The sequence below is a fragment of the Nocardia bovistercoris genome (assembly GCF_015674855.1).
In the GTDB taxonomy this organism is placed as follows: Bacteria; Actinomycetota; Actinomycetes; order Mycobacteriales; family Mycobacteriaceae; genus Nocardia; species Nocardia bovistercoris.
Genome location: NZ_JADMLG010000012.1, coordinates 230,686 through 288,356, shown reverse-complemented (window position 1 = coordinate 288,356; position 57,671 = coordinate 230,686). Strand labels below are relative to the sequence as shown.

The following is a 57,671-nucleotide window of genomic DNA, read 5'->3' as shown; positions in this document are numbered from 1 at the left end:
GCGCCCCATTCGTCGAAGTCGGCCATGACCGGGTGCACCGTGCCGTCGTCGGTGAGGGCGCGCAGGTTGTGGGTGAAGAAGCCGCTGCCGACGATCAGCACGCCTTGCTCGCGCAGTGGGGCGAGGGCGTGACCGATCTCGAACAGGCCGGTCGGGTCGAGGGTCGGCAGTGACATCTGCAGGGTCGGCACGTCGGCGTCGGGATACATCTCGACCATGGGCACGTAGGCGCCGTGGTCGAGGCCGCGCTCGGGTGCGTGGCGTACTTCGCGGCCCGGCGCGCGCAGCAGTGCGTGGACTTCGCGGGCGAGGTCGGGTGCTCCGGGGGCGCGGTATTCGACCTCGTAGTAGTGACGGGGGAAGCCCCAGAAGTCGTAGACCAGCGGGATCGTCTCGGTGGCGCCCAGGGCGATGGGTGCGTCCTCCCAGTGCGCGGAGATCATCAGCACCGAGGCGGGGCGCGGCAGGCGGGCGGACCAGGCGGCGAGTTGGCCGGGCCAGACGGGATCGTCGGCCAGCGGCGGCGCGCCGTGCGACAGGTAGAGCACCGGCATTCGTTCCGACACCGTCATGGCAACCTCCACGTTCCCAGTTATTCAAATTTGAACAACCAAGGCGATCGTAGCGCTTTGTTCGAATTCGAACAACATCGGTAAACTGGCGGCGTGACCGAACCGCGGTGGCTCACCCCCGAAGAGATGCGCGCCTGGCAGGCGCTGCTGTCGGGCTGGGCACTGCTCGACCGCGAGATAGAACAGCAGCTCAAACGCGACGCGGGCCTCTCGCACACCCAGTACGAGGTCCTGGTCCGACTCGCCGCGGCGCCCGAGCAGCGGATCAGGATGACCGAACTCGCCGATTCGCTGGTCAACTCCAAGAGCGGGCTCACCTACCAGGTGAGCCGACTCGAGGACGCCGGACTGGTCCGTCGCGAAGCCTGCCCCACCGATGTCCGCGGCGTCACCGCCGTACTCACCGCCGAGGGCAGGAAGGCGCTCGAGGAGGCCGCGCCCGCGCACGTGGCGCTCGTGCGCGCGTTGTTGATCGACGTTCTCACCGCCGACCAGCGCGAAGCTCTCGCCGACGGACTCGGGGAGGTGGCCCGGCGCATCAGGACCGGCATACCATCCCGTCATGGCGGAGATCAGAAGTGAACGACGGGACCGAGTCGCGATCATCACCGTGCACGACCCGCAGCGGCGCAACGCGCTGACACCCGCGCTGTCCGAAGAGCTGGCGGCGGCCATCGGCGCGGCCGAGCGGGACACCGACGTGCACGCGGTGGTGGTCACCGGCACCCCGCCCGCGTTCTGCGCGGGCGCCGACCTCTCCGAACTCGGCGCGGCACGCGAGCGGGGGCTGCGCACGATCTACGACGGATTCCTCGCACTCGCCCGCTGCGAGCTGCCGACGGTGGCCGCGGTCGGCGGCGCTGCGGTGGGCGCCGGACTCAATCTGGCGCTGGCCGCCGACGTCAGGATCGCCGGACCGCGCGCCCGATTCGACGCGAGATTCCTGCGCCTCGGCATCCATCCCGGCGGCGGCATGACCTGGATGCTGCAACGCGCGGTCGGCAGGCAGCGCGCGGTCGCGATGACGCTGTTCGGGGAAATCCTCGACGCCGAGGCCGGGCACGCCGCCGGTCTCGTGCATCGCACGGTCGACGGCGACCACGACGCGCTGCTCGCGGCTGCCGTGGACTTCGCGGCGGGCGCGGGCGATGCTCCGCGCGACCTGCTCGTCACCACCAAGCGCACGATGCGCGTGACCGCCGAACTCGACGATCACGCGGCAGCCGTCGACACCGAGATCGTGCCGCAACTGGCCACGCTCGAATCACCCGAATTCGCGGCCCGGCTCGCCGCCAAGAAGGCACAGATCAGCAGCTCCCGGTAATTCGCCCGCGCGCCCCGTCCGATCGGACATCGTGACCGGTCGGGCGGGCCAATAGCGCGGTTCACGCTGCGGCACGCACCCGGTGGTGATTAAGCTGTTGCGACCGCACGCGGGGGCTCCCACGAGATCTCCTCGAGCGCAGCTCGATTCGACCACCGCTGCGCCGACTTTCCGTCCGCCCGTCGCGTGCTGTCTTTGTGTGTCGGTGGACGGGCGCTGGTCCGTGGGAACGGAGAGAGTTCTGTGGAGACGTCGAGGGACTGGGGCAACGAGTTTTTCGAGTCGGTGAAATGGTTGTCGATCGCCTTCTCGATCAGCGCGGTCCTGTTCGCGGTCGTCGCCGCGCTGCTGCTGTGGACGACCAGCTGGGGACGCCAGTTCTGGCGGGTCAGCGGCGCCTACTTCACCGGCCGCGGCGCATGGCGCACGCTGCTGTTCGTCGCGGTCCTGCTGTTCATGACGGTGTTCGCGGTGCGCATGAACGTGTTGTTCACCTATCAGGGCAACGACATGTACACCGCGTTGGCGGCCGCCGCGGCAGCGTTGGCCAAGGGCGACACCGCCGGACTCGACGCCGCCGAGGCCGCGTTCTGGGATTCGCTGGTGCTCTTCGCGGTCCTTGCCACCATCCACGTGGTGCGCGTGCTGCTCGACTACTACCTCGAGCAGGCCTTCGACATCCGGTGGCGGCTGTGGCTCACCGAGCACGTCACCACCGACTGGCTCGACGGGCGCGCCTTCTACCGCGCCCGCTTCATCGACGACACGATCGACAACCCCGACCAGCGTGTCCAGGAGGACATCACCGGCTTCGTGCAGCAGTCGCGGGTGCTGTCGATGGGCGGCGTGAGCGCCGTGGTGACCGTCGTCTCCTTCACCCAGATCCTGTGGGATCTGTCCGGTCCGATCCCGATCTTCGGCGTCGAGATCCCGCGCGCGATGATGTTCCTTGTCCTGGCCTACGTGCTGGTCACCACGGTGGTCGCGTTCTGGCTCGGCCGACCGCTGATCCGCCTGAACTTCCTCTACGAACGCGTCACCGCCAACTTCCGCTACGCGCTGGTGCGCCTGCGCGACAGCGCCGAGAACGTGGCGTTCTACCGCGGCGAGGGCGTGGAGCGGCGCGGGCTGCTCGGCCGGTTCGCGGCGGTGATCAGCGTGTACTGGCAGGTCGTGTATCGGACGCTGAAGTTCAGCGGCTGGAACCTCTCGGTCAACCAGACCGCGGTGGTGTTCCCGCTCATCCTGCAGGCGCCGCGCTTCTTCGACGGCTCGGTCACCCTCGGCGGCGTGCAGCAGACCGCGAGTTCGTTCAGTGCCATCCACGATTCGCTGTCGTTCTTCCGCGAGGCCTACGACGACTTCGCCGCCTACCGCGCCGCCCTCATCCGTCTCGACGGCATGCGCGCGGCCAGCGCCGAGTCGCGTGAGCTGCCCGAGATCACGGTGTCCGATCTCGCGGACGCGGTCGAGCTGACCGGCATCGATGTGCGCAAGCCGGACGGCACGGTGCTCATCGAGCAGCTCGGGCTTCGGCTGTCCAGCGGCGACGCGCTCGTGGTGAAGGGTTCCTCCGGCAGCGGCAAGACCACCCTGCTGCGTTCACTGGCCCAGATGTGGCCGTACGGCGCGGGCGAGCTCGGCACGCCGGCGGGCGATGGCACCCTCTTCCTGTCCCAGATCCCCTACCTGCCGCTCGGCGACCTACGCACCGTCGTCTGCTATCCGGCGCACCCCGATGAATTCTCCGACGACGACCTGCGCGATGCGCTCACCAAGGTGCACCTCGCCCACCTGGTCGACCGCTTGGACGAGGAATCGGATTGGGCCAAGATCCTGTCCCCCGGTGAGCAGCAGCGCATCGCCTTCGCCCGCATCCTGCTCAACCGGCCGAAGGTCGTCTTCCTTGACGAAGCGACCTCCGCCGTGGACGAGGGCCTGGAATTCGCCCTCTACAACCTGATCCGCACCGAGCGCCCCGACACCATCCTGGTCAGCGTCGCGCACCGCAGCACCGTCGACCGCCACCACACCCAGCGTCTCGAACTCGAGGGCAACGGTCCGTGGCGGCTCGAGCCGGTCGCCGCGAGCGGCGGGCCGGAGCTGTCGAAGGGCTGAGGCGCGACCACCTCCACCGCGGCGACATACCTGTGGTCTGCTTCGGCGGCCGGCAGATGGTCGACGCCGACGGGACCCCGCTGGACTCGGGACATATCGCCGTCGACCCCGCCGCTGCCGTGCACTTGGCGATGCGCGGCGCAAGCTGAGCTCAGTCGACGGGCAGCGCAAGGCGGATGCGGGAACCGGGGTCGGCGACCGCGATGGTGCCGCCGTGCAGTTCCACGATCCATCGGGCGATGGCGAGGCCGAGGCCGGTGCCGCCGCCGTCGGTGCGGCCGCCTCGGGTGAAGCGGTCGAAGACCCGCGCGCGTTCGGCGCGCGGGATTCCGGGGCCCTGGTCCTCGACCTCGATCACCACGCGGCCGTGTTCGGGGAAGGCGGCCACCCTGACCTCACCGTTGGCCGGGCCGTGGCGACAGGCGTTGTCGAGCAGGTTGATCAGCACTTGATGCAAACGTGCACGGTCCGCGTGCACGCAGAGGTCGCTTGGATGCACGGACGTGCTGAAACGCACGCCTCGGCCCAAGGCCGCCGTCGTCACCTCCGCCTCGGCCGTGACCTCGGCCAACAGCGGGGTCAGCGCGATATTCTCGCGATCCAGCGGGATCGCGCCCGCCTCGATGCTCGACAGGTCGAGCAGTTCGGAGACGAGCAGGCCGAGGCGTTCGGTTTGGGCGAGGGCGGTGCGCAAGGTCTGCGGATCGGGTTCGGATACGCCGTCGACCAGGTTCTCCAGGACGGCGTTGAGGGCCGTGATGGGGGTGCGCAACTCGTGCGACACGTTCGCGATCAGGTCGCGGCGCTGCCGGTCGGCGGCCGCCAGATCCGCCGCCATCTGATTGAACGCTTCGGCCAGTTGCCCGACCTCGTCGCGGGAGCTGGCCCGCACGCGGCGCGTGTAGTCGCCGTACGCCATCCGCTTGGCCGCCGCGGTCATCTCGCGCAGCGGCCTGGTGATGCCGTGTGCGAGGAACTGCGAGGTCACCAGGGCGATCACCACGGCGGCGATGGTGGTCCTCGGCGGCAGCCAGCCGATCTGGAAGCGGAAGAAACCGAACGCGACCCCGCCCGAGACCAGCATGAGGATCGCGAGTTTCAGTTTGATCGAGCGCACCGGGTCGAGCGGGCGCGGCATGAGGCGCGCGGGCACGTCGCCGAACGCCCTGATCTCGCGCGGAATCCATCGCGACAGTCCCGCGGACTCATTCACCAGCGAGACCGGCTGCTCTTCCGTCGACCCTCTGGTCACGGTCCCTCCAGCGCGTAGCCGACACCGTGCACGGTGCGGATCAGATCGGCGCCCAGTTTGCGGCGCAACGCCTTGATGTGGCTGTCCACGGCCCTGGTGCCGGAGGCGTCGGCCCAGTCCCAGACCTCCTCGAGCAGTCGTTCGCGGGCGTGCACGACCCTCGGCCTGCGCGCCAGCCGCGCGAGCACCGCGAATTCCAGCGGCGTGAGCTGGGCTTCGTGCTCCGCGCGCCACACCCGGCGCTGGTCGACATCGATGCGAAGGTCCCCGACGACGATGGTCGCACCGTCCCGATCGGCGGCCCGGTCCACTCGCCGCAGCAGCGCGTGCACGCGGGCGGCGAGCACCCGCATCGAGAACGGTTTGGTGAGGTAGTCGTCGGCGCCGACGCCGAGACCGACGAGCTGATCGGTCTCGTCGGTGCGCGCGGTGAGCATGAGGACGGCGACGGCGCGGTCGGCCTGGATGCGGCGGCACACCTCGAGTCCGTCGAAGCCGGGCAGCATCACGTCGAGCACCACGAGGTCGGGTTCTTTGGCGCGGGCCGCGGCCACCGCGGCGGGCCCGTCGTGGGCGAGGTCGACGGTGAACCCCTCCGCGCGCAGGCGGGCGGCGATCGATTCCGCGATGGTGACTTCGTCGTCGACCACCAGGATGCGCCGCGCCTGCCCGTGCGCCGGTGCGCTGTGTTCCATGGTTCGAACCTAACCATCGGCTGTGCGGTAGGCCCGCGCGTCGTGTGGAGATTTCGTGAGCAAGCCCCTCCTCCGCTCACTGCCTTCTGTCCTCTTCCGATTCCGAAAGCCGTAAACTCATGTTTAGATCGCTATATCTCTATAGCGGTATGGCTAGGAATCCCGAGCGGCTCGGTGAAATCGACAGGTCCGCACCTCCTACCCGGCCACCCGCCGGTTATCGCCATGACCACTGAACAGTCTTCGGCTCCGCAACCCTCCGAACAGCGCGATCACCTCATGTCACCGGCGTGTTCCACTCCCCCACCGGCGGATCGGAAACCCCCGGCTACCGTTGCGCTCGAGGCGAACGAAACCGTCGCGGAAAACGACCGGCATTCCTACCCTTCGGGCATGACCACCGAGAGCGCGCCCGAAGATCCCACCGCCACCTGGAGTTTCGAGACCAAGCAGATCCACGTCGGCCAGCTGCCCGACGGCGCGACCAACGCGCGCGCCCTGCCGATCTACCAGACCACCTCCTACGCCTTCCGCGACACCGACCACGCGGCGGCGCTGTTCGGCCTGGCCGAGCCCGGCAATATCTACACCCGCATCATGAATCCGACCCAGGACGCGGTCGAGCAGCGCATCGCCGCACTCGAAGGCGGTGTCGCCGCGCTGCTCGTCGCTTCGGGGCAGGCCGCCGAGACCTTCGCGATCCTGAACATCGCGGGCGCGGGTGATCACATCGTCACCAGCCCTCGGCTCTACGGCGGCACCTACAACCTGTTCCGCTACACGCTGCCCAAGCTCGGCATCGAGGTGAGCTTCGTCGAGGATCCCGACGACCTCGAGCAGTGGCGCGCGGCGATCCGGCCCGACACCAAGGCGTTCTACGGCGAGACGATCTCCAATCCGCAGAACCACATCCTCGACCTGCCCGGCATCGGCGAGGTCGCGCACGGCGCGGGCATCCCGTTCATCGTGGACAACACCGTCGCCACCCCTTACCTGATCCAGCCCCTGCGCCACGGCGCCGATATCGTCGTGCACTCGGCGACCAAGTACCTGGGCGGGCACGGCACGGCCATCGCGGGCGTGATCGTCGACGGCGGCGGATTCGATTGGCGTTCGGGACGTTTCCCCGGTTTCACCGAACCCGACCCCAGCTACCACGGCGCGGTCTTCGCCGATCTCGGCGCGCCCGCCTACGCCCTCAAGGCGCGCGTGCAGTTGCTGCGCGACCTGGGTTCGGCGGTCTCACCGTTCAACGCGTTCCTGATCAGCCAGGGCCTCGAGACGCTGAGCCTGCGCATCGAACGCCACGTCGAGAACGCTGCCGCGGTGGCGAACTTCCTCACCGAACAGTCCAACGTGACCTCGGTGTCCTACGCGGGACTGCCCTCCTCCCCCTGGTACGAGCGCGCCAAGGCGTTGGCGCCCAAGGGCGCGGGCGCGGTGATCGGGTTCGAACTCGCGGGCGGCGTCGACGCGGGCAAGCGGTTCGTGGAGGCGCTGACCCTGCACAGCCATGTCGCCAATATCGGCGACGTCCGCTCGTTGGTCATCCACCCGGCTTCGACCACGCACTCCCAGCTGACCCCCGAGGAGCAGCTCGGCGCGGGCGTGACCCCCGGACTCGTGCGCCTCGCGGTCGGTATCGAGGGGATCGAGGACATCCTGGCCGACCTGCGCGCGGGACTGGCCGCCGCTCGAGGCTGACATCACGACCCGACTCGCGTCGGCCGCGCGAAACCGACCGCCGGGTTCACCATCCCGCCGGTCGGTTTCGCCGCCATACGATGGAGTCGCGTCGCGGGGCAGGATGCGACGACGGCCGACGGGGCCGCGGCGGACTCGTCACGCCGGGAGCGTCGACCCGCTGGAGCGAATGTGGTGCCCGATCTCGGTCCGATCAGACCCTTCACCCGCTATGTCGCGCTCGGCGACAGCCGCACCGTCGGGGTCGGCGATCCCGACGGCGCGGGCGGATATCGCGGGTGGGCCGACCGCTTCGCCGAACTGCTCGGCGCGCTGCATCCCGAGGTGCGCTACGCCAATCTCGCGGTCCGCGACCACCGCGTCGCCGCCATCCGATCCGAACAGGTGGACGCGGCTCTGGCGCATCGCCCCGACCTGGTCACCGTGCTGGCGGGGATGAACGATATCGTCCGGCCGCGCTGGAACCGCGCGGCGCTGGCGGCCGACCTCGATGTGGTGTTCGGTCGGCTCATCGGGTCCAGCGCCACCGTCGTGTCGTTCACCGTGCCCGATATCGGCGCGATCGCACCGATGGCCCGGCCGCTGTCCACGCGCATCTACGCGTTCAACGACGAGATGCGGGAACTTGCGGACGAACACGGTGTCGTGCTGATCGACATCGAATCCGTCGAGGCCATCGACGATCCGGCGGTGTGGGCCGAAGATCGGTTGCATCTCGATCCGCTCGGACACGATCTGCTCGCTCGCGCGGTCGCCGACACGCTGCGCCTGCCCGGCGCCGACGACTCGTGGCGCGACCGGCTGCCCGGCCCCGGCGATACCGCGCGCGGCGGCGAACTGCGCTGGGCCGCACGGCATCTGCTGCCCCGATTCGGCCGCGCCGCCCGCGACGGCGCCGAGGCCAAACGTCCCGACCTGCTTCCGGTCTTCCCGTGATCGGTTCGGGCGCAGGGGATCACGGCACGAACGGCGAATGGAACGAGGGGCTGATCCCGAAGACGTGCGCGTCGTCGGGCGAGGCGCGCGGCGCACGGACGGTGAGCGGTTCGTTGTTGCCGGTCAGGCGAACGACGATCCGTTCGAGCGCGGGCAGGATCTCGGTGCTGTCGAGGTCGCCGTCGGCGCAGCGGCCGATGAGCGCGTAGATCATATTGGTCATCACCAGGCCGATATCGGCGGCGTAGTCTTCGGGCACGCCCGCGAACATGTCGGCGAGGACCGGCAGCACCGCCGCGAAGCCTTGGGTGTCGAGTCGCCTGCCGCCGGGGCCGGATCTGGCGCGGAAGTAGGGCCGCACCATGCGCGGGTTGCGCTCCCACGGTTCGAATACGTGCCGCAGCACTCGCATCAGACCCTCCGCCAAGCTCTCCTGCGGCGGTGACGGCGCGAGTTCGCGATACATGGTCGAGGCGACCCACTCGCTCATCGCGGCGAGTATGAGTTCGTCGCGGGTGCGGTGGTGGCGGTAGATGGTGCTCAGGGAGACCTGCGCGCGCCGCGCCACGTCGCGCAGTTGCACCGCGTCGTAGCCGTCGGACTCGAGCAGCGCCAGTACGGCCTCGGTGATCCTGCGCGCCGCGTCACCGTCCCGTTTGCCGATCATTCGCACACAGTAACTCCGTTACCACCGGCCCGTGTCATGATCATTTCGATTGGCCGGATCCCCGTGCTCGGCTGCGCGCCGCCGCGGATCCGACCCCGAGCGGTCACTTTGTCTCGGACATTCCGCCCCATTCGCGCGGCGCCGATTACTCCCTACACGACAGTCGTATCCGCGCAATCGGCTCGATCGCCGAATTGTGGATGTGCACAATGGGACCCATGCATCCGACAGGAAATCGCCGATGCCGTCGCTGACGAGAGTCACGGTGAGCCGCCGCAGCCACTCCGACGAACGCCGCAACGAGTTCGAAGAACAGGTCCTCCAGGCATTGGAAGGGCTCATGGCGGACGGGACGCCCTACACCGAACTCGCCGTGCAGCGCATCGCCTCCGCGTCCAAGGTCGCCCGTTCGACGTTCTACCGGCACTTCCCGGACAAGTCGCAGCTGCTCATCCGCATGGCCGACCTGGCGACCAAGGATCTGTTCGACGCGGCCGAGAACTGGTGGCGCGCCGACCACGCCGACGCCGACCGCAGCGTGGTCGAGGCGATGCGCGCGATGATCTCCGGCTTCCGCCGCCACCGCCTGCTGCTGATGGCGCTCACCGAGGTCTCGGCCTACGACCGCGACGTCGGCCGATACTGGCACGCCCGCGTCCAGGCGTTCATGCAGATCGTCTGCGAACGCCTCGCCGCCGAACAGCACGCCGGGCGCATCGACGCCGACCTCGACATCGTGCCAACCGCGATCGTGCTCACCGCCATGGTCGAACGCTCCATCACCGCGGTCTTCGGCGCCGACTCCCCGATCGACGACGAACAACTCGCGAAGGCACTCGGCCGCGCCATCCTGCTCGTCACCTACGGCAGGAACTGACGCCTTATTCGACCGCGCCGCCTTCGAGTCCGGTCAACAGCACTCGGACGGCGACACGGCCCGCCTCGTCGCGGGTGGCGACCGCGTGACCGACTCGCTCCATCCCGTTCAGGCGCAGGGTGAGTGGTCCGCCCTCGCCGAGGAAGTTGCGCCACCAGGTCTTGCGGTCGGGCAGGGCGACCCGGATCGTGACCTCGTCACCGGATCGGCTGTAGGAGACCGGGGTTCGGATGGTACGGCCGGAACGGCGTCCGACGTAGCGGATCTCGGTCATGCCTCGGCCGAGCAGCGATCCGATGCCCGGTGCGTCGAGCAGGGCGAGGACTCCGGTGTTCACCGCGCGGGTGATCCGTCCGAACACAGGCATCGACTCCTTCGGTCGGTTGACGGGGCTCTCGGAAAGGTCCGCCACGACGGTAGCGCACGCGCTCGCACGGCACACCCGAGGACGGCGGGTCTCCGGTGCGGTGTCGGGGCGGTCCCGAATCCCGTTTCACCCGGAACAGGTGAGGTCCGCGGCGTGCGGGCGCGACGACAATCGACCGGTCCGGTCCGATTTCGTCAGGGATTTCGACAGGAGCCGACCATGGCCGACCATCGCGCGGCGTCGGGTGTGCGCACCCCGCCGCCCACCGAACCGTTCCAGACCCAAGGCGTCGCGACCGGCATCTCGGTCACCGCGGCGATCCTGCTGCTCGTGCTCGCCGCGGTCTCGATCCTCGAAGGGGTCTCCGCGATCGGCAAGGACGAGATCTACGTCACGGGTGTGTCCTACATCTACGAATTCGACACCACCACCTGGGGCTGGATCCACCTCGTCCTCGGCGTGATCGGCGTGATCTGCGCCCTCGGCCTGATGTTCGGCACCACATGGGGCCGCTACGCCGCCGTCGGCATCGCCGCGCTGGTGATCGTCGCGAACTTCCTCTCGCTGCCCTACTACCCCGCGTGGTCGCTGCTGATCATCGCCCTGAGCGTGGTGGTCATCTGGGCCGTGACCACCTGGCATCCGGCGCGCTGAACCGCTGTCGAAGGAGCATCGTGGGCAAGCGACACCACCCGCCGTCGGATTCCGGTGAACTGCTGAATCCAACTGCCGCGCAGCCGAGTTCGCCGATGAAGAACAAGGAGTACAGCAAGCTGCTGCGGCCGCTGCACGCCGAACTCGTCGCGTTGCAGGAGTGGGTCAAGTCCAGCGGCGCGCGGATCTGCGTGGTGTTCGAGGGACGCGACACCGCGGGCAAGGGCGGGGTGATCAAGGCGATCACCGCGCGGGTCAGCCCGCGCGTGTTCCGGGTGGTGGCGCTGCCCGCGCCGAGCGACCGCGAGAAGACGCAGATGTACATCCAGCGCTACCTGCCGCATCTGCCCGCGGCGGGTGAGATCGTGATCTTCGACCGCAGTTGGTACAACCGCGCGGGCGTGGAACGGGTGATGGGGTTCTGCACCGACGAGGAGGCGCGGCGCTTCCTGGAACTCATCCCTTCGGTGGAACGCGCCATCGTCGACTCGGGCGTCCTCATGTTCAAGTACTGGCTCGAGGTCAGCGAGGAACAGCAGACGCTACGCCTACAGAGCCGCATCGACGATCCGCGCAAGTACTGGAAGCTGTCGGATCTGGATCTGGCCAGCTACAGCCGCTGGTACGACTACGCGCGCGCCCGCGACGAGATGTTCCACTACACCGACACCGGCTGGGCGCCCTGGTTCGTGGTCGACAACGACGACAAGAAGCGCGGCAGGCTCGGCATCATCTCGCATCTGCTGGACCGCATTCCGTATGAGCCGCTGCCCGCGCGCGACATCACCCTGCCCGAACGGCAGGACCCCGACGGCTATCGGGCCCCGATGCAGCCACTCCATTGGGTACCGACCCCCTGAGGCGAGTACCCGTCGGGAAAGGACGACGACCATGACCTCCCTGCGTGACGCCCCGACGGACTGGTACGCCCGCGAACCCGATGCCGTGCTGTCCGACCTCGGCTCGGACCCGAGCGCGGGCCTGCCCGCCGGGGAGGTCGACGAACGCCGAGAGCGCTACGGGGCCAACGCGATCGCCTCGGAACCGGCGCCGTCGCTGTGGTCGATCGCGTTGCGGCAACTGCGGGATCCGATGAATCTGATGCTGATCGCGGTCGCCGTGGTCAGCGTCGTGATCGCCGAGATACCGACCGCGATCGTGGTCGGCGCGCTGGTGGTGCTGAACGTGGTGCTCGGCACCCGCCAGGAAGCCGAGGCGCGGGCCAGCGTCGACGCGCTGGCCAAGATGCAGACCCCGCAGGCGCGGGTGATCCGCGATGGCACGCTCGTGCAGCTCGACGCCACCGCGCTGGTGCCGGGCGATATCGTCCAACTGGAGGCGGGCGATATCGTGCCCGCCGACGGGCGGCTGCTCACCTCGGCCACCTTGGAGACCCAGGAGGCCGCGCTCACCGGCGAGAGCGCGCCGGTGGCCAAGGATCCGCACGCGCTCGACGGCGCGGACGTGCCGCTCGGCGACCGCGCCGACATGGTCTACCAGAACACCTCGGTAACCCGCGGCACCGCGACCATGGTGGTCACCGCGACCGGCATGGGCACCGAGATGGGCCGCATCGCCTCGATGCTGTCGGCCGTCACCCCCAAGAAGTCGCCGCTGCAACGCGAACTCGACTCGCTCACCAAGGTTCTCGGGCTGATCGCGTGGACCGCGGTGGCGATCATCGTGGTGATCGGCCTGATTCGCGGCCAGGACTGGAAAACCCTACTGCTGCTCGGCATCTCGATGGGAGTCTCGGCGATTCCCACCGGTCTGCCGACCTTCGTGCAGGCCATGCTCGCCTACGGCGCCCGCAGGCTCGCCGACGCGAAGGCGGTGGTGAAGAACCTCACCGACGTCGAAACCCTCGGTGCGACGAGCGCGATCAACTCCGACAAGACCGGCACCCTCACCATGAATCAGATGACCGTGCGGTCACTGTATTTCCACGGGCAGTGGTTCACCGTGGACGGCGAGGGCTACCGCAAGTCGGGGGCGATCACCACGTCCGCGGGCACGCCGACACCGGATTTCACGCTACTCGCCTACGGGCTGTGCCTGGACAGCGACGCCACGGTCGCCGATTCCGGCGAGGTCATCGGCGACCCGACCGAGGCCGCGCTGGTGGTGCTCGCGGCCAAGATCGGCGTCGACGCCCCGCTGACCCGCCGCACCACCCCGCGCATCGCGTCGGTGCCCTTCGACTCGGCCTACAAGTTCATGGCCACCTTCCACCACCTCGACGTCGACGGCCGATCGCACCTGGTCGGGCTGGTGAAGGGCGCACCCGACGTGGTGCTCGGCCGCTGTGCCACCGCATTCCGACCCGGACGGGTCGCGGTGCCGATCGCCGAGGTCGCCGACGAAGTGCTCGAGGCCAACCGGAGCATGTCCGAGCGGGGCCTTCGGGTGCTGGCTTTCGCCGCGCGCATCCTCGACGGGCAGGAGGCCGCGGTGCGCACGGACCCCATGGCCCTGGTGGACGATCTCACCTTCGTCGGCATGGTCGGCATCATCGACCCGCTGCGCCCGGAGGCCGTCGCGGCCGTGCGCACCGCGCGCGAGGCCGGTATCGAGGTCCGCATGATCACCGGCGACCACACCATCACCGCCGCCGCGATCGGCGCCGAGCTCGGACTCGGCCCCGGCGCGGTCGGCGGCGCCGAACTGCAGGCCATGTCCGATGCCGAACTGTCGACGCGACTGCCCGAACTGCATGTCTTCGGCCGGGTGACGCCGCAGGACAAACTGCGCCTCGCCGACCTCATGCAGCGCGAGGGCGCGGTGGTTGCCATGACCGGCGACGCCGTCAACGACGCGGCGGCGCTGAAGAAGGCCGATATCGGCGTCGCGATGGGTTCGGGCAGCGAGGTCACCAAACAGGCGGGCAAGATGGTGCTCACCGACGACAATTTCGGCACCCTCATCACCGCGATCCGGCTCGGGCGCGACATCTACGACAAGATCGTCACCTATATCCGCTACCAGATGGCGAAACTGTTCTCACTGGTGCTGTTGTTCCTGGCCGCAAGCGTTTTCAACATCAACGAGGGCGTCGCGCAGACGCCGTTGCAGGTGTTGTTCCAGCATTTCTTCATCACGCTGTTCCCGGTCGCGGTGATCATGATGGACCCGCCCGCGCCGGGTCTGATGCGCAAACCGCCGCGCGATCCCGCCAAGCCGATCGCCAACCGCTCGGCGTTCACGCAGTGGCTCGCCTACGGCGTCCTGCAGTTCGCGGTCACCCTCGCCGCCATGCTGCTCGCGCCGGGGCAGATGAGCACGACCGCAGCGAACGTGCCCATGACGACGGCCTTCGTCGTGCTGTCCTTCGGTTCCATCCTCGGCGGACTCGCCATGCGCCGCGATCCCGACTCCGGATTCGAGGCGCCCATCCTCGGCGCCTTGAAGATCCTCTCGATTCCGGTCGTGGTCACGGTGTTCGCGGTCGAACTCGGATTCCTGCAGGACCTGCTGATGACGACCTCGCTCACCGGCGGCCAGTGGCTGGCCTGCCTCGGCTGGTCGCTGCTGGTCCCGATCGCGGTGGAGGCGGACAAGGCGGTGCGGCGCAGGCGGCGCGGCGCGCGGACCGCGCCCATACCCGCGCGCGATGCCGTCGACCCGTCCCGCGCGCGCGTGTCGAGCGAAAGCGAACGCGCATGAGCGGGCAGGCGCCGGATCGAACCGGCATGCGGCGGTGGGCGGCGCGGGCGGCGTTCGGGTTCGCGGGCGCGGCGGCGCTCGCCCCGGTGCTGTTCGCGGGACTGCTCGGCACGGTCGGGTTGTTCATCGTCGGCGCGGGCGGCGCGGTGGTGACGGTGGCGGCGCTGTACTGGTTCCTGACCCGGCGCGGTGCCGCGCGCATAGCGGCGCTCGTGCTGGCGCTGCTCGCGCCGCTCGTGGTGTTCGCCCTGTTCGTCCGCGCGAATCTGCTGTGGGTGGTGCTGCTGTCGTGCGGACTCGCGGCGCTGGCGGTGCTGTGCGCGCGCACCGCCCTGCGCGAGGACGAGACCATCGCGATGCCGGAGTATCCGACCGCGCGGCCGCGGCATCCGTTCCTCATCATGAATCCGCATTCCGGGGGCGGCAAGGTCGGCCGGTTCGACCTGCGGCGCAAGGCCGAGGACCGCGGCGCCGAGGTGCTGCTGCTGGAGGGGCCGGGCACCGTCGACGTGGTCGCCGCCGCGCGCGACGCGGTGGCGCGCGGGGCCGACCTGCTCGGGGTGGCGGGCGGCGACGGAACACAGGCGCTGGTCGCGGGGGTCGCCGCCGACAGCGACGTGCCGTTCCTGGTGATCAGCGCGGGCACCCGCAACCATTTCGCCATGGACCTCGGACTCGACCGCGCCGATCCGGCGGCCTCGCTGGACGCGCTCGACGACGGCGTCGAACTGCGGATCGATATCGGGGCCGTCAACGATCGCCCCTTCGTCAACAACGTCTCCTTCGGGGTGTACGCCGAGGTGGTGCGCAGCCCGGCCTATCGCGACGACAAGACCGCGACGGTGCTGGAGATGCTGCCGGATCTGCTCGCGGGCGACAAGGGTTCGCGACTGGTCGCGCATATCGGCGACACCGTGGTGGACGGTCCGCAGGCCGTGCTGGTGAGCAACAATCCCTACGGCAGTGGCGATCTCGCCGGATTGAGCAGGCGCGAACGCCTCGATCGCGGATTGCTCGGCGCGGTAGCGGTGTCGGTCGCCAACGCGCGCGAAGCCTTGGACCTGTTGCGTATCGGGCGTTTTCGGCAACTGGTCCGGCTCGGCGCGGGTGAGGTGGTCGTCGAGGCCGAGGCGAAGGACATCCCGGTCGGCGTCGACGGCGAATCGCTGATGCTCAGCACGCCGGTGCGCTGTGTGATCCGGCCGGGGGCGCTGCGGGTGCGGGTGCCGCGCACCCGGCCGGGGGTGCGGCCGACGGCGCCCGCGATGAATTGGACCCGCTTGCGCGACAAGGCCCGGCGGCCCCGGACCGCATGAGGGGCAGTTAGCGCTCGTCGGTCGGCATCGCCGCGCCGCCCGCGAGCAGCAACTCCGCCATCGAAGTCAGCCGTTCGGCCATCTCCGGGTAGGACGAGTAGTTCATCCCGGCCTGGATCATGGCGCCGCTCACCGCGATGTTGAGCGCGGCGAGCACGGCGTCGGAGCAGGTGTCGCCCGTCGCGGCGCGCAGCCGATCGGTGATCGCGCGGCCGACGCGGTCGCGCAGCCGGGCCACGTCGGGGTCGCGGCTGAGCACCGCCGCCGAGGCCGCCACGCTCAGTTCCGGCTCGGCGGCCATCAGCGTGCCGAGTTCGTCGAAGACCGCGCGCAGCCGTTCCATCGGGGTCGCGCCGACGAGCGGCTGTTCGGCCCACCCTCGGATGCGGCGCCAGTACGCTTCGGCCACCAGATGGTGCTTGGCGGAGAAGTAGCCGTAGGCGGTCGCGTGGGTGAGCCCGGCGCGGCGGCACACCTCGCGCATGGACATCTGGTCGTAGCCGCGTTCCCGCAGCACCTCAAGTCCGGCTTCGAGCAGCCGGTCCGCCGTCTCCGCCGAGCGCCCCGCGATCGCACGACGTCCCGTCACCGCTTCCATCGCCGCCTCCGCCATGCTGTTTACATTAGTAAAGACACCCGGATGGCGCGATGCCCGCGATGGCCGCTCGCGGTGTCGCCGCAACCGGCGGTCCGATAGCTGGACATTCATCTATACATGTGTCCACCTGATGGGTATTGTGCTCTACGTCGCACCTGGACTCCCGTCCCGTTCGGAGTGCGGTGCGACACACGCCCCGTGGCCGCGGCCGCACTGCGCGCGGATCGGAAGCATCGGATTCCACGCCGTCGGGATCGGTCCCGGCGCCCGAGTCGACCGGTCCGCGGGCGCGTGCCGTTGCCGGGCCGCGCGCGCTGACCCGCCTGCGTCCTCGGCGCGCCCATCGACGACGACGTTGAGCAGTGACAGGAGTACCCATGCCCGAGGCCGCCCCGCAGCAGTCCTCCATCATCGAGACCTTCCGGGCCATCGAAGCCGAGCTCACCGCCGCGGGTGCGCCGTTCGAGACGACCGAGGTCGAGATCGACGGCCACCGGGTGCTCACCTACCGGAACGCGGGCGCCACCTTCCACGAATCCGTCGCCGACCTCGCGACACGGTTCGCCGACAACGTCCTGACCGTGGACGACGAAACCAGGACCTACGCCGACATCTTCGCCCGCGCCGCTCGGTTCGCGGGCGCGTTGCGCGAGCGCTACGGGATCGCGGTCGGCGACCGGGTCGGGGTCATGATGGCCAACCAGTCGTCGTATCTGGTGGCGTTGCTCGCGATCACCAGGATCGGCGCGGTCGCGGTGCTCTACAACAGCCGCTCCAGCGCCACCGAGATCGCGGCGGCCTTCGAAGACGTCCCGTCCACCGTCGTCATCGCGGACCCGCCGCGGATCGAGCTCCTGCGCACTGTCGACCACGCCGCCACCCTGGTGTCGACCGACCGGATCGACGCGGAGCTGCCGACGGTCGATTCCCTGATCGCCGAAACCGACACCGACGGTCCCGTGGTCGAGGCGCCCGCCGACGCGCCGTGCCTGATCCTGTTCACCTCCGGCACCTCGGGGCGCGCCAAAGGCGTGCAATTGACCCACCGCAACCTGGTCAACGTCGTGCTCAACATGAGATTCGTCGTCGAGTGCAATCTGCGGATCGCCGCGCACCGCTACGGCATCGCCGTCGACGACATCCGCGCGCTGATGCCGCCCACCTCGGCGCTGCTGATCTTCCCGCTCTTCCACGTCTCGGGCCTCGCTGGTCTGATCTCGGCACTGAACTCCGGCGGCCGGGTGGCGACGATGCGACGCTGGGACCCCGCGGTCGCCGTCCGCCTGATCCACGAGCACAAGCTGACCCTCATGTCGGGGCCGCCCATGACCGTGGACGAACTGCTCAAGCAACCCGACGCATCGACTCTGCTCGCCTCCCTGGTCAACGTGACCCCGGGCGGACAGGCCACACCGCCCAACCTGACCGCGCACATCTCCGACACCGTGCCGGGCGCCCAACGCAGCAACGGCTGGGGCATGACCGAGACCGCGGGCAGCGTCTGCACCGCGGGCGGCGCCGTGCTCGCGGACTTCCCGAACACCGTCGGACCGGTCAGCCCCACGATGCGAGTCCGCGTCACCGACGCGGCGGGACAAGAGGTCCCGGCGGGGACGCTCGGCGAACTCGAGCTCAGCGGCGGCCTCGTCATGGCCGGTTACATCGACTCCGACGGATCCTTGACCGACGACCACCGCCCCTGGTTGTCGACCGGCGACCTCGGCTACGTCGACGAACACGGACTGATCTACCTGGTGGACCGCAGCAAGGACATCGTCATCTGCGCGGGCGAGAACATCGCGTGCAGCGAGGTCGAAGCGGCACTCATGGTGGGCGACGCGTTCACCGAGGTCGCCGCGTTCGGGGTGCCCGACGAACGACTCGGCGAGAAACTCGTCGTCGCGGTCACCGTCGACGGCGACCGAACCCTCGACGCCGACGACGTCCGCGACCTCGCGCGCGAGACACTGCCGCCACACAAGATTCCCGCCGAAGTCCGCTTCGACATGAGCCCGCTGCCGCGCAACGCCACCGGCAAACTCGTCAAACGCGAACTGCGCGCACGCTATCTCGCGCAGTCGACGGCGACGGCGGATTGATCATGCTCGCGGATCGACCTATGGCTGTCCACTCGCACAGCCGAAACCCGGCCGCGCTCAGCGGCAGCTCCGTATCCACGGCCGCCACGGCCCCTTCGCGCAGGAAGTAGACACGTCGATGAAGACAAAAGGCGCGCTCATCTGGGAGTTCGACCAGCCGTGGGCGATCGAGGAGATCGAGATCGGCGATCCGCGCCGCCACGAGGTGAAGGTGCGGATGGAAGCGGCGGGCATGTGCCACTCCGACCACCATCTCGCCACCGGCGGCATTCCCATGATGGGCTTCCCGGTGCTCGGCGGGCACGAAGGCTCGGGCGTCGTCGTCGAACTCGGCCCCGACGTGGAGGATCTCGCGGTCGGCGACCACGTGGTGCTCTCGTTCATCCCGTCCTGCGGTAAATGCCCGTCGTGTCAGGTCGGGCTGCGCAACCTGTGCGACCTCGGCGCGCTACTGCTCGGCGGCGCCGCGGTGAGCGACGGCACGCACCGCGTCACCGCGCGCGGACAGGACGCCTACCCGATGTCGCTGCTCGGCACCTTCGCCCCCTACGCGGTCGTGCACCAGACCTCGGTGGTCAAGATCGACCCCGACATCCCGTTCGAGGTCGCTTGCCTGGTCGGCTGCGGCGTCACCACCGGCTACGGCTCGGCCACCCGCGCCGCCGACATCCGCCCGGGCGAGGATGTCGCGATCATCGGCATCGGCGGGCTCGGCGTCGCCGCGCTCCAGGGCGCGGTGCACTGCGGCGCAAGGTACATCTTCGCCGTCGACCCGGTCGAGTGGAAACGCGAGCAGGCGTTGAAATTCGGCGCGACGCATGCCTACGCGAGCGTCGAGGAAGCCACCGCCGCGTGCGCGGAGATCACCGCGGGCGGCATGGCGAAGAAGGTCGTCGTCACCGTCGGCGAGTCGCACGGCACCGATATCGACACCTGGCTCGGCATCACCGCGAAGGCGGGGACCTGTGTGGTCACCGCGATGGGCCCGCTCGCCGAGAACGCGGCGACGCTGAACCTGTCCATGCTGACCCTGTTGCAGAAACGCTTGCAGGGCACCATCTTCGGTGGCGGCAACCCGCACTACGACATCCCCCACCTGCTGTCGATGTACAAGGTGGGCCGGTTGAACCTCGACGACATGGTCACTCGCACCTACCGTCTCGACCAGATCAACGACGGCTACCGGGACATGCTGGAAGGGCGCAATATTCGCGGCGTCATCCGCTTCACCGACGAAGACCACTGACCAGCGCCGCACCCGCGGACCGACGTGCGCGTACCCGGCATCGCAGACCCGAACTTCTCGACACGAACTCGATCCACGACGAATCCGACGCTGCCACAACTACTCTCGCAGACCCAGGCGGGAGTTGCCGAGCCACAACGGAGCTACCACATGACTGTCGGCACACCAGAATCGACCGTTCCGATCGGCGACCTGACCTTCGAGGTCAGGACCGAGGGAAGCGGCGACGGACCCATCGCGGTTCTCCTGCACGGATTCCCGCAGAGTTCGGCCTCCTGGATACCGCTGAGCGCGCTGCTGGCCGCCGAAGGGGTGCGCACCTACGCCCCCGACCAGCGCGGCTACTCCCCCGGCGCGTGCCCCGCCGACCCCGCGGCCTACTCCCTGTCCGCCCTCACCGACGACGTGTCGCGCCTGTGCGACGCGATCGGGGCCGATTCGGTGCACCTGGTCGGGCACGACTGGGGTGCGATCGTCGCGTGGAGTCTCGCGGCGCGGGAACCGGATCGGGTCCGTTCGCTGACCGCGGTGTCGGTCCCCCACCCCGCCGGATTCGCGCACGCCATCGAATCCGATCCCACGCAACGCGAGACCTCGCAATACATGTCGACCCTGGAAGCCGCGGGCACCGAAGACCTGTTGCTCGCCGACGACGCCGCCGCACTGCGCATCGGCTTCGGCGCCGACGTCGCCCCCGAACTCGCCGACCACCACGTCCGGGTGCTTTCCCGCCCCGGGGCGATGACGGCCGCGCTCAACTGGTACCGCACGGCCCGCCCCGACTGGGCGACGGTCCCGCCGGTCCGCGTCCCGACCACCTACCTATGGGGCAGCGCCGATATGGCGATCGCGCACTCGGCGGCACTGACCTGCGAACCCTACGTCGAAGCCGACTTCACCTTCGTGGCATTGGACGGCATCGGCCACTGGGTCCCCGAGCAGGCCCCCGAAGCCCTGGCCGCCCACGTGCTTGCCCGAATCGAGGGCGGGGCCCGAATCGCCGACTGACACTCGAACCTTTCGGCCGCCTGCGAGACGAACTGTTCATGCCTCGCCCGCCGGCGTTCGAACCGGAGGAGGGTTCGCGCCGACGGACAAGATGCGACATGTGCGGCGCTGAACGATGCCACCATTCCACGGTAGAGCGAAACCACTGGGTTCCGAAAGAGGTGGTTTCGCGGTCTGGTCCGGTCCACAACTCACGCGCTCACCACAGCGTTGCCCACCACAATCCTCGCAGGCGCAACCACCGAACCGAGGTTCGTTCAGCGGATGTCGCACCGACGGCGTTCGATGGGATCACGTGGTCGATGAAGGTGTCGCCCTCCCGCGAGGAGCGAGTCAGGAGGGGGCGGTGACGGGGGACGCCAACTGTTGGTCCTGGATCATCTTTTCCAGGTTCTCGAGGGTTTCGTCCAAGCCCACGCCGAGGCGGGGGGTGGGGGTGAAGGTGGCGGGGAGTTTGCGCATTCCTTGGATCACGCCGATGGTGTCGTAGTGGACGGCGCCTTCGGGGTCGCACTGGAAGTCGGGCATGCGGTCGAGGACGGCGGTGAGCATGCGTTTGAAGACCAGGCGGGCCACGTTGGAGCCGATGCAGCGGTGGATGCCGAGGCCGAAGCTGAGGTGGCGGTTGGCCTTTCGGTCGAGGCGCACGGTGTCCGGGTCGGGGAAGACGGTGCCGTCGCGGTTGGCCATCGCCCAGGACAGCCACAGTCGCTCGCCTTCCTGGAAACGCTGGCCCGCCACTTCGCAGTCCGCGGAGATCGTGCGGGCGTCGCCGGGGGCGGGGGTGAAATAGCGCAGGAATTCCTCGGTCGCCGAATCCAACAGGTATTCGCGTTCGCTGCTGAGGGTTTCGCGTTCCCCCGGATGCTGCGACAGCCATTCCAGGGAGTGGGCCGTCAGTGCCGTTGTGGTGTCGAAACCACCGCCGATGAGCAGGGCGAGGATGCCGAGCAGGTCGATTTCCTCGGGTTCGACGCCGTCGATGCGCATGCGGACGAGACCGTCGATCAGACCCGGGCGGGGTTCGCGCCGGATCTCCTGGAGGTTCGCGAGCAGGTCGAGGCCCATTTCCAGATTGAGTTGCTGGACCCGAGGGCTGTCGGGCGAATCGGGCGGGGTGTAGACCGAGGCGTGCGCGGGCTCGTTGTAGACGGCCCATTTCCGCAGCGGAATGCCCATCATGGCGAGGGTGAGGACGGCGGGGACGATATTGGCGAGGTCGTCGACGAAGTCGATGCGCCCGGATTCGATCTTCTCGTCGAGGCACGCGCGGATCAGGTCGTCGATGAACGGCAGCCAGCGCTGCACCGCGCGCGGCGACAGATACGGGTTGAGGACGGCGCGGAAGATCCGGTGTTCGGGTTCGTCCATTTCCAGGATCCCGTTGCGCATCGGCATCATCGACTGCCCGCCGGGGATGGTGATGCCCTTGTAGCCGCGGCGCTCGTTCTTGTAGTCCCGGTCGTTGGACACGTAGTCGCAGCGTGCGAGCTCGAAGACTTCGCGATTGCCCGCCGCGACCCAGTGACCGTCGTAGGTCTCGGTCCAGGCCAGGGGGCATTGGGCGTGCATGTGTTCGGTGATCTCGCCGAACCGGGTTCGGTATTCGGGGGTGTGGCGGTCGAAATGGAAGGTTTTCGCTTTCCGAACCGATTCGGATGTCGCATGCTCTGCGTTCACTGTTCGCGTCCTCTCGAAGCACCGGGGAGGTCCGTGGAACCATCGGCCCGGCCGCCCCTGATCGCAGGCGCTGCACGGGGATTGCTCACGAATCAGCCCGGCCCGCACCGCGAGTCGTGGTCGGCACGAGGTTACCGTAAGGACTTACCGCAAGACATACAATTCGACGTATCGCGGTCGGTTTTTCCGGCGCGGACCGCTGCGAGCACCGCACCCTATAGGCTGTTTTTCCGGCGCGGACCGCCCCGACCACGCACCCTATAGGCTCTGGCGTCCAGCCCCGTACAGGAAGGGAGTCGGTGAAACGCGAGACGAGCCAGATCCGCACGCCGCGTCGGCAGCGCCGCGAACGCGGCTCGATCAGCGCGCCCGACATCGTGGACGGCGCCTTCGCGCTCGCCGCCGAGATCACCGTGGAGAAGCTGAGCATGCCGCTGCTCGCCCGGCGCCTCGACGTCGGCGTGACCAGCATCTACTGGTATTTCCGCAGCAAGGACGCGCTGCTGGAGGCGATGCGCGAGCGCGCCATCGCCCAGTACGACATCGCACTGCCCTTCACCTCCCGCGGCCCGTGGAACGAACTGCTGCGCGAACACTTCAGAGCGATGCGCACCCTGTTCCAGGACAACCCGGTGCTGTGCGACCTACTCATCGCGAACACCTCGGTCTACGGCGACAATCCGACCAGGGTCGCCAACGAGCGACTCGAAACGGTGGTCACCGAACTCGTCGGCGCGGGCTTCACGCCGCGCGACGCCCTCGACACCTACTTCTCGCTGGCCGCGCACAGCCGCGGTTTCGCGCTACTGGAACGCCAGCAGAACCTCGAAGCCGCCGAGCCACCGGGCGCGGACCGGATCGACCGCGACGTCACGCCGACCCTCGGCGCGATCATAGACGACGGCTACGAGTTCCGCCTGACCCAGGAACGGATCTTCGACCTCGGTCTCGACGCGCTGATCGAGCGCGCCGAAAACGTGCTGCGGCGCACCACGCTGACCGATACCGCGATCCCGAGGACCGCCCCGCACGCGCCGGTGGGACGGCCGGGAACGGACCGCTGACACCTACCGCCCCGCCCGCGCGGGCGGCTGCGGGCGGTGCGGCACGCCGACGCGACGCAGGCTGCTCGGCGGAATGCCGCCCGCATCGCGCGCCGCCTGGCCGACGGGCCCGATCCGACTCGGTTTCGGCGCTACAGGCGCGGGTCAACGGGTTCGGACTCCGAGGCCAAAACCGCGAACACCGCCTCGTGCACTCGCCACAGCGGCTCCCCTGCGGCGAACCGGTCGAGCGCTTCCAGTCCGAGGGCGTATTCGCGCAGCGCCATGGACCGTTTGCGGCCGAGTCCGCGGTGGCGCAACCTACGCAGATTGTCCTCGTGCAGGTATTCGGGACCGTAGATGACGCGCAGGTATTCGGGGCCGCGGCATTTGATTCCCGGCTGCACCGGACGCGCGCCGGGCGCGGGAGCCGGATCGAACGGTTTGACCACCATGCCTTCGCCGCCCGCGGCGGTCAGGTCGGTCCACCACGCGGTCGCGGCGGCGACCTCGGCGGGTGCGCCGGGATCCAGCACCAGGCGGGCGGTGCGGGTCAGCAGGTCGGTATCGGCGGCGACGAGAGCGTCGATCCGGGCGAACTGCCAGTCGTGGTCGCGCATGGCGTGATTCGCACCCGCGCTCGCGAGGATGCGGAAAGGGGCGATGCGCAGGCCGTCGGCGCCGTCGGTCGGGGCGCAGTAGCGGCCGTAGGCGGCGGTGAAGGCGGCCGCGTCGGCGGCGCGCCGCTCGGTGCGCGCCGCGAGGTCGGCGATATCGATGCCGCGCGCGGCGACATCGGCGAGCACCCGGGTAGTCGCGTCGAGCGACGCGCGAGCGGCCGCGCCGACCGCGGCGTAGCGGCCGCGCAGCAGGCCGATGGCCTTGGCCGACCACGGCATGAGTTCGGCGTCGAGCAGCACCCAGTCCGATCCGAGGTCGTCGAAGAGCCCGGACCGCTCGGCCGCGGCGCGCAGGCGCGAGAGCAGCGTGTCGGTGGTCGAGGCAGCGTCGAAGAAGGCGCGGCCGGTGCGGGTGAAGATCGCGCCCGCTTCGCCGCCCTCGACGCCGAAGCGGTCCCGAGCGGCCCGCGCGGACCGGGCCAGCACCACCACGGCGCGTGAACCCATGTGCTTCTCCTCGCACACCACCCGCGATACGCCCGCGTCCCGGAAGTACGCGAACGCCTCGGCCGGGTGTTCCAGGTGCCCGTCGAGTTCGGAGGTCGCGCACGGTGACATGGTCGGCGGCAGGTAGACCAGCCAGCGCGGATCCATCGCGAACCGGCTCATCACCTCGAGCGCCGCCGCCGCGTTCTCCTCCCGCACGCTCACGCGGCCGTGGTGGCGGGTCTGCACCACCCGGCGGCCGATCACATCCTCCAAGTCGAGTACGCCGGGATCGCGGCGCACCACGGCGTCACCGGTCGCGATCGTCGTCGCCGCCAACGGGCGCACCGGCTCGTACCAGACCTGTTCGGCGGCGACGGAAACCGGTTCGCGCTCCGGGTAGCGCAGCGCGGTGAGGCTGCCGCCGAACACCACACCGGTGTCGACGCACAGCGTGTCGTTCACCCATCGCAGTTCGGTGACCGGGGTGTGCCCGTAGACGACCGTCGCCCGGCCGCGATACTCCTCGGCCCACGGATACCGCACCGGAAGCCCGTATTCGTCGGTCTCGCCGGTGGTTTCGCCGTACATGGCGAACGCGCGCACGCGGCCCGAGGCGCGGCCGTGGAACTGTTCCTTCAGACCGGCGTGCGCGACCACGAGCCTGCCGCCGTCGAGTACGTAGTGGCTGATCAGCGCGCGACAGAAGGCGAGCGCCGCGGCGCGGAAGTCGGCATCCTCGCCCTCGAGCTGCGCCAGCGATTCGGCCAGGCCGTGCCTCACGTTCGCCTTCTTCCCGTCCAGCGCGCGCACCAGCTTGTTCTCGTGATTGCCGGTGACGCACAACGCCGTTCCGGCCGCCACCATCCCCATGACCAGCCGCAGCACGCCGGGCGTGTCGGGGCCGCGGTCGACCAGATCGCCGACGAAGACCGCGAGGCGGCCGTCGGGGTGGTCGGCGCCGATCGCGCGGCCTCGGTCGTCGCGGGCGATCCGATAGCCGAGGCGGTCGAGCAGGGTCTCGAGTTCGGCGCGGCAGCCGTGCACGTCGCCGACGATGTCGAACGGGCCGGTGAGCTCGCGCCGGTCGTTCCAGGACTTCTCGTCCACGACGACGGCGGCGTCGACGGCTTCGACACCGCGCAGCACGTGCACCTTACGGAAACCCTCGCGGGCCAAACCACGCAGACCGCGTCGCAGTTCGCGCTGCTGGCGGTGCACCACGTGCGCACCGACCTCGGCGCGCTCGGGCCGGGCGGCGTTGCGCCGCAGGCAGATCGCGTCGGGAAGGTCGAGGACGACGGCGACCGGCAGCACATCGTGTGCCTTGGCCAGCGCGACCAGTTCCTGCCGCGCCTTCGGCTGCACATTGGTGGCGTCGACCACGGTGCGCAGTCCGCGCCGCAGCCGGACACCGACGATGTGGTGCAGCAGCGCGAAGGCTTCCGGGGTCGCGGACTGGTCGTTCTCGTCGTCACTGACGATGCCGCGGCAGGTGTCCGAGGACACGATCGCGGTGGCGGGGAAATGCTTGTGCGCGAAGGTCGATTTCCCCGATCCCGTGCAACCGACGAGTACCACCAGCGACAGCGCGGGCACGACGAGTTCGGTGGTGGCGGTGTCGTTCACGCTGCTCCTTCCCGCACCGACGACGTGCCCGCGGCGAAGATCGCCAACTGGCTCGGTGCACCGTGATCGGGGTCGACAACGCCGACCGGTACGACGCGCACCCGGTAGGCGAATCGTGCCGCGACCGTGCCCGCCCATTCCTCGAACTGCGCGCGAGTCCATTCGAAACGGTGGTCGTGATGGCGCATGTCGCCGGGCGCGAGCCCTTCGTAGCGGACATTGGCTTCGGCGTTGGGCGTGGTGACCAGGACCGTCGCCGGTGCGGCCACGCCGAAGACCGCGTGCTCGAGGGCCGGGAGCCGCGGCGGATCGATGTGCTCGATCACCTCCATGAGCACGGCGGCGTCGTATCCGCGCAGGCGCGCGTCGGTGTAGGTGAGCGAGCCGTGCAGCAGCCGCAACCGTCGCGCCACCGGTTCGGGCAGCCGGTCGAGCCGCAGCCTGCGCGCGGCGATCGCCAGCGACCGCGTGGAGACATCGACGCCGACGATTTCGCCGAAAGTCCTGTCCCCGAGCAGTTCACGCAGCAGTGCGCCCTCGCCGCAACCGAGGTCGAGCACCCGCCGCGCACCGTGGGCGCGTAGAGCTTCGAGTACGGCGATGCGACGCGCCTCGGCAAGCGACGGCGCGGGCGGATCGACGGTCGCCGGATCCGATCCGGACTCGCCATCACCGACCACGCCCGGCGGCACAGCGGCGGCAACCGCTGCGCCCGCCGACCGCGCGGACCCGGACTTTCCGTCGCGGCCGAGAGGCGACCGCACGCTCGATGTGTCCTCGGGCTCTGTGGCCCCCTCGAACGGCGCCGCGCCATCAGGCGACGCGGCTGCCTCGAGCGACCCGACTTCCCGCGCCGATGCCGCGCCGTTGTCGCGTGCCGGGTTCTCGAGCGACACCGAGTCTGCACGCGACACCGTCGGGTCGGGTCGAGCGTCGCTGTCGCGCGACTTGCCCCCACGCGATGCCTCGTCCTCGCGCGGCGCGGCGTCCACACGCGGTCCAGCGCCATCGAGCGGTCCGGCGCCATCGAGCAGCGCCGAGCCCTCGATCGACGTGGCGTCATCATGTGCACCGGCGTCATCGAACAACGCCGTGCCATCGGACAGTGTCGAATCCTCGATCGGCGCCGTGTCCTCGACCGCGTCGAGCTGTTCGGGATCCACATCGTCGACCTCGGCGAGCCGGGCGAGTGCGGTGCGCACCAGTTCGTGTCTGCGCGCGAGGTAGCGGCGGGTGATCCAGACGCGCTCCGGGTGCCCGCCGAGCCAGCCCTCGCCCGCGCGGATCAGTTTGTCGACCTCGTCGGCGGCCACCCAGTAGTGCTTGGCGCCGTCGAGTACCGGCAGGAGCACGTAGAGGTGGGAGAGGGCTTCGGCGAGGCGGACGGTGCCGGTGAGGACCAGGTGGACGTAGGGGGAATCGCCCCATTCGGGGAAGGCCGGGTCGAGGGGCAGGGGGGTGGCCGTCACGTTCCAGCCCAGTGGGGCGAAGATCCGGGTCGCGAGTTCCGGGCCGCCGTGGCACGGCGCGGAGGGCAGTTCGATGCGCAGCGGCAGCGGGGTGCGCGCCAGTTCGGGTCGCTGCTCGCAGCGCCCGCGCAGTGCCGTGCGGAAGACCGCGCCCAGCGCCACCGACAGCAACGAGGAAGCCGCGTAGGGACGGTCGTTCACGTACTGGCCGAGGCTGAAATCCGGGGTGCCGCGCGAAGACCCGCGCACCAGGCGCACGGGATCGACCTCCAGGACCAGCGCCGCGGTGCAGCGCTCGTCGGTTGCTTCGGAGTACACGACGTGCGCGGTCCCGAAGGACTGGTCGAACGCCTGCACCCGTTCCGGGCTCTTGTGCAGCAGGTAGCCGAGATCCGTCGCGGGCCGACTCGCCTCCCGCGGCCGGGTGTAGGTGATCGTCAACAGCATGCTGTGATCTTCGCCAATCCGATCGATCGCCCGCAACGAGGTTTTCACCGTATGGCCTGCGGCGGATACCGACGCGCAGGCGTGACCTCCCGTCGTTGGACCCGGTTCACCGACTCCACTGCGGTACGGGATCGTCCTGTCGCGACACCGCGCCGTCGCTATCGACAAGCAGGTGCTTCAGCACGGTTCCGATCTCGCTGCGGGGCAACGTGTCCCGGAAATGCACGTCCTGCGGGACCGACAGCGAACCGAGGCGGGCACGGACGTAGTCGCGCACCGATTCCGCGTCCGGCGCCGAATCGGGTGCGCGCACGACGAAGGCGACGAGGCGCTGGCCGCGATCGCGGTCCGGCACGCCGAGCACGGCGGCGGCGTCGATCTGCGGCAGCGATTCCAGCACCTCCTCGACCGGGCGGATCAGCACCCGCTTCCCCGAGGTGACCACCGAATCCGCGGCCGGACCCGCCACGAACAACCGACCGGCGACATCGACGTAGCCGACGTCGCCGGTGTCGAGCAGGTGCCGAGCCGACTCGTCGTAGCCGTCGAGCATCATGCGGTTGCGCACCATGATGCGCCCCACCGCGCCGACCGGCACCGGCCGCGCGTCGGGTCCGATGATCGCGACCTCGGTGCCGGTCGGCGGACGGCCGACGGTGCCTGGCGACACCCGCAGATCCCTCGGGCCCGCGATCGAGATCCACGACGACTCCGCGGTGCCGTACACGTTGTAGAGGATGTCGCCGAAGACGTCGAGGAACCGCAGGACCAGCGCACTCGGCAGCGGTCCCCCGCAGCAGGCGACCACCCGCAAACACGACACGTCGTACCGGGTCAACACCTGGATGGGCAGCTCGAGCAGCTGCCGCAGCATCGATGGCGCGAGCACCAGGACGTCGATCCGGTAGGACGCGACGAGCCACAGGCAGTCCTCGGGATCGAAATCGTCGGTGAACACCATGCGCGCGCGGGTCAGGACCGCGGTCTGGAACGCGGCGAGTCCCCAACTGTGCGAGAGCGGCACGGCGAGGAGCATGGCGTCGTCGACGCGTAACGGTATACGCGACAACAGATCCTCGAATCCGGCGATCGGGCGGTGTCGCGGAATCCACACCGGGCGCGGTGATCCCGCCGCGCCGGTGGTCGCCACCGTGACCCGACCCGTGCGCGAACGCCGCCGTCGACGCCCGCACGGCGCGGACTGCACCATCGCCTCCACCGTCGGCCACGCCGGGAACAGGGAGCGACCGTCGGTGCTGCACATGGTGATCCGCGGATCGACCGCCCGCGCCATCATCTCCAGTTCACCGTCAACGAACAGTATCGAGGCGCCCGTGGATTCGACGAGTCCGGCGACGTGCTCGGCCGACATCCCGGTATTGAGCAGCACGAGGTCGGCGCCGAGAGCGGCGGTCGCGCCGATGACCTGGAGCGCTTCGATGTGGTTGCGCGCCAGCAGCGCGACCGTGTCACCCGAGCCGATGCCGCGCTCGGCCAGCGCGGCGGCCAGCAATCGGGCCCGCTGATGCAGTTCGCCGTAGGTGACGGTGCCCCAGTCGTCGATGACGGCCACCCGGTCGGGGGCGTGCGCGGCGGCGGCCGTGAAGTCCGCGACGACGTCGAACCGGCCGCGCAGCAGTCCCGCCCACTGCCGCACCACGATATCGGGGCGGGAGCGCGCGACGTGGCGCGCGAGCATCGGGCGCAGCCGGGGCGCACGCCCGCCCCGATCCCCCGACAGCGTCGAGGTGGGCTCCCACCACACGAAGGAGGCGACCTGTTCGAGGCCGCGACGGATCCATTTCCGCACCGCGCCCGCCCCCTGGCGCTGGATGAACGGATGTACCCGGCCCGCGCCGAGCAGAATAACCTTCACGGTGGTGCGCGCCCCCTCGGACCGGATGCGCACCGAAACCAGACTGCCCGAACGCGGGCATTGCAGATCGAATTCCTCGTAGCGCCGCCCGACGGTCAGGTGCGCGCGCAGCGAACCCATGCCGACGGCGGGGGTGCCGACGTGGAAGTCGAGGACGGGCTGACCGTTCACCAGATCCACCTGCACGCACGCGCCGACGCCGCGGAACAGCCGAGGGTACATCTGCGGATCGATCAGCACATCCCAGATCAGGTGTCGAGGCAACACATATTCCTCGACGACCTCGATGATCTCCGACATCACGCCACTCCCCTCGCACCCGGGTGGCGTCATTAGATATCGGCGGCGCCGTGACACGGCCCGCGCCCGGCCCGAATTGGACATTTCACAGCGCAAGAGGGATATCGATCGGATTTCCTCCTACCCGCGGGCTCGCGACCACCGTGCGATCCGAGCGGACTCTCCGCCGACCTCGCCGGTTCGCCCGTGACCCTGTAGCGCCGATGTCCCGGTGGCGACCGCCGCGGCCGGGTGGCCCGACCGGGTCTCGACGGCCCGCGACCCCGCGGGCTAAGTTGGGCCGGGTTCACAGCGGCTCCGAAGATTCGGAGAGTGAGGAGAGCACCGTGGCCGACCACGACGCGACAACGAACACCCGGACCGCACGGCGCCTGGCCGCATTGCTGGCCGGCGTGGGAGTCCTGCATTTCGTCGTCCCCGAACAGTTCGATTCGACCATTCCGAAGCAACTGCCCGGCAAACCGCGTAGCTATACGTTGTGGTCCGGCGTGGCCGAACTCGCGGTCGCCACCGCACTGCTGATCCCGGGCACCCGCAAACTCGGCGGTCGACTCGCCGAACTGCTGTTGATCGCGGTCTACCCGGCGAATGTCCAGATGGCCGTCGACTGGGTGCGCGACGAACGCAAGCCGCTCCCGATGAAGATCGTCGCGGTGGTCCGCCTACCGTTCCAGATCCCCATGGTCCTGGCCGCCCGCAAGGTGCACCGCGAGGCGGTATAGCGAGCGCGGGTCGTCGGGGCCGGTGGTCGCGGGTCGACGACCGGCCGACGATGCCGCGCGTGCGCTTCGGACCTACCCGACCGGTTGCGGCTTGTTCGGCGGGGTGTAGACGCCCTTGCCGGTGACCAGGGGCAGGTCGAGGGTGGTGCGGATGCCGGGAGGGGCGGCTACCACGGTGGGTACCGCGTTCACGATGCGGCCCGCGGCGGCGACGATCGCGGCGTGGTTGTGGTCGCCCGCGAGGCTGGTGGGGCAGATGTCGACGGTGTAGGACGGTTCGCCGGTGATCTCGACGCGGTAGGAGCCGCCTTCCTGGGCGGGCTGCGCCCAGTCGGGGCACAGGTCGCCGCGCAGGCGGGTGACGTGCTCGATGACGATCGCCGGATGTCCGTCGACCATGCCGCGGATCTCGAAGCGCAGCGCGGCGACGCCGCCGACGGGCACGGTGCCAACGGCGATGTCGAACGCCTCGGGGGCGGGCACCCGCTCGTAGCTGTCGACGATCTCGTCGACCTCGATGCCGAGTCCGGCGGCGATCATCCGGATGGTCGTGCCCCACGCGATGCTCAGCACGCCCGGCTGCAGCAGCATCGGCACCTCGTCCATCGGCTGACCGAAGCCCATCACGTCGTACATGACGGTGGCGCCGTCGTAGGTGGCGTAGTCGGCGATCTCCATGCAGCGGATCTGTTCGACGCGCTGACAGGTGCCCGCGAAGGCGAGCGGGATGAGGTCGTTGGCGAATCCGGGGTCGACGCCGGTGATGAACACGCTCGCGTCGCCCTGCTGCGCGGCTTCTTCGATGGGCCGGAAGAACTTGCCGGGCAACACCTTCCACGGGTATTGCAGCAGGCCGGGCGCCGAGCCGACCACGTTGATGCCCGCCGCCAGGATTCGGCGGACGTCCTCGAGCGACTCCTGCAAGCGGGTGTCGCCCATCGCGCAGTAGACGACGCAGTCGGGGCGGGTCGCGAGCACGGCGTCGATGTCGGTGGTCGCGGTGATTCCGGTGGTGATGTCGAGTCCGGCGAGTTCGCCCGCGTCCTTGCCCACCTTCGCCTCGGTCGAGACGCCGAGGCCGGTCAATTCGAGGTCGGGATGGGTGATGACGCCGGCCAGCGCCAGCCGACCGACATTGCCGGTGCCGATGTGAGCTACACGGACAGACATTCGGGTTCTCCTCCTGGACGTGGTTCCGAACGGCGGCTTGTCCCACCAGTCACCACTCTAGACAATTGTCTAGAACACGTTCCAGTTCGTATGCTAGCGTGACGCCCATGGGACGTGTAGACGGCAAAGTCGCGATCATCAGCGGTGGTTCTCAGGGAATGGGCGCGGCGCACGCGCGCCTGCTGGTCGCCGAAGGCGCCAAGGTCGTCATCGGCGACATCCTCGACGACGAGGGCAAAGCGCTGGCGGACTCCCTGGGCGAGGCCGCCCGCTACGTGCACCTCGACGTCTCCCAGCCGGAGCTGTGGGACGCGGCGGTGGCCGAGGCGGTGAACTCCTTCGGCAAGGTCGACGTGCTGGTCAACAACGCGGGCATCATCAACGGCGGACCCATCCAGCGTTTCAACCTGGACAAGTGGCGCAAGATCATCGACATCAACCTCACCGGCACCTTCCTCGGCATCCGCGCCGTGGTCGACCCGATGATCGCCGCGGGCGGCGGATCCATCATCAACGTCTCCTCCATCGAAGGTCTGCGCGGCGCGCCGTGGGCACACGGCTACGTGGCCAGCAAATGGGGTGTGCGCGGCCTGGCGAAATCGGCCTCGCTCGAACTCGCCCAGCACAACATCCGGGTGAATTCGCTGCATCCCGGTCTGATCCGCACGCCAATGACCGAGAACATCCCGGACGATCTGGTCACCATTCCGCTCGGCCGTCCCGCGCAGCCCGAAGAGGTCGCGACCTTCGTGCTGTTCCTGGCCAGTGACGAATCCTCCTACGCCACCGGCTCGGAATTCATCGTCGACGGTGGCCTGGTCACCGCCGTTCCGCACAAGGCCTGACCCGCCGATCGGTGTCGCGCGCGAGAATTCACGCGCGACACCGAATACGCGGGCGAGGTGGCCCGGACTGTCGGATACCGCTAGCGTGGGAACGCGAATCCGAAACCGACGCCCGGGAGGACTGTGTCGTTGCCGACGATCGCGAAGGTGGGCACGCCGTCATCGACGGCCGAAACACCGCACGTCCGCACACTGCCGCCGCTCGCATTCTGGACGATTCTCGTACTCGGCGCGGTGGCCGGTGCGCGTTATCTCCAGCAGGTGCTCGACCTGCCGCAGTTCATGTTGCACCTGAAAGATCTCAGCGTTTATCAGATCGCCGGAAATCGGGTGCTGGACGGCGATTCGGTCTACGATACTCCGCTGCTCGGAAATACCCGCGGCGTCTGGGAATTCGTCTACACCCCGTTCTCGGCACTGCTTTTCGTGCCGTTGGCCGGACTCACCGGCGACCCGTACACCTGGCTCGGCGGTTTCGGGAATTTCGCGATGGCGGCGGGTTCGGTATTCGCCGCGCTGTCCATGCTCGGCTATCGACGCGACGCCCGCCTCGCCGTGAGTTCCGTCGCGGTCGCCGGATTGTTGATGTGGTGTGAGCCGATCCGCCAGACCATGGCCTTCGGACAGATCAATATCGCTCTGCTGCTGCTCGTCTCGGTGGATATGGCGCTGCCCGACTCCTCCCGCCTCAAAGGCGCGCTCACCGGTATCGCCGCGGGCATCAAACTCACGCCCGCCTTCTTCGTGCTCTACCTACTTGCCACCCGCCGCTACCGGGCCGCGGGCACGGCGGCGGGCGCCTTCGTCGCCACCGTGGCACTGGGATTCGCTGCCATGCCCGAGGATTCGCTCACCTTCTGGAGCGGCGCGTTCGCCGATCCGGCGCGGGTCGGCGTACCGGAGAACACCTCCAACGAATCGCTGCGCGGACTGCTCGCCCGCGCGATCGGCGTCGACGGACTCCACCAGGCACTGTGGCTGCTCGGCGCGCTCGCCCTCACCGCGCTGTGCCTGTATCTCGCGCGACGCCTGTCGCTGACCGGCCACGAATTGCACGCGGTCGCGCTGTGCGGCATCACCTCGACGGCCGTGTCGCCGTTCAGCTGGGTGCACCACTGGGTGTGGGTCGCGCCGCTGCTGATCGCACTGGTCGAGACGGCCGTGCGCGGCCGGGATATCGCCGCCGCCCTACTCGCACTGGTCGCGGCGGTGATCGTCTCCGGCGGCGTGCTGCCCGAGCTCGGCGTCACAGCCAATACGGTCCTGGACTACGGCGCGCACGGCGACATCGACCCGCTCTACCGCAACGCCTACCTCTGGCTCACCATCGCCGTGTTCGCCGCAGGCTACTTGCACCTGCGACGCCGTACGCGCGGGACGCAGGCCCTCGACCCGAAATCCGCCCCGCGCGAGGCGATTCCTTCGGGGTCCGAGACCGGACCTCGGCTCAGCGCGGCGGCGGAAAGTTCAGCCCGCGAATAGCATTCACCGATGCCCGCGGCGTCCCGAACCAGGGCTACTCCGGTCGACGCTGTTGCCCGCCGCATGTCCCGGTGTCAGCATGACCAGCGGGATGACGCGGGTGGTCTTGTCCTGGTAGTCGGCGTAGCCGGATTGCGCCTCGACCACGCGGGGCCAGAGTCGGTCGCGCTCCCCGCGCGGGAGTTCGCGCGCCGTCATCGGGCGGGTCGGCCCGTTGCGGAACGAGACCCGCACCGAGGGTTCGGCGCGCAGGTTGTGCAGCCACGCGGGGTCGACCGGGTCGCCGCCGCGGGAGGCGACCACGATCATGGCGTCGCCGTCGGTGACGGGCGCGGTCAGCACCACCCGGTGCGGGCGGCCCGACTTGCGTCCCACCGTGGTGAGGACCAGCGTCGGCATTCCGAAGAATCGGGTGCCGAGCCTGCCCCGGGTGATCGCGATGACGGCGCGGTGCGCGGTGTTGAGTGCTTTGAATCTGATATCGGTGGGCATCGGCCGACCTGCCTTCCGTCGATGTTCGGTTCCGACACTCAGCCTCCGCACCGGACTTGGCGACGACTTGCGGACGGCTTCGCCCCCGGCCGAACGCGGGTGAACCGGGTGCGAACGGCGGGGCTCCCCCGAGTGCCCGACATCCCCGATCGGGTGTAGTGCCGGTGAACACCTCACGACGCGAGAACCAGTGAGACGTTCACTCTCACCGCCGCACCCTCGCCCGAACCTCTTGCCGGACAGCATCTTCGGAATTCCACTCGGCCGCGTACGCCGGGCCGAGCACGACTCGTCACCTCCGTCGACGACCTGTCACGGCCGCCCCGATGGTGACACCATATGCCTCGGAGTGACGGCTCGACGCGGTACACGAGGGCAGCGGGATGAGGGAAACGCGGACCGTCGACGGGAGTCCGGGGCCGCGCGGCCCGCGCGGATCCGGCGACACCGGCAGGTCGATCAGCGCTCGGCTCACGGCGGTGGCGCTCGCGATCGGGCTGAGCCAATTGTTCGTCCTGCCGCTGGTGTTGCTGCCGCGCGACACCGCGTGGGGTTGGCTGCTCGTGCCGATCGGGCTCGCGACCACGCCGTTCTGGTCGCTGATCCACGAGGCGATCCACGGTTCGCTGATCCGGCGGCGCACCGTCAACGACTACTGCGGGCGCGCGCTCGCGATCCTCTACGGGTCGCCGTTCGCCCTGCTCAAGATCGGTCACCTGCTGCACCACCGGTACAACAGGACCCGTGAGCGCACCGAGGTATACGACCCGGCGACCACGAGCCGCCGGAGCGCGGCCGCGGGCTACTACCCGCGACTGCTCGGCGGCCTGTACCTGCTCGAGGTCGCGGCGCTCGCGCTCGCGCTGCTGCCCGCCGCCGCGGTGCGCGCCTTCGGCAGGCGGGTCGAGGAACCGGACTCGATCGCGGGCATGGTGTTCGAACGTCTCGCGCGGGATCGGGTGCTGCCGGAGTTCCGCGTGGACGCCGCCGCCGTGCTGGTCCTGCACGTCGCGGCATTCCTGGCCTACGGTCCGCACGGCTGGATGCTGGCGGCGGCACTGTTCGCCCGCGCGCTGATCATCTCGTTCTCGGACAACTCCTACCATTACGGCACCGCGCTGGACGCACCGCTGGAAGCCCTCGACCTGCGCTTGCCGCGCGCGCTGGAGGGTTTCGCGCTCAGCTTCAACCTGCACGGCGTGCATCACCGCCACCCCGGGCTGCGCTGGTACGAACTGCGCCGCGTCTTCGACCGGGAGGGCGCGCGCTACGACGACGGCTGGTTCGGCGCGGCGGCGCGGCAGTTGCGCGGTCCGGTACCGCTCGAGCCCGCGAGCGACGGGGCCGGACGCGCCTAGCGACACCTCCGCCGAGCGCGCACCCGCAGGCGAAGTACTCCTTGCGCACCGCGTGCGAGATACGGACGCGCACGGGCGCGGATTGTTCGACGGATTTCTCGTAGCGTCTCGAAAGAATGGCAAAACGCATTTTCGAATGAATATTCATGATTAACCACTCGCCGCACGCACATACAATCGAACCGCGCGCAACGCGAAACCGCGGGCCACAGGTATATCCGCAACACCCGCGCTCAAACAGGAATCGCGGATTAAAAACCTACGCCCCTCGACCGGCGCGACCGGATGGACCGACGGACGGATCAGACCACACGAATCCTCAGGTGGGACACAGTTTCTGCCCGTGAACCGACCATAGGTCCAACGCTGTCGGCAGACACCGGGCAGACGACTGCCATTCCCCGGCAAGGTAACATGATCCGCGCAGCTCAGCCCGGCGATTCATACCGACCCATCGAACGCTCCTCGTGAATTCTTCCCCAAACAGGTTTCAGCAATAATTACGCAGACCGAAACGAAAGCGACGCATTGCGCGCACAAGATAAAGCCTCCGCATCGAAGCCGCCGAAATACTTTTTTCAGAATTGCGATCGGCCTAGTGTTGAGTAATCGCCATCAGGTGGCGAAGGTGGGAATCCCTCCCATCGCTGAGAGATAAGGAGCACGACATGGACACACTTCTTCAGATCATCGTGGCGCTTCTCGATTCCCTGAGCGCCTCCTGATCCATCGCACAGTCTCCGAAGCGGTATCCGCCCCGACCCGTCACGACGGGCCGGGGCGGTCCCGTCACGGGCCGAAGGGCCATTCCGCGCACACGTCGCCGCCGAAGAAGTGGGCCGCGTGCTCACGCATCCGGTCGGCGTGGGCGGGGTGAGCGGCCAGCGCGGTGTAGGTATGGAAGTCGAATTCGACCAGGCCCGCGGTGTCGGCGAGGTAGACGTCGAAGCCCGGATACATCAGACCGACGTAGGGCATGTCGTCGAGATCCAGCGCCAGGACCGGATATTCGCCCACCGCGTCGGGTTCGCCGACCGCGAGCACCCGGCGCGAGTCCGAACCACCGGGCAGCAGGAAGCATTCGGGGAATCGCCCGGCCAGCGGCTCGAATTCCGTGCCCCAACCCTCGCCGAACTCCGCGGCCACGATCGCGTCCAACGAGCGCGGCGCGAAAGCGCCTTCGGCGGTGAACCATCCGTGCCGACGCAGCAGGTCGGTGTCGTAGGCCAGCCAGGTCCGCAGACTCGGCGACAGCGGACGCCCGGACGGAAACGTCATCCCCGCCAACGCTTCCGGCGCGACCGGAAACGGTCGCTCGCCGCCCCACGGCACGTTCCAGTAGTCGAGCGCCGACGCGGTCGGATCGCGCCGCACCACCTCGATCACCCGCGCGGTGAGTGGGATTCCGTGTTCGGCGGGCACGGTTCGGTCGATCGACATGCCGGGAAACCTAACACCGACACGCCGGACACGCAGCCGCGCCCGGGCTCCGCGCCCCGGAACCCGAAGGACCGCGCCACCTCGAATACGGTGGCGCGGTCCGGAATTCGGCCGATCAGCCCGCGGTGGCCTGCCGCTTCGGCAGCACCCACCCCGGACGCGGGTAGTGGCAGGTGTAGCCGTTCGGGTACTTCTCCAGGTAGTCCTGGTGCTCGGGCTCCGCATCCCAGAAGGCGCTCGCCGGTGTCACCTCGGTGACCACGGTGCCCGGCCACAGCCCCGACGCCTCCACGTCGGCGATGGTGTCGAGCGCGACCTGCTTCTGCTCCTCGTCGAGGTAGAAGATCGCCGAACGGTAGCTCGACCCGACGTCATTGCCCTGACGATCCTTGGTGGTCGGATCGTGGATCTGGAACAGGAATTCCAGCAGGGCGCGGTAATCGGTGGACTCGGGGTCGTAGACGATCTCCACCGCCTCCGCGTGACCGGGATGGTTGCGGTAGGTGGGGTGATCGTTGCTGCCTCCGGTGTAGCCGACTCGCGTCGAGAGCACACCGGGGCGCTTGCGGATCAGATCCTGCATACCCCAGAAACATCCGCCCGCCAGAATCGCCTTGCGCGGCTCGCTCACACGTCCTCCTCGAAAATCGTCCGGTACTGCCCGTAGCCCTCCGCCTCGAGATCGTCGAGGTGGATGAAGCGCAGCGCAGCCGAGTTGATGCAGTATCGCAGCCCGCCCTCGGCTCTCGGGCCGTCGGTGAAGACATGCCCGAGATGGCTGTCCGCGCCCGCCGACCGCACCTCGGTGCGGATCATCAGATGACTGAAGTCGCGCTTCTCCACCACGTTCGCGGCATCGAGCGGCTTGGTGAAACTCGGCCATCCCGATCCGCTGTCGAACTTGTGGACCGAGGCGAACAGCGGTTCACCGGAGACCACGTCCACGTAGATCCCCGGCTCGTGGTTGTCCCAATACGCGCCGGTGAACGCGCGCTCGGTGCCGTTCTCCTGCGTGACGTGGTACTGCTCGGGCGACAGGGCGGCCGTCGCCGCGGGATTCCGGTGGTATTCCTGTGCCACATGACCTCCTCGTTTCGGCTCCACGTACAACGACGCGACCGCGCCGGAAAATCCCCGCTCCCGCGCCACGTCACACTTCCGTCATACCTGCGCGGCGGCGCTCCCCTCGATGACCTCGTCCAGCGACAGCGCGCCGGTCGCGACGGCGACGGCGGTGTCGAGGGGTAGGTCGAGTTCCAGGTCGGCGGCGGGCGCCGGTCCGTCGTGGTGGGTGATTCCCGCGTCGGGATCGACCACCACGTGGAAGACGGTCTCGCCGATGCGCACGGTGACCGCGCCGGAGCGCACCCGCCGGGCCACGGCACGCCCCAGCGGCAGGGCGAACCAGTGCGCGCGCACCGCGTCGGTCTCGCGGCGGCCGTCGAGCAGCGGTGTGCCCCACGCCGACAGCGCGTCCAGGACCGGACGCAATGCCGCGCCCGCCGCGGTGAGCTCGTAGACCGCAGCGCCGCCGCGCCCGCGCACGCGGCCTCGGGTGAGCACGCCCTCGCGTTCCAGCTCGCGCAGCCGGGTGGCGAGCACGTCGGTGCTGATTCCGGGGAGGTCGGCGAACAGATCGCTGTATCGGCGCGGGCCCGAACACAATTCGCGCACGAGCAGCAGACTCCAACGGTCACCGACGACGTCGAGCGCGCGGCTCACCGCGCAGTAGTGGTCGTAGCTTCGGCGTGGCACGTGACCACTGTAACCTGCCACTTGGAAAATCCAAGTGCAAACTTGGAGATTCCAAGTAGAGTAGCCGCATTCGTATCGAGGAGAGGGTGTCCATGCAGGTCAGACAGTCGAGCAAACTGACGGGCGTGTCCTACGAGATCCGCGGGCCGGTGGCCGAACACGCCGCGCGCCTGGAATCCGAAGGCCATCACGTCGTCAAGCTCAACACCGGCAATCCGCTGCCCTTCGGCTTCGAGGCGCCGCCGGAGATCCTCCAGGACATCGTGCGCAGCCTGCCCGGCTCGAGCGGCTACACCTCGTCCAAGGGGCTGCTGCCCGCCCGCCGCGCGGTGGTGCAGTACTACCAGACCCTCGGCCTCACCGAGGTCGACGTCGAGGAGGTGTTCCTCGGCAACGGCGTCTCCGAACTGGTCATGATGGCGATGACAGGCCTGCTGGAGAACGGCGACGAGGTACTGGTGCCCGCGCCCGACTTCCCGCTGTGGACCGCCGCCACCACCCTCAACGGCGGGCGCGCCGTGCACTACGTCTGTGACGAGGGCGCCGACTGGTATCCCGACATCGCCGACATCGAAGCCAAGATCACCGACCGCACCCGCGCCATCGTGCTCATCAACCCCAACAACCCCACCGGCGCGGTCTATCCGCCCGAAGTCCTGCGCGCCGTGCTCGACGTGGCGCGCCGCCACCAGCTGGTGGTGCTCGCCGACGAGATCTACGACAAGATCCGCTACGACGGCTCCGCGCACGTCGCGGCCGCCGCCCTCGCGCCCGACCTGCTGTGCCTCACCTTCTCCGGATTGTCGAAGTCCTACCGCTGCGCGGGATTCCGCTCCGGCTGGCTCGTCGTGTCGGGGCCGACCCAGCACGCCGACAACTACCTCGAGGGACTCACCATGCTCGCGGGCATGCGGCTGTGCGCGAACGTGCCGGGTCAGCAGGCCGTGCAGGCCGCGCTCGGCGGCTACCAGAGCATCTACGACCTCACCCTGCCCGGCGGGCGACTGCGCGAACAGCGCGACCGCGCCTGGGAGTCGCTCAACGCGATTCCGGGCATCACCTGCGTGAAACCGCAGGGCGCGCTCTACGCCTTCCCGCGCATCGACACCGAGATGTACCGCATCCACGACGACGAACGCTTCGTCCTCGACCTGCTGCTCCAAGAGAAGATCCACATCGTGCAGGGCACCGGCTTCAACTGGCCGCGCCCCGACCACTTCCGCATCGTCACCCTGCCGCACGCCGACGAGCTGGAGGCGATCATCGGCCGCATCGGCCGCTTCCTGGCGACCTACCGCCAGTAGCGCCCTCAGTTGTCGTAATCCCAGTACTGGAGCCAGGTCACGGACGCGAACAGCAGCAGCGTCAGCGCGTAGAGGACAATCACCACTCCCGCACCCGCCAGACTCGCGCGCCCGCCCGCGCCGTCCACCGGATCGAGCCAGCGCCGGAAACACCAGGCCACCACGGGCGAGAGCACCCAGCTCATCGCGGCCACGCTGACGATCTGGCTCAACCACATCGCCAGCCACGGCGGCGCGCCCGCGGCGTCGAGCACCGGGCCGAGGAAACGCGACAGCGTCATCACCGTCGGATACAGCACAAGCAGCACGAGCATGGCGATCTTCCAGGTCGGCGTCACCTCGGTGCGGCCGTTCACGGTGCGCAGCGTGGAACCGAACGGCGTGGTGTGCGCCTCGACCAGGAAATCCTCGGTCAGTTCCGAGCGCAGCGCGGGCAGCGCCTCGGCCCGCTGCGCCGAGCCCATCCAGGTCGCCAGCTGACCCGGCGTGCGGAAACGCAGCACCGAATACCATTCGCCGGGACCGCCGTCGCCGAACAGCGCGGCGCCGTCGAATCCGGGGAAGCTCGCGCTCAGCGTCACCAGCCGCACCTCGGTGGCGACGAAATCCGCTTCCCTGCCCGCCGCGACGCTGTGGCGGAACACGCCGATCCCCGGCGGCGGCGTCTGCCCGGCCACGATCACCAGATCCGAAGCGCCGCGCAGGAATCCGCGACGCTGTCCCTCGGCGAGCACGGCGGCGCGGGCCCGCGAGTCGAGGAATTCGTGCGCCTGCGCCTCGGTGCGGAAGGTGACGCCGAGACCGGGGGCGAGCAGCGGCTCGTCACTCACCGCGCGTGCGGCTTTCTCGAATCCTTCTACAGCCGAAGCGATCTCGATGAAGCGTGGAAGCCATGCGCGGAAGTCGGCGAGATCGGCGGGAGGGTGGAAGACGGTGACGGCGGTCGCGGACATCAGTGGTCGTCGACGCGGCGACCCTGGACGTACACCCCCGCGACCGCGCGCTCGTCCAACCCCATCAGCAGGGCGAACAAGGTCTGGTCGCGGGCGAGCAGCGGATCCTCGGACCGGGTCCCGTCGGCCAGGGTCGCGGCGAGCGCGGGCGAACCGGACGGGTCGACCACCACGAAATCGGCCTCCTTGCCGAGGTCGAAATTGCCGAAGCGCCGTTCCATGTCGAGTGCGCGCGCACCGGCCAAGGTCCCGGTGAACAGCAGCTGCGCCGGATGCAGCGACACACCGTCCTCGCCCGGCTCGGAGATGTGCACCTTGAACGCGCTCGCCAGCACCCTCGGTATCGCCCACTCGTCACCGCCGCCGTAGTCGGTGCCCGCCGCCACCGTGACACCGGAGGCGACCGTGCGGCGCCACGGCATGGTGCCCGAACCGAGGAACTGCTGGGATACCGGGCAGTGCGCGATCGAGGTCCCGGTCTCTGCCATGCGCGCGAGTTCGGCGTCCTGACAGTGCACCGCGTGCGCGAGGATGCTGCGACGGCCGAGCAGGGTTGAGCCGCCGATCTCCGAGCCCGGCAGGAAGCGGCCGTCGTAGGTGTCGAGGTAGGACCGCACGCCGTAGACCCGCTTGGTGGTGTCGACCTCACCGGTGCCGGGCCGGTTGTTCTCGTTCAGGTGGGTGTGGAAGTACACGCCGCGATCGCGCACCTGGTCGTAGAGTTCGCCGAGGCGGCGCAGCGTCTCGGGAGTCACCGAGAGCGCGAAGCGCGGCACGATCGCCACGTGCAGCAGCGCGGTGTCGACCTCGCCGGTGTCGGCGGCGTGCCAGGCGTCGATCTCAGCGCGTACCGACCGCACCACCTCGGCCTCCGGGGTGAACAGCGGCGCCGCGGCGGGCTCGCCGGTGGTCTGGACGCCGCGACCGCTGACCATCCGCAGACCGCGCCGGTGCGTCTCGCCGAACAGGGCGTCCTGAGCCTGCCGGAAAGCCGACCCGAACACCATCGCGGCGGTGGTGCCGACGGCGACGCGGCGGCGGCAGAATTCGACGGCCGCCTCGCGCGCGAACCCGGGATCGGCGAAACGGGCCTCGGCCGGGTAGACGCAGCGGGTCAGCCATTCCAGCAGTTGCCCGCCGCCGTAGGCGTCGCCCGCGAAGGTCTGCGGGAAATGTACGTGGGTGTCGACGAATCCGGGCAGCAGATAGCCGGGGCGATGGTCGACGACGATATCGCCACGCGCCGGTGCGGGCAGTTCGGCGCGTTCGCCGCAATAGCGGATGCGGCCGTCGTCGTCGACGACCAGCGCGCCGTCCGGCACCGAGATCAGCGCGTCGGCGGCGTCCTCGACGGTGGGTCGGCCCGCGACGTGGAAGATGTGTCCCCAGTGGACTCGGCTCACCACTCGAGCACAGCACACAATGAGCGACCGATCTCGGCAATACCGGAAAAGGCGCTTCTAGCTGGAGTTGTTCCGGAGTGTCGGGAACGCGGCGCGGTGGCTGTCTCCGGACGCGCGAACTCCGGCACGCGCGTGTCGCGCGAGCCGGAGCCTGCGGGTCTCGGTCAGACGCCCGCGGGAATTTGCTTGGCGTCCCTGCGGATACCGAAGGAACTGACGATCTCCATGATGCCGAGCACGATCAACCAGATGCCCGCGACCCGCACCAGCGTGGTCGTCGAGGTGATCGGCCACACGATCAGCACCACGCCCGCGATCGCGGTGACCACACCGAAGAAGATCTGCCAGCCGCGACCCGGCACCGGTTCGGAGAGCGCACCGACCAGCAGGGCCACGCCGCGGAACAGCCACCCGATACCGATCCAGAGACCGAGCAACATGATCGAGGCCAGTTCGTCGCGGAAGCAGAACAGGCCGATGATGACGCACAGCACGCCGGTGACGAAATACAGCACGCGCATCCCGGCGCCGACACCCGAACCGAAGGCGGCCACCAGCTGCAGCACGCCCGTGACGATCAGGTAGATGCCGAACAGGATGCCCGCGACGACCAGGGTCGGCCCCGACCACACCAGCATCACGACGCCGAGGATCACCGAGAGCAGACCGAGGACCAGAACCGATTGCCAGGCCGTCTTCGCGAGCGACTGCAGAGGCCCGTCGAGCACACTGTTTGCGGTCATAACCTGATGTTATTCCGCACCCGACAGGATTACTGATCATTTGCTACACAAAGCGCACCGCGCGCCGGGTCGGCTACTGGGTCGGCGCGGCGATGTTCACCATCCAGGCGACGCCGAACTTGTCCTGGCACATCCCGAACTCGTCGCCCCACATCTGTTTCTCCAGCGGCACGCTGACCGTGCCGTCCGCGGACAGCCGCCCCCAGTAGCCGCGCAGCTCGTCGCCGTCGTCGCCGCTGAGGCTCACCGAGATGCTGCTGCCCGGTGTGAAGTCCATACCGGGCGGGGTGTCGGCGGCCATCAGCGTGAAGCCGTTCGGCGTCTCCAGCATGCCGTGCATGACCAGATCCGCGCCCGGCGCTTGTTTGTCGCCGAATTCGCCGAAGGTGCTGAGGGTGAGCGTGCCGCCGAAGATGTCGCGATAGAACTCGAGCGCCGCGCGGGCGTTCTCACCGAAACCGAGATACGGATTGAGCCTGGAGACCATGGGTTACTCCTTGCTGTAGGGGCCGCTACCTGCGAGGTTACTGCGCCGCCCGGCGCGGTGCCATCGATATGGGCGCACCGATCCGACGTTTACCGCCGCGACCGCGCGGGAAGTAAATCATCGGAAGTGAACTCGTGTCGGGTGGCTAGGAGTTGACGGTGGCGGTAGTACTCGTGCTACAGGCATGCGGACTCGGTGATGTGCTCACCGCGCTCCCGGCGTTGCGCGCGTTACGGCGAGCCGACCCGAGCGACCACATCGTGCTCGCCGCACCGCAACGCCTCAAGCCGATCGTCGATCTCATCGCCTCGGTCGACGCGCTGGTACCCGCGGGCGATCCCGCGGCCCTGCGCTGGGACGGCCCGCGTCCTCGGCTCGCGGTGAACCTGCACGAGCCGAGCACCGAGAGCATCACCGCGCTGCACCGCACCGAACCCGACCGCATCCTCACCTACCACCATCCGTCGTTCCCCGAACTCGGCGGCCCGCTCTGGCGAGAGGACGTGCACGAGGTCGACCGCTGGTGTCACCTGCTCGAATCCGACGGCATCGACGCCGACCGCCGCAATCTCGGCCTCGTGCCGCCCGTCTCGAGCATCAGCCACCGCGACTGCGTCGTGGTGCACATCGGCGCGGGCGCACCCGCCCGCCGCTGGCCGCCCGACCGGTTCGCCGCCGTGATCCGGCACCTACTCGTCATCGGCCGCGAAGTGGTGCTCACCGGCGACGAATTCGAACGCGATATCGCGCTGAGCATCGCCGCCCGCGCCGGACTACCGGTGCGCCGGGTGCTCGCCGGTGAACAGAACCTGATCGAACTGGCCGCCACCGTCGCCGAGGCGTCGCTGGTGATCAGCGGCGACACCGGTGTCGCGCGTCTGGCGACCGCGTTCGGCACCCGCACGGTGCTCATGTACGGGCCGACGCCGCCACGCCGCGGTGGGCCGCCGCAGCATCTGCTCGGCAGGCACGCGGTGCTGTGGGCGGGCGGCATCGGCGACCGCGAGGCCGACACTCCCGACCCGGGATTGCTCCGCATCGACGTCTCCGAGGTGGTCGAAGCGGTCGACAAACAACTGAGCCGCCGCACCTGGCCCGGCACCGAACGCCGCCGCACCCCCTTCCGCCGCGTCGGCTGAGTCCGGGCAGCTGGGCCTAACCGCTGGTCGCCGAGGTCGCCATGGCCGCCGAGTAGGAGGCGAGGGCGCTGGGCCAGAACTGGTCGAGGTAGTCGCGGGCGTCGCCGAGGCCGCGGGGGTCGAGGGAGTACAGGTGGCGGTTGCCGTCGGGGCGCATCAGCACCAGGCGGGCGCCGCGCAGCACACGCAGGTGTTGCGAGACCGCGGAACTGGTGATGCCGAGGGTTTCGGCGAGGTCGCCGACCGAACGCGGGCGGGCGGGCAGTGCCTCGAATATCGCGCGGCGGGTCGGGTCGGCGAGTGCGCGCAAGGCGCGGACTCCGTTAGTGGGCACTTACCGAGTGTGGCCGCCTCGGCGGATGCCGGTCAAACCGATCGGGTCCGCATCGACCCAGTTCGCGGGCGGAGTCGCGGACCGACGGAACCGATATCCAGGGGTTTCCCGCGCCGTGACGGTAGCCACAGGATTACTGGCCGGTAGTAGCGGTCCCGTACGTTCACCTCATGCCCGTGACCGTTCCGTTATCTTCGCGTCGACCCGGCACCTCCCGACGCCGCCGCGTCGCATCGCGCGCCGCGACCGTCACCGCCGTCGTCACCGCCTCGCTGGGCGTACTCACCGGCGCCGAACTACACGGCTCGTCCGACAGCCGCGAAACCCGTCTCGAAGCAGCTCCCGATCTGCTCGCCGCCGCCCCGAACACCGACCAGTTCGCCGCCACCGAGCCCGACCGCTTCACCGCTTTCACCCCGCCCGAGGCGCAGCGGCCGCAGGCGGTGCCGGAACCGGTGCTGTGGGAGCAACACCGGATCGCGACCGAAGCCGCACGGCCGCGCACCGTCCGCCCGGTCGGCGGCGTCCTGACCTCCCACTTCGGACAGCGCTGGGGCGCCATGCACGCCGGACTCGACTTCGGCGACCCGATCGGCGCGCCCATCGCCGCGGTCACCGACGGCGTGGTCGTGGAAGCGGGCCCGGCCTCCGGATTCGGACTGTGGATCCGCGTCCGCCAGGACGACGGCACCATCGGCGTCTACGGACACGTCGACGACATCCTGGCCGAGGTCGGTCAGCAGGTCCGCGCGGGTGACCGCATCGCCACCGTCGGCAATCGCGGCTACTCCACCGGCCCGCACCTGCACTACGAAGTCCACCACCCCGCCGCGGGCCCGATCGACCCGCTGCCCTGGCTGGCCGCACGCGGCATCGACGTACTTCGCTCCCCCGCCTGACCCACCGACCCCGGTTCGCGCGCACTATGAGGGGCGCGCGAATCGTGGGCACGCGCGGACAGCGCCGTCCGCGCGTGCCGCTCCACACTCCCGCACCGCTCGACCCGAGGACCACCGAGCAGCACTGCTCGACAGTCATCCATGGATGCCGCCCACTTCGACGCCGCTGGCCCCGGCGACCATCGACGAACTCGATTCGACGTCCATGAGATCGCTCGATCCACTCCGGCGCCACTCGACTCGCCGACCGACTACCGTGCACGACGATCGCCGACGCCTCGCCTCTCCCCTACTCCGGTGCCGCCCTCGCGGCATGACGGTACCGAGGTGCTACTCGTGAATCGTTCCGCGGCGGGACGTGTCGCGCGGGCGCGGATTCCTACCGTCACATCATGTCGACGATCGAATTCGATGCAGCGGTAACCGATTCCCGACCGAAGCGGCGCGCGACCGAACCGATGCCGGTGCGTCGAGCGCACCGTCCCCTGCTCTGCATGGTCGGCCTGATGGCGGCGCTGGTGCTCGTCGCGACCGTCGGCATGCTGGTCGACGACCGCAGGGTGCTCGGTGAATCGGTGTGGCTCAAACCGTGGAAGTTCGGCCTCGCCTTCGCCCTCTACGGGCTCACCCTCGCCTGGCTGCTGTCGCGGCCGCATCGCGGACAGCGCGTGACCCGGTGGCTCGGCACCGTCTTCGCCGTCACCGGCGTGGTTGACGTCGGCTTTATCGTGCTGCAGGCCGCGCGCGGCAGCTTCAGCCATTTCAACAACGCCGACCCCGACCCGGTGAACCAGGTCGGGCAGATCGTGTTCACGTCCGGCGTGCCCGGGCTGTTCCTGGCCAACCTCGTCATCGCGGTCATCGTGGTGCGGCAGCGACTGGTCGACCGACCGACCACGGTCGCGATCCGCGCGGGCCTGCTGCTCGCGGTACTCGGCATGGCGCAGGCGTATCTCATGGGGTTCACCGGCGAACAGCGCGTCCTGGACGCCTACGGCCGCCCCGTGCTCCTCGGCGCAGGCCACACCGTGCTCGACCACAACACCGACGCCGCGCGCGACGGCTACACCGACGCGGGGCGCGACGGCTACATCGACGCGGCGCACGACGCCGACGGCATGCCGCTCACCCACTGGAGCACCACCGGCGGCGACCTGCGCATCCCGCATTTCGTCGGACTGCACGCCATCCAGTTCCTGCTGATCGCGGTGATCGCGCTCGCGCTGCTCGCCCGTCGCTTCCGGTGGCTGCGCCCCGAACGCACCCGGGCCGAACTGATCACGGTGCTGGCGGGCGGCTGCGCGGCGGTGTTCGCGCTGGTGTTCTGGCAGGCGATGCGAGCGCAATCGCTCGTCCACCCGGACGCCGCCACGCTCGGCGTCGCGGCCGGACTGCTCACCACCCTCGCCGGCCTCACCGTGCTCGTCCTGCTGCGCGGACGCGACCTGAACCGACGTTCCGGCGCGGCTAGCGCAGCCGTTCGGCCTCGCGAGTGAGTTCGACCAGCGTGCGGCTCAGCATCGCCAACTCGTCGTGGCCTGCGCCCTCCTCGACGGCGGTGGCGACATCCTCGGCCGCGCAGCGCGCCGCGAACCAGCGATCGGCCAGATCGGCGGCCTCCTGCGCGCTGAGCACCACCGAATCGTCGGGGATTCCGGTGCCCTTGAGGCTGTTGCGGTGCTCGTAGGCGCGCTGACGGCAGGACTGGCGGCAGTAGCGACGGCGGCGTCCTGCCTCCGATTCCACGATATTGCGCCCGCACCACAGGCAGGACAGATGACGATCGGCGGCGGCACTGCCCGACCTGGCTGTATGAGGCACGCCGCACACGATAGCCCCGCCCGCCGACACCGCGCCAATTGATCCGCCAGGCCAATTGCCGTTGCGGTGCACGAGGTTCCGGAGCGCCGGTGTGCCCGCGCGTCCGACGGGCGGGCCCGACGACTACAATTGCGGTTCCCCGTCGCCGGGGCGGGAACTATTCGGGCAGGTCCCTGCGTTGTACACGAAGTTCGCAGGGTATCGATGGTCCACCGCGCGGTGGCAGAACACAGCGCGGCACAAACTCGAGTACACAGGGAGAGGCACACCATGGCAGATCGCGTACTCCGGGGCAGTCGGCTCGGAGCGGTGAGCTACGAGACCGATCGCGACCACGACCTGGCCCCGCGTCGGATTGCCCGGTACCGGACCGATAACAACGAGGAATTCGACGTCCCCTTCGCCGACGACGCCGAGATCCCTCCCACCTGGCTGTGCCGCAACGGCCAGGAAGGCGTCCTGCTCGAGGGCACGACGCAGGAGACCAAGAAGGTCAAGCCGCCGCGCACGCACTGGGACATGCTGCTCGAGCGTCGCAGCAAGGAGGAACTCGAGGAACTGCTCAAGGAGCGCCTCGACCTGCTCAAGACCCGCCGCCGCGTCTGAGCGGAGCAACCGACGACGAAGGCCGCCCCTTCCGGGAGCGGCCTTCGTCGTGTTCGTGCGGCGATCAGTGACTGGCGACCTTGCGGTAGCGCAGCAACGCCATCGGCATGGCGACGGCCAGGATCACGACCGAGCAGATCACCGCGTACAGCACGCAGTTGTCGGCGGCCCACCCGGTGGCGGGCACGAAGGTGGGCGGCGAACCGTTGTCGAACAGTTCGCGCCCCGACGCCGCGACCGCGGTGATCGGATTCCATTCGGCGACGGTGCGCAGCGGACCCGGCAGGGTTTCGGCGGAGATGAACGCCGAGGAGATGAACGACAGCGGGAACAGCCAGATCAGGCCCGCGCTCTGGGCCACCTCGACGGTCGGCGAGAGCAGACCGGTCAGCGCGCCGACCCACGACATCGCGAAGGCGAACAGCAGGATGACACCGAAGGCGAGCGCCGCGTCGGCCGCCCCGCCGTTGATCCGCCAGCCGACCACGTAGCCGCAGCCGACCATGACGATCAGGCTGAGCACGTTCACCACCAGGTCCGACAGGGTGCGGCCCATGAGCACCGCGAGCCGCGACATCGGCAGCGTGCGCATCCGGTCGATGATGCCGGTGTGCAGGTCGCCCGCGAGGCCGACGGTGGTGAAGGCCGCGTTGAAGGCCACGGTCTGGGCGAAGATGCCCGCGAGCAGGAATTCGCGGTACTGACTGCCGCCGAGCGAGGCGCCGAAGATGTAGGCGAAGAGGAAGACGAACATCAGCGGCTGGATCGTCGCGGTGACCAGCAGCGTCGGCACCCGCAGGATGGTGAGCAGATTGCGGTGGGCGACGATCGCGCTGTCCCGGAACAACCGTAGCCTCGGCGCCGCGATCTCCCGGCTCGCCGCCGACTCCGCCACCGAATCCACGCTCGGCGCTTCGTCTTTCAGCACGGTACCCGCGACACTCACGACATGATCTCCTCTTGTACGTCATCGGTGGCCGGTTCCCGCGTGTCCGCATCGGGGGCGGGAGTGCCGGTGAGGGAAAGGAATACGTCGTCCAGGCTCGGCCGGTGCACCTCGGCGTCGACCACGCACACGCCCGCGTCGTCCAGCCTGCGCAGCGCCTCGACCATGGTGCGCGACCCGTCGCCAACCACCACCGAGACCCGGTCGGTGCCCGGTTCGTGGATCGGTTCGCCGACGCCGACCTGGGCCAGCACCCGCCGTGCGGGCGCCACGTCCTGACCGGCGGCCAGCGTGACGGTGAGCCGGTCGCCGCCGATGGAGGTCTTCAACTCGTCGGCCGAGCCGCGCGCGATGACCCGGCCGCGGTCGATCACCGTGATCCGGTCGGCGAGCAGATCGGCCTCCTCCAGATACTGGGTGGTCAGCAGCACGGTGGTGCCGTCATCGACGAGTTCGCCGATGACCCGCCACATGTCGAGACGCCCGCGCGGATCGAGTCCGGTGGTCGGCTCGTCGAGCACAACCACCGCGGGCCGCGCCACCAGCGCACCCGCGAGGTCGAGGCGGCGCGCCATACCGCCGGAGTAGGTGCCCGCGCGGCGGTGCGCGGCCTGTTCGAGGCCGAGGATGGCGAGCAGTTCCTCCGCGCGGGCCGCGGCGCCCCGCGTCGACATGCCGTAGAGCCTGGCGACCATGCGCAGGTTCTCGTAGCCGGACAGGTTGGCGTCGACGGCGGCGTATTGCCCGGACAGCCCGATGCGCTTGCGCGCGCCCGCCGGGTCGCGCAGCACATCGATCCCGGCCACCCGCACGGTGCCCGCGCACGGCCGCAACAGGGTGGTGACGATGCGCACGGTGGTGGTCTTGCCCGCGCCGTTGGGACCGAGCAGCCCCATGACGGTGCCCGCCGGAATCTGCAGATCGACGTCGTCGAGCACCGTGACCTTGCCGTAGGTCTTCGACAACCCGAGTACTTCCACGGCGAAACTCATGAGCGCACCTCCCGGACGGGTTCGGCCTCGGCCTGTACCGGCGCGTGTTCGCCGGTCGTTCGCTCGTATCGGGTCACTCGGCATCCTCCTGGGCGATTTCGGTCACTGCGTCGAGATGCCGGTGGAGTACCGGGCCGATCACGGACAGCGATTCGGGGGTGGTCATCGCGGCGTGGCCGCACGGGAGTACGTGGTCGTGCACGTCGCCGGTGACGAACGGCTCCCACGCGCTCGCCCGGCGGGCCGGATCGGACCGGTTGATCTCGTCGGCGCCCGCGCTGAAGAACACCACGTCGCCGTCGAAGACCCGAGGGCGGAAACCGTGCGCGAGAACGGTGCCGTTGGCGTAGCCCTCGTACAGCCGCTCCAGGTGGTCGACGGTGAGCGCGGCGAACGGGCCGGGACGCGAGCGCAGCAGGTCGGCGGCCTCGCGCAGGGTCAGGTCACCGTCGGGAGCCTGCCCGCCGAGCGCCTCGTCGCCGAATTCGGCCACGATCTCGCCGACGCTCGGCATGGCCATCGACAGCAGGTCGTCGGAGAGCCGGTAGCTGTCCATCATCGACAGCAGCGCCACGCGTTCGCCCGACTCCTGCAGCCGCACCGCGACCTCGTAGGCGATCAGGCCGCCGAGCGACCAGCCGAGCAGATGGTATGGCCCGGTCGGCTGCACCGATTTGATGTGCGCGATGTAGCGCCGCGCCGCCTCCGCGATCGACGCGTATCCCGGCTCCCCCGCGATGTGCGGCGCCTGCAACCCGTACACCGGGCGGTTCGGCGAAAGGTGCGCGAGCAGCCCCGAATAGCACCAGGACAGGCCGATCGCCGGGTGCACGCAGAACAGCGGCGCGTGACTCGCGTCGGTCACGGGCCGGATCGGCAGCACCGGCGCGAGCGCCGCGGCCATCGCGGCCTCGGGCCCGACGCCGCCGTCGAGTCCGGCGGCGATGGCGGCGGGTGTCGCCGCGCCGAACATCATCTGCACCGGCACCTCGAAACCTTCGGCGCGCAGGCGCGCGACCACCTTGGTGGCAAGCAGCGAGTTGCCGCCCAGTTCGAAGAAGCCGTCGTCGGCGCCGACGGTCTCGACCCCGAGCACCTCGGCGTAGGCCGCGCACACCGCGGCCTCGGTCGGCGTGCCCGGCGCGCGGTAGCCCGCCGACCCGGTGAACACCGGTTCCGGCAGCGCCGCGCGGTCGAGTTTGCCCACCGGATTCAACGGCACCGTGTCGAGCAGCATGATCGATTGCGGCACCATGTAATTCGGCACCAGCGCGGACAGGTGCTCGACCAGTTCGCCGGTCGAGCACCCCGCCCCGTCGCGCAGTTTCACATAGGCCACCAGCGCGGTGGAACCGGCCGGGGTGCGGTGCCCGACGGTGAGGGAGAACTTCACCGCGTGATGGCTGCCCATCGCCGTGTCGATCTCGCCGAGTTCGATGCGGAAGCCGCGGATCTTCACCTGGTGGTCGGTGCGCCCGACGTATTCGATCTCGCGCGCCCGCTCGGCCGTGCCCCGGTCGGGCCCGGCGAACCAGCGGACCAGGTCGCCGGTGCGGTACATGCGCTCACCCGGCTTGCCGTAGGGATTGGCGACGAAACGCTGCGCCGTCAGGCCGGGCCGGTTCAGGTAGCCGCGGGCGAGCGCGGAACCCGCGAGGTGCAGTTCCCCGGTGACCCCGACCGGCGCCGGATGCAGGCGCGGATCGAGCACCGCCGCGCCGACGCCGCGGATGGGCGCGCCGATGGTGATCGGATCGCCCGGCGACAACGGCGGGCCGATGACCGTCACGATGGTGGTCTCGGTCGGGCCGTACACATTGTGCAGGCGGCGTCCCGGACCCCAGCGTTTCACCAGGTCCGGCGGCAGCGCCTCGCCGCCGACCAGCACGTGCGCGAGGTCGGTGATCCCGGTCGGATCCACCGTGCCGAGCGCGGAGGTCGTGATGAAGGCGTGGGTGATCCGCTCCTCGACGAAGACCTCCGCCAGTTCCGCGCCGCCGACCACGCCGGGCGGCGTGATCACCAGCGCGGCCGCGCCGCCGAGCGCGAGCAGCAGGTCGAGCATGGCGGCGTCGAAGCTCGGCGTGGCGAAGTGCAGCACCCGGCTGCCCGGGCCCACATCGAACTGCTTGGCGGTCTCCGCGGCGAAATTGGACAGGCCGCCGTGCGTGACGACGACGCCCTTCGGCGTGCCGGTCGAGCCCGAGGTGTAGATCACGTACGCCGGATTGTCCACGCGCAGTTCGCCGATGCGCTCGTCCCGCCGGATCGGCGCGTCCGAGGCGGCCAGCACCTCGGCGCGCAAGTCCGTGTCGTCCAGCACGATCCACGCGGCGCCGTCGGGCAGGTCGGCGCGGTAGTCGGCGAGGGTGATGCCGAGTGCCGCCGCCGAATCGGTGAGCATGTGCTCGATGCGGTGCGCCGGGTAGAGCGGGTCGACCGGGACGAAGGCCGCGCCCGCCTTGGCCACCGCAAGCACCGAGGCCACCGATTCCACCGAACGCGGAATGCCGAGCGCCACCAGCGTTTCCGGTCCGACACCGCGGGCGATGAGGACGCGCGCGAGCCGGTTGGTCCAGCGGTCGAGGGCGTCGTAGGTGATCCGGGTGCCGTCGGAGCACAGGGCGATCGCGTCGCGGTCGACGCGGGCCGCGGCCTCGAAGACCTCGGGCAGGGTCACCGGCCGGTCCGCCTCGGGACCGCGCACCGCGGCCAGCCCCGACCATTCCGCGGCGTCGAGCAGTTCCAGATCGCCGACCGCCGAGGTGGGATTGGCGGCCACCGCGCCGAGCAGCCGCACCAGGCGGCGGCCGAGTCGTTCCGCGCCCGACTCGTCGAACAGGTCGCGCGCGTAGTTCACCGACAGCGTGATGCCGTTCGGCTCGCGCCGCGCCGGGTCGGCGTGCGATTCGGTGAGCGTGAACTGCAGGTCGAATTTGGCGATGCCGGTGTCGATGTCGTTGGCCTCGATGCGCAGCCCCGGCAGTTCGAGCACCCGCACCGGCTGGTTGCGCACCGACAGCATGACCTGGAACAGCGGATGGTGCGACCGCGACCTTGCCGGGTTGAGCACCTCGACGAGCCGTTCGAAGGGCAGGTCGGCGTTGGCGAACGCGTCGAGGTCGGTGTCGCGCACGGCACGCAGCAGGTCGGTGAACGGCACATCGGGACGCACCGGGGTGCGCAGCACCAACGTGTTGACGAACATGCCGACCATCCGGTCCAGCGCCGGATGGCCGCGACCCGCGATCGGGGTGCCGACGGCGATGTCGTCGACGCCGGTCATGCGGTGCAGCAGGACCGCGAGCGCGGCGTGCAGGACCATGAACATGCTCACGCCGTGGCTCGACGCCAGCGCGTGGAGTTCGCGGTGGGTGCGCGCGTCGAGCTCGCATTCCACGATGCCGCCGGAATAGGACGGCACGGGCGGGCGCGGGCGATCGGCGGGCACGTTCAGCAGGTCCGGAAGTCCGGACAGCGCGTCGCGCCAGTACCGGAGGCTGCGGCTCACGGTCGAGTCGGGATCGTGCTCGGCGCCGAGCACCGCGCGCTGCCACAGCGTGTAGTCCGCGTACTGGACCTCCAGTGCGGGCGAGACGATGTCGACGCCCGCCGTCGCGGCCGCGTACGCCTCGGCGAAGTCGGCCGCGAGCGGCTCGAGCGACCAGCCGTCGACGGCGATGTGGTGCACGACGAGAACCAGGACGTGATCGGTTGCCGCGGAACCGGATTCGCCGGGTTCGGCGACGGTGATCAGCGCCGCGCGCAGCGGAACCTCGGTGGCCAGATCGAATCCGGGCGCGACGAAATCGCGCACGGCGTGCACGACCCGCTCCGGGGTCACGGTCGCGACGAACAGCGTGATCGCCGCCTCGGCCTGCTCGAGCACCCGCTGCACGGCGGCGCCGTCGACCTCGGGGAACACCGTGCGCAAGGTCTCGTGCCTGCGCTGCACCGCGTGCAGCGCCGAGACCAGCGCGGGCACCTCGAGCGCGCCGCGCAGCCGCAGCACCATCGGGACGTTGTACGCCCCCGCCGCCCGGTCGGCGTCGGCGGCCGCGCCCGGCATCCGGTTGAACCGGTGCAGGAACCACAACCGCTGCTGGGCGGCCGAGAGCGGAATCCGCTCGGGGCGCGGACCCGCCACGAGGGCGGGCAACCGCGACTCGGACGCGGACGCGCGGTCGAGCAGCGCGGCGAGTCCGGCGACGGTGGGCGAGGTGAACACCGTGCGCACCTCGATCGCGACCCCCGTCGCGGCATTCAGGCGCGCCACCAGACGTGTGGCCAGCAGCGAATTGCCGCCGATGTCGAAGAAGCTGTCGTCGGCGCCCACCGATTCGGCCTCGATCAGCTCGGCGACGACGCCGGCGACCAGCCGCTCGTTCTCGGTCTCCGGCATCCTCGCCGCCGCCGTCGCATGCAGGCGCGGCTCGGGCAGCGCGGCGACGTCGAGTTTGCCGACCGGGGTCAGCGGGATGCGGTCGAGGACCGTGATCGCGGCCGGGACCATATGCGCGGGCAGTCGCCGGGCCACGGCCGCGCGCACCGCGTCGACGTCGACCCCTACCCGGTCGTCGGCGGCCTGGACGAAGGAGACGATCCGGTCCACGTCCGCGACGCGCCGCACCTCGGTGTAGGCGAACCGCACCGCGGGGTCGGCGTCGAGCGCCGCCGTGATCTCACCGAGTTCGATGCGGAAACCGCGCATCTTGACCTGGAAGTCGCTGCGCCCGAGGTAGACCAGTCCGCCGTCGGCGTTCCAGCGCACCACGTCGCCGGTGCGGTACATCCTGGCGCCCGCCGGACCGTGCGGGTCGGCGACGAACCGCCCCGCACTCAGCCCGCGACGGTCGAGATAGCCGCGCGCCACACCCGCACCGCCGAGATACAGCTCACCGGGCACCCCGATCGGCACCGGACGCAGCCGCTCGTCCAGGATCAGCGCCCGCGCGCCGCGCACCAGCGAGCCGATGGTGCTCGGTGCGTCCGCACGCGCGGGCGCACCGGAGACGACCACCGTCGTCTCGGTCGGCCCGTACACGTTGAACATCGCCCGCTCCGCCGACCAGCGCGCGATCAGATCGGAACCGAACGCCTCGCCGCCGACCATGAGCGTGCGCAGCCGTGGCAGCGGCCAACGCTCGTGTTCGATGGTGGCCAGCGCGGCCGGGGTCACGAAGGCGTGGGTGATTCCGGTGCGCTCCATCAGCGCGCCGAGTTCGTCGCCGCCGTACACGTCGGGCGGGCAGATCACCATGGTGGCGCCCGCGCCGAGGGCGAGCAGCAGATCGAGGACCGCCGCGTCGAAGCTCGGCGTGGAGAAATGCAGGGTGCGCGAATCGGCGTCGACCGCCATCCGTTCGCGGAACTCCTCGGCGAGATTCGACAATCCCGACTGGGTCACCGCAACGCCCTTGGGGGTGCCGGTGGAACCCGACGTGTAGACGATGTAGGCGAGGTCGGCGGGGCGGGCCGGGCGAATCCGCTCGACGTCGGTGAGTACGCGGTCGTCCTGGCGGGTGATTTCGGCGGCGAAGCCGGGGTCGTCGAGCAGCAGCCATTCGGTGGCTGTCTCGTCGCGGGCGGCGGCGCGCAGCGCGTCGGCGTGCGCGGCGGCGGTGATCCCGAGGCGGACGCCGGAGTCGGTGAGCATGTGCCGGATCCGGTCGGCCGGGTATTTCGGGTCGACCGGCACGAACGCGGCACCCGATTTGGCGACCGCGAGCACCGTGAGCACCGACTCGATCGAGCGCGTCAGGCCGAGCGCCACCCGGTCCTCGGCGCCGAGCCCGCGCGCGATCAGCGCCCGCGCGAGCCGGTTGGAGCGCCGGTCGAGTTCGGCGTAGCTCACCGATTCGCCATCGGCGGCGTCCACCAGCGCGGAGTGCGCCGGATAGCGCAGCGCGGCCGCGGTGAGCAGCGCGCCGAGCGGGCGGGGCGCGGCGGCTGGCGCGCCGAGCGCGGGCGCGAGCGTGCGACGTTCGTGCTCGGTCCGCGCGTCGATGTCGCGGATCGACACTCGCGGATTCCGCGTGATCGCCGCGAGCACCCGCTGGAAGCGGTCCGCCAGGATCTCGACGGTCCCCGCGTCGAAAAGTTCGTCGGCGTAGAGGAATTCGAAGGCGTAGTCC

The 57,671-nt window shown here is 69.5% G+C and carries 48 protein-coding genes (2 of these 48 only partly in view); 23 read left to right on the top strand and 25 right to left on the bottom strand.

All coding sequences use genetic code 11. The annotated features are described in order from the left end of the window. Positions 1-572 carry the 5' portion of a dioxygenase family protein gene (locus tag IT779_RS26935; protein ID WP_232542115.1) on the bottom strand. It extends 205 nt beyond the left edge of the window, so 572 of the gene's 777 nt are visible here — the first part of the coding sequence; its start codon is at positions 570-572; its stop codon lies beyond the left edge, outside the window. Positions 573-665: 93 nt separating this feature from the next. Here IT779_RS26935 and IT779_RS26930 point away from each other — a divergent pair, with 93 nt between their 5' ends. The 3 genes from IT779_RS26930 (at position 666) to IT779_RS26920 (ending at position 4,014) form a co-directional block, all read left to right on the top strand. Beyond that, positions 666-1,154, top strand: a complete 489-nt coding sequence (locus IT779_RS26930) for a MarR family winged helix-turn-helix transcriptional regulator (RefSeq protein WP_196152214.1) — start codon at positions 666-668, stop codon at positions 1,152-1,154. Then, the gene (locus tag IT779_RS26925) at positions 1,135-1,896 is read left to right on the top strand and encodes an enoyl-CoA hydratase (RefSeq protein ID WP_196152213.1); all 762 of its coding nucleotides are present in this window, start codon (positions 1,135-1,137) and stop codon (positions 1,894-1,896) included. Before IT779_RS26930 ends, IT779_RS26925 begins: the two co-directional genes overlap by 20 nt. Positions 1,897-2,139: 243 nt before the next feature. After that, on the top strand, positions 2,140-4,014 hold the full coding sequence (locus tag IT779_RS26920) for an ABC transporter ATP-binding protein/permease (RefSeq protein ID WP_196152212.1): 1,875 nt from the start codon (positions 2,140-2,142) through the stop codon (positions 4,012-4,014). Between the two features lie 151 nt (positions 4,015-4,165). Here IT779_RS26920 and IT779_RS26915 read toward each other — a convergent pair whose 3' ends face one another. Both IT779_RS26915 and IT779_RS26910 read right to left on the bottom strand, forming a co-directional pair. After that, a complete protein-coding gene (locus IT779_RS26915; RefSeq protein WP_196152248.1) occupies positions 4,166-5,152 on the bottom strand; it encodes a HAMP domain-containing sensor histidine kinase in 987 nt (328 codons plus the stop codon). Between the two features lie 110 nt (positions 5,153-5,262). Then, positions 5,263-5,961 (bottom strand): response regulator transcription factor, encoded by a 699-nt coding sequence (locus IT779_RS26910; RefSeq protein ID WP_196152211.1) that lies wholly within the window; start codon positions 5,959-5,961, stop codon positions 5,263-5,265. A 393-nt stretch (positions 5,962-6,354) separates the two neighbouring features. Here IT779_RS26910 and IT779_RS26905 point away from each other — a divergent pair, with 393 nt between their 5' ends. Together IT779_RS26905 and IT779_RS26900 are read left to right on the top strand one after the other, a co-directional pair. After that, positions 6,355-7,665, top strand: coding sequence for a bifunctional o-acetylhomoserine/o-acetylserine sulfhydrylase (locus IT779_RS26905; RefSeq protein WP_196152210.1), 1,311 nt, complete (start codon positions 6,355-6,357; stop codon positions 7,663-7,665). A gap of 174 nt (positions 7,666-7,839) precedes the next feature. After that, entirely contained in the window at positions 7,840-8,601 is a 762-nt protein-coding gene (locus IT779_RS26900) for an SGNH/GDSL hydrolase family protein (RefSeq protein WP_332838980.1), read from the top strand. Positions 8,602-8,620: 19 nt separating this feature from the next. Here the strand turns inward: IT779_RS26900 and IT779_RS26895 are convergent, their stop codons facing one another. Further along, a complete protein-coding gene (locus tag IT779_RS26895) occupies positions 8,621-9,268 on the bottom strand; it encodes a TetR family transcriptional regulator (protein WP_196152209.1) in 648 nt (215 codons plus the stop codon). Between the two features lie 241 nt (positions 9,269-9,509). Here IT779_RS26895 and IT779_RS26890 point away from each other — a divergent pair, with 241 nt between their 5' ends. Then, positions 9,510-10,145, top strand: coding sequence for a TetR/AcrR family transcriptional regulator (locus IT779_RS26890; protein ID WP_196152208.1), 636 nt, complete (start codon positions 9,510-9,512; stop codon positions 10,143-10,145). A gap of 4 nt (positions 10,146-10,149) precedes the next feature. Here the strand turns inward: IT779_RS26890 and IT779_RS26885 are convergent, their stop codons facing one another. Continuing rightward, complete coding sequence (locus IT779_RS26885) at positions 10,150-10,512, bottom strand: hypothetical protein (protein WP_196152207.1); 363 nt, start codon at positions 10,510-10,512, stop codon at positions 10,150-10,152. Positions 10,513-10,731: 219 nt separating this feature from the next. On the opposite strand from IT779_RS26885, the gene IT779_RS26880 reads away from it, so the two are divergent. The 4 genes from IT779_RS26880 to IT779_RS26865 are packed head-to-tail and all read left to right on the top strand — an operon-like array spanning position 10,732 to position 16,145. After that, positions 10,732-11,166, top strand: coding sequence for a DUF7144 family membrane protein (locus IT779_RS26880; protein WP_332838979.1), 435 nt, complete (start codon positions 10,732-10,734; stop codon positions 11,164-11,166). Positions 11,167-11,225: 59 nt separating this feature from the next. Next, complete coding sequence (gene ppk2, locus IT779_RS26875) at positions 11,226-12,026, top strand: polyphosphate kinase 2 (RefSeq protein ID WP_232542142.1); 801 nt, start codon at positions 11,226-11,228, stop codon at positions 12,024-12,026. 31 nt (positions 12,027-12,057) lie between these two features. After that, a complete protein-coding gene (locus IT779_RS26870; RefSeq protein WP_196152206.1) occupies positions 12,058-14,829 on the top strand; it encodes a cation-translocating P-type ATPase in 2,772 nt (923 codons plus the stop codon). After that, on the top strand, positions 14,826-16,145 hold the full coding sequence (locus IT779_RS26865) for a diacylglycerol/lipid kinase family protein (RefSeq protein ID WP_196152205.1): 1,320 nt from the start codon (positions 14,826-14,828) through the stop codon (positions 16,143-16,145). Before IT779_RS26870 ends, IT779_RS26865 begins: the two co-directional genes overlap by 4 nt. Positions 16,146-16,152: 7 nt before the next feature. Here the strand turns inward: IT779_RS26865 and IT779_RS26860 are convergent, their stop codons facing one another. Continuing rightward, the gene (locus tag IT779_RS26860) at positions 16,153-16,758 is read right to left on the bottom strand and encodes a TetR/AcrR family transcriptional regulator (protein ID WP_196152204.1); all 606 of its coding nucleotides are present in this window, start codon (positions 16,756-16,758) and stop codon (positions 16,153-16,155) included. A 362-nt stretch (positions 16,759-17,120) separates the two neighbouring features. Between IT779_RS26860 and IT779_RS26855 the strand changes: the two genes are divergently transcribed. The 3 genes from IT779_RS26855 (at position 17,121) to IT779_RS26845 (ending at position 21,096) form a co-directional block, all read left to right on the top strand. After that, the gene (locus IT779_RS26855; protein ID WP_196152203.1) at positions 17,121-18,842 is read left to right on the top strand and encodes a class I adenylate-forming enzyme family protein; all 1,722 of its coding nucleotides are present in this window, start codon (positions 17,121-17,123) and stop codon (positions 18,840-18,842) included. 118 nt (positions 18,843-18,960) lie between these two features. Continuing rightward, a complete protein-coding gene (locus IT779_RS26850; RefSeq protein WP_196152202.1) occupies positions 18,961-20,088 on the top strand; it encodes an NDMA-dependent alcohol dehydrogenase in 1,128 nt (375 codons plus the stop codon). Between the two features lie 150 nt (positions 20,089-20,238). Then, positions 20,239-21,096 carry an alpha/beta fold hydrolase gene (locus tag IT779_RS26845; RefSeq protein WP_196152201.1) on the top strand — a complete coding sequence of 286 codons (858 nt, stop codon included), beginning with the start codon at positions 20,239-20,241 and terminating at the stop codon, positions 21,094-21,096. A 333-nt stretch (positions 21,097-21,429) separates the two neighbouring features. On the opposite strand, the gene IT779_RS26840 is transcribed toward IT779_RS26845, so the two are convergent. Further along, positions 21,430-22,776 carry a cytochrome P450 gene (locus IT779_RS26840; protein WP_332838978.1) on the bottom strand — a complete coding sequence of 449 codons (1,347 nt, stop codon included), beginning with the start codon at positions 22,774-22,776 and terminating at the stop codon, positions 21,430-21,432. A gap of 299 nt (positions 22,777-23,075) precedes the next feature. Here IT779_RS26840 and IT779_RS26835 point away from each other — a divergent pair, with 299 nt between their 5' ends. Next, positions 23,076-23,840: a TetR/AcrR family transcriptional regulator gene (locus tag IT779_RS26835; protein ID WP_196152200.1), complete on the top strand. Its 765-nt coding sequence runs from the start codon at positions 23,076-23,078 to the stop codon at positions 23,838-23,840. A gap of 131 nt (positions 23,841-23,971) precedes the next feature. Here IT779_RS26835 and IT779_RS26830 read toward each other — a convergent pair whose 3' ends face one another. The 3 genes from IT779_RS26830 to IT779_RS26820 form a co-directional block, all read right to left on the bottom strand. After that, positions 23,972-26,554, bottom strand: a complete 2,583-nt coding sequence (locus IT779_RS26830) for a polynucleotide kinase-phosphatase (protein ID WP_196152199.1) — start codon at positions 26,552-26,554, stop codon at positions 23,972-23,974. Continuing rightward, on the bottom strand, positions 26,551-28,470 hold the full coding sequence (locus IT779_RS38910; protein ID WP_196152198.1) for a 3' terminal RNA ribose 2'-O-methyltransferase Hen1: 1,920 nt from the start codon (positions 28,468-28,470) through the stop codon (positions 26,551-26,553). Before IT779_RS38910 ends, IT779_RS26830 begins: the two co-directional genes overlap by 4 nt. 106 nt (positions 28,471-28,576) lie before the next feature. Then, entirely contained in the window at positions 28,577-30,646 is a 2,070-nt protein-coding gene (locus IT779_RS26820) for an AMP-binding protein (RefSeq protein ID WP_196152197.1), read from the bottom strand. 326 nt (positions 30,647-30,972) lie between these two features. Here IT779_RS26820 and IT779_RS26815 point away from each other — a divergent pair, with 326 nt between their 5' ends. Next, complete coding sequence (locus IT779_RS26815; RefSeq protein ID WP_196152196.1) at positions 30,973-31,368, top strand: DoxX family protein; 396 nt, start codon at positions 30,973-30,975, stop codon at positions 31,366-31,368. Positions 31,369-31,440: 72 nt separating this feature from the next. On the opposite strand, the gene IT779_RS26810 is transcribed toward IT779_RS26815, so the two are convergent. Then, entirely contained in the window at positions 31,441-32,538 is a 1,098-nt protein-coding gene (locus IT779_RS26810; protein WP_196152195.1) for an NAD(P)H-dependent amine dehydrogenase family protein, read from the bottom strand. 107 nt (positions 32,539-32,645) lie between these two features. On the opposite strand from IT779_RS26810, the gene IT779_RS26805 reads away from it, so the two are divergent. Continuing rightward, positions 32,646-33,383, top strand: coding sequence for a glucose 1-dehydrogenase (locus IT779_RS26805; RefSeq protein ID WP_196152194.1), 738 nt, complete (start codon positions 32,646-32,648; stop codon positions 33,381-33,383). A gap of 123 nt (positions 33,384-33,506) precedes the next feature. Then, positions 33,507-34,865, top strand: coding sequence for a glycosyltransferase 87 family protein (locus tag IT779_RS26800; RefSeq protein WP_332838977.1), 1,359 nt, complete (start codon positions 33,507-33,509; stop codon positions 34,863-34,865). Positions 34,866-34,868: 3 nt separating this feature from the next. Here IT779_RS26800 and IT779_RS26795 read toward each other — a convergent pair whose 3' ends face one another. Continuing rightward, on the bottom strand, positions 34,869-35,357 hold the full coding sequence (locus IT779_RS26795) for a nitroreductase/quinone reductase family protein (protein WP_196152193.1): 489 nt from the start codon (positions 35,355-35,357) through the stop codon (positions 34,869-34,871). A 383-nt stretch (positions 35,358-35,740) separates the two neighbouring features. On the opposite strand from IT779_RS26795, the gene IT779_RS26790 reads away from it, so the two are divergent. After that, on the top strand, positions 35,741-36,715 hold the full coding sequence (locus IT779_RS26790) for a fatty acid desaturase family protein (protein ID WP_196152192.1): 975 nt from the start codon (positions 35,741-35,743) through the stop codon (positions 36,713-36,715). 789 nt (positions 36,716-37,504) lie between these two features. Here IT779_RS26790 and IT779_RS26785 read toward each other — a convergent pair. From IT779_RS26785 to IT779_RS26770, 4 genes are all read right to left on the bottom strand, one after another. After that, the gene (locus IT779_RS26785; RefSeq protein WP_196152191.1) at positions 37,505-38,155 is read right to left on the bottom strand and encodes a hypothetical protein; all 651 of its coding nucleotides are present in this window, start codon (positions 38,153-38,155) and stop codon (positions 37,505-37,507) included. 115 nt (positions 38,156-38,270) lie between these two features. Further along, positions 38,271-38,786 carry a peptide-methionine (S)-S-oxide reductase MsrA gene (msrA, locus tag IT779_RS26780; protein ID WP_196152190.1) on the bottom strand — a complete coding sequence of 172 codons (516 nt, stop codon included), beginning with the start codon at positions 38,784-38,786 and terminating at the stop codon, positions 38,271-38,273. Further along, entirely contained in the window at positions 38,783-39,235 is a 453-nt protein-coding gene (gene msrB / locus IT779_RS26775) for a peptide-methionine (R)-S-oxide reductase MsrB (RefSeq protein WP_196152189.1), read from the bottom strand. The genes msrA and msrB overlap by 4 nt, the downstream gene beginning before the upstream one ends. Before the next feature lie 81 nt (positions 39,236-39,316). Then, entirely contained in the window at positions 39,317-39,910 is a 594-nt protein-coding gene (locus IT779_RS26770; RefSeq protein ID WP_196152188.1) for a winged helix-turn-helix transcriptional regulator, read from the bottom strand. Between the two features lie 92 nt (positions 39,911-40,002). Here IT779_RS26770 and IT779_RS26765 point away from each other — a divergent pair, with 92 nt between their 5' ends. Next, a complete protein-coding gene (locus IT779_RS26765) occupies positions 40,003-41,214 on the top strand; it encodes a pyridoxal phosphate-dependent aminotransferase (protein WP_196152187.1) in 1,212 nt (403 codons plus the stop codon). Positions 41,215-41,219: 5 nt separating this feature from the next. Here IT779_RS26765 and IT779_RS26760 read toward each other — a convergent pair whose 3' ends face one another. From IT779_RS26760 to IT779_RS26745, 4 genes are all read right to left on the bottom strand, one after another. Then, complete coding sequence (locus IT779_RS26760) at positions 41,220-42,167, bottom strand: antibiotic biosynthesis monooxygenase (RefSeq protein WP_196152186.1); 948 nt, start codon at positions 42,165-42,167, stop codon at positions 41,220-41,222. After that, positions 42,167-43,570, bottom strand: coding sequence for an amidohydrolase family protein (locus IT779_RS26755; protein WP_408637798.1), 1,404 nt, complete (start codon positions 43,568-43,570; stop codon positions 42,167-42,169). Before IT779_RS26755 ends, IT779_RS26760 begins: the two co-directional genes overlap by 1 nt. Before the next feature lie 164 nt (positions 43,571-43,734). After that, a complete protein-coding gene (locus IT779_RS26750; protein ID WP_196152184.1) occupies positions 43,735-44,313 on the bottom strand; it encodes an HdeD family acid-resistance protein in 579 nt (192 codons plus the stop codon). 73 nt (positions 44,314-44,386) lie between these two features. Beyond that, on the bottom strand, positions 44,387-44,800 hold the full coding sequence (locus tag IT779_RS26745; RefSeq protein WP_196152183.1) for a VOC family protein: 414 nt from the start codon (positions 44,798-44,800) through the stop codon (positions 44,387-44,389). A 158-nt stretch (positions 44,801-44,958) separates the two neighbouring features. Between IT779_RS26745 and IT779_RS26740 the strand changes: the two genes are divergently transcribed. Continuing rightward, on the top strand, positions 44,959-45,939 hold the full coding sequence (locus tag IT779_RS26740) for a glycosyltransferase family 9 protein (protein ID WP_196152182.1): 981 nt from the start codon (positions 44,959-44,961) through the stop codon (positions 45,937-45,939). Between the two features lie 16 nt (positions 45,940-45,955). On the opposite strand, the gene IT779_RS26735 is transcribed toward IT779_RS26740, so the two are convergent. Next, positions 45,956-46,273, bottom strand: coding sequence for an ArsR/SmtB family transcription factor (locus IT779_RS26735; protein WP_196152181.1), 318 nt, complete (start codon positions 46,271-46,273; stop codon positions 45,956-45,958). A 170-nt stretch (positions 46,274-46,443) separates the two neighbouring features. Here IT779_RS26735 and IT779_RS26730 point away from each other — a divergent pair, with 170 nt between their 5' ends. Next, complete coding sequence (locus tag IT779_RS26730) at positions 46,444-47,172, top strand: M23 family metallopeptidase (RefSeq protein WP_196152180.1); 729 nt, start codon at positions 46,444-46,446, stop codon at positions 47,170-47,172. 392 nt (positions 47,173-47,564) lie between these two features. After that, positions 47,565-48,668 carry a hypothetical protein gene (locus IT779_RS26725; protein ID WP_332838976.1) on the top strand — a complete coding sequence of 368 codons (1,104 nt, stop codon included), beginning with the start codon at positions 47,565-47,567 and terminating at the stop codon, positions 48,666-48,668. Here IT779_RS26725 and IT779_RS26720 read toward each other — a convergent pair. Beyond that, positions 48,640-48,993, bottom strand: coding sequence for a hypothetical protein (locus tag IT779_RS26720; protein WP_196152179.1), 354 nt, complete (start codon positions 48,991-48,993; stop codon positions 48,640-48,642). The two genes, IT779_RS26725 and IT779_RS26720, sit on opposite strands and share 29 nt — an antisense overlap. A 270-nt stretch (positions 48,994-49,263) precedes the next feature. Here IT779_RS26720 and IT779_RS26715 point away from each other — a divergent pair, with 270 nt between their 5' ends. Next, positions 49,264-49,599 carry an RNA polymerase-binding protein RbpA gene (locus tag IT779_RS26715; RefSeq protein WP_196152178.1) on the top strand — a complete coding sequence of 112 codons (336 nt, stop codon included), beginning with the start codon at positions 49,264-49,266 and terminating at the stop codon, positions 49,597-49,599. Positions 49,600-49,663: 64 nt separating this feature from the next. On the opposite strand, the gene IT779_RS26710 is transcribed toward IT779_RS26715, so the two are convergent. From IT779_RS26710 to IT779_RS26700, 3 genes are all read right to left on the bottom strand, one after another. Further along, positions 49,664-50,446 (bottom strand): ABC transporter permease, encoded by a 783-nt coding sequence (locus IT779_RS26710; protein WP_196152241.1) that lies wholly within the window; start codon positions 50,444-50,446, stop codon positions 49,664-49,666. Positions 50,447-50,541: 95 nt separating this feature from the next. Next, positions 50,542-51,537, bottom strand: coding sequence for an ATP-binding cassette domain-containing protein (locus IT779_RS26705; RefSeq protein WP_196152177.1), 996 nt, complete (start codon positions 51,535-51,537; stop codon positions 50,542-50,544). Positions 51,538-51,610: 73 nt separating this feature from the next. After that, a protein-coding gene (locus IT779_RS26700; RefSeq protein WP_196152176.1) for a non-ribosomal peptide synthetase crosses the window boundary here: on the bottom strand, positions 51,611-57,671 show its 3' end. The gene runs 7,607 nt beyond the window's last position; only the last 6,061 of its 13,668 coding nucleotides appear in the window; the start codon falls outside the window, past its right edge — the gene reads right to left on this strand; the stop codon is at positions 51,611-51,613.

Excerpts from the sequence above, each read along its gene's own strand:
- IT779_RS26925 (WP_196152213.1), top strand. The coding sequence starts at position 1,135 with ATGGCGGAGATCAGAAGTGAACGACGGGACCGAGTCGCGATCATCACC.
- IT779_RS26915 (WP_196152248.1), bottom strand. The coding sequence starts at position 5,152 with ATGCCGCGCCCGCTCGACCCGGTGCGCTCGATCAAACTGAAACTCGCG.
- IT779_RS26910 (WP_196152211.1), bottom strand. The coding sequence starts at position 5,961 with ATGGAACACAGCGCACCGGCGCACGGGCAGGCGCGGCGCATCCTGGTG.
- IT779_RS26905 (WP_196152210.1), top strand. The coding sequence starts at position 6,355 with ATGACCACCGAGAGCGCGCCCGAAGATCCCACCGCCACCTGGAGTTTC.
- IT779_RS26895 (WP_196152209.1), bottom strand. The coding sequence starts at position 9,268 with ATGATCGGCAAACGGGACGGTGACGCGGCGCGCAGGATCACCGAGGCC.
- IT779_RS26890 (WP_196152208.1), top strand. The coding sequence starts at position 9,510 with ATGCCGTCGCTGACGAGAGTCACGGTGAGCCGCCGCAGCCACTCCGAC.
- IT779_RS26885 (WP_196152207.1), bottom strand. The coding sequence starts at position 10,512 with ATGCCTGTGTTCGGACGGATCACCCGCGCGGTGAACACCGGAGTCCTC.
- IT779_RS26880 (WP_332838979.1), top strand. The coding sequence starts at position 10,732 with ATGGCCGACCATCGCGCGGCGTCGGGTGTGCGCACCCCGCCGCCCACC.
- IT779_RS26870 (WP_196152206.1), top strand. The coding sequence starts at position 12,058 with ATGACCTCCCTGCGTGACGCCCCGACGGACTGGTACGCCCGCGAACCC.
- IT779_RS26865 (WP_196152205.1), top strand. The coding sequence starts at position 14,826 with ATGAGCGGGCAGGCGCCGGATCGAACCGGCATGCGGCGGTGGGCGGCG.
- IT779_RS26860 (WP_196152204.1), bottom strand. The coding sequence starts at position 16,758 with ATGGCGGAGGCGGCGATGGAAGCGGTGACGGGACGTCGTGCGATCGCG.
- IT779_RS26855 (WP_196152203.1), top strand. The coding sequence starts at position 17,121 with ATGCCCGAGGCCGCCCCGCAGCAGTCCTCCATCATCGAGACCTTCCGG.
- IT779_RS26850 (WP_196152202.1), top strand. The coding sequence starts at position 18,961 with ATGAAGACAAAAGGCGCGCTCATCTGGGAGTTCGACCAGCCGTGGGCG.
- IT779_RS26845 (WP_196152201.1), top strand. The coding sequence starts at position 20,239 with ATGACTGTCGGCACACCAGAATCGACCGTTCCGATCGGCGACCTGACC.
- IT779_RS38910 (WP_196152198.1), bottom strand. The coding sequence starts at position 28,470 with ATGCTGTTGACGATCACCTACACCCGGCCGCGGGAGGCGAGTCGGCCC.
- IT779_RS26820 (WP_196152197.1), bottom strand. The coding sequence starts at position 30,646 with ATGTCGGAGATCATCGAGGTCGTCGAGGAATATGTGTTGCCTCGACAC.
- IT779_RS26810 (WP_196152195.1), bottom strand. The coding sequence starts at position 32,538 with ATGTCTGTCCGTGTAGCTCACATCGGCACCGGCAATGTCGGTCGGCTG.
- IT779_RS26805 (WP_196152194.1), top strand. The coding sequence starts at position 32,646 with ATGGGACGTGTAGACGGCAAAGTCGCGATCATCAGCGGTGGTTCTCAG.
- IT779_RS26795 (WP_196152193.1), bottom strand. The coding sequence starts at position 35,357 with ATGCCCACCGATATCAGATTCAAAGCACTCAACACCGCGCACCGCGCC.
- IT779_RS26790 (WP_196152192.1), top strand. The coding sequence starts at position 35,741 with ATGAGGGAAACGCGGACCGTCGACGGGAGTCCGGGGCCGCGCGGCCCG.
- IT779_RS26785 (WP_196152191.1), bottom strand. The coding sequence starts at position 38,155 with ATGTCGATCGACCGAACCGTGCCCGCCGAACACGGAATCCCACTCACC.
- IT779_RS26765 (WP_196152187.1), top strand. The coding sequence starts at position 40,003 with ATGCAGGTCAGACAGTCGAGCAAACTGACGGGCGTGTCCTACGAGATC.
- IT779_RS26760 (WP_196152186.1), bottom strand. The coding sequence starts at position 42,167 with ATGTCCGCGACCGCCGTCACCGTCTTCCACCCTCCCGCCGATCTCGCC.
- IT779_RS26750 (WP_196152184.1), bottom strand. The coding sequence starts at position 44,313 with ATGACCGCAAACAGTGTGCTCGACGGGCCTCTGCAGTCGCTCGCGAAG.
- IT779_RS26745 (WP_196152183.1), bottom strand. The coding sequence starts at position 44,800 with ATGGTCTCCAGGCTCAATCCGTATCTCGGTTTCGGTGAGAACGCCCGC.
- IT779_RS26730 (WP_196152180.1), top strand. The coding sequence starts at position 46,444 with ATGCCCGTGACCGTTCCGTTATCTTCGCGTCGACCCGGCACCTCCCGA.
- IT779_RS26725 (WP_332838976.1), top strand. The coding sequence starts at position 47,565 with ATGTCGACGATCGAATTCGATGCAGCGGTAACCGATTCCCGACCGAAG.
- IT779_RS26715 (WP_196152178.1), top strand. The coding sequence starts at position 49,264 with ATGGCAGATCGCGTACTCCGGGGCAGTCGGCTCGGAGCGGTGAGCTAC.
- IT779_RS26705 (WP_196152177.1), bottom strand. The coding sequence starts at position 51,537 with ATGAGTTTCGCCGTGGAAGTACTCGGGTTGTCGAAGACCTACGGCAAG.